We start from the raw sequence: 57671 nt of genomic DNA on the forward strand, positions 1-57671 counted from the left end.
TCTAATAGTTTAATAATGTAAGTAGCTTCATCAGTATTTAGCTCATTAACTATTTCTGCAATATCTGCATAGTGTATTTCCTCTAAAAGAAGCTGAATATCTGCATCTTTTTGATTGGAAATTAATGTTTCTATATGCTGTAAAAACTCGTCTGTTAATTTAAACGGTGTCATTGGCTATCTTTTTTGTAAGTGCTACAAAATCCGCAACTGCTAATTGTTCTGGACGTTTGCCAAAGATAGGGTCTTCTTTTAAATTATCAGAAAGTTCAAAGGTTTTTAAGCTATTTCTGATGGTTTTTCTACGCTGATTAAATACTGCTTTTACAACACGGTATAATAATTTTTCATCTACACCTATGTCTAAATTTTCTTTACGAGTTAGCCTTAGTACACCAGAGTCTACCTTTGGCGGTGGATTAAAAACTGTTGGAGGTACAGTAAACAAATACTCTGCGTGGTAGTAAGCTTGTGTTAATACAGATAAAATACCATAAGCTTTACTACCTTCTTTAGAGCAAATGCGCTCTGCAACTTCTTTTTGAAACATACCTGTAAACTCTGGTATCTGCTCTTTGTGTTCTAGTGTTTTAAACACAATTTGTGTAGATATGTTGTACGGGAAATTACCGCTTATAGCAAATTGTTCGTCGCCAAAAATGGTAGTTAAATCTTGTTTTAAAAAATCTGCCTCCACAACTTTAAATGTACCTTTTCGGTTAAGTAAATCTGGGTGTTCTAATAAAAAATTCTGATTTAAATATGCTATAGATTCAGTATCTAAATCCATAGCTATTAAATTTAAATTATGTTTTAAAATGTACTTGGTAAGTACACCAGTACCCGGACCAATTTCTATAACGTTTGTGTACCCAGTATGAGTTAATGTTTCTGCAATTTGTTGTGCAATAGCTTCATCTGTCAAAAAATGCTGGCCAAGGTGTTTTTTAGCCTTAACAGGACTATCATTTTTACGTTCGGCCTTATTTTTCTTGAAAAATTCTTTCTTTTTTTTAGACATATTTATGTAGCTAATTGTTTAAAACTTTGTTTTTTGCAAAAGGTAGTTTTATTTTTTTGCAGGAGTTAATACTGCTTCTCCAATAACTTCTAACTCTGTTCTAAAAGCAACAAACTTGCCAGCAAAAAGCTTGTTTGCTTCCTGGCGTAGTTTATCTGCGTCATCTTTGTAATAAACGTCTAAAGTTTCTTTGTTTGGTGTGCTGTATTGTACAGAGTATGTTACACCTCCCATTTCTTCTTTTATAATAACCTTACACATTTTTGCACCTGTAAATTTACCAGTAGCTAACATATCTGGTATGTGTGTTTCTTTCATCCAAGACAACCACTTATCGTGCACTTCTTCCTCTACATTAATGGTTACGTTGTATATATACATAATCTTTTTTTTAGTGTAATGTTTATTTTTGTACAGTTTGCAAAGCTATAACTAATTTATAGCGTCTCCTCTAAGTTTTCTAAACTCTTTTCTTGCTAACGGGAAAAAATAGCTGTCTTGGTAACTGTATATTATTTTTTCATAGTGATATTTAGCTTCTTCTGGCTTATAAAGTATGTTTTGGTACAAATTACCTAAAGCATAATGAGCATCATCGGCTAAAATACCTGTTCCATAAAACTCTATAATTTTCAGGTAATTAAACTCCGCTTTTTCATATTTTTTTTGCTCTATAAGTAGCTCTGCCTGTTTTAATAAGGCTTCATCTTCAATTTTTTCTCCTTTGTGATTTTCTAAAATATCATCTAAAGCCGCTATTGCTGCTGCGGTTTTATTTTGGTATGCTAATAAATCTGCCGTAGCATACTTTTTAAGTGCTGTTTTGGTAGAGTCTTGCAAACTATTATCTGAAATTAAAAGGCTAAGTTGCATTGCATCATTTGCAATTAATTGAGAAGTAGAGCTACGTAAGACCTTTAATTGTGCCAAAGCCCAATCAAAATCTCCTTTATAAAAACTAGCCTTAGCTACTTTAAAGCGTGCATTTTGCGCTAAAATATCATTTTTTAGATTTTTTTGTATTTGTGTGTAATAAATTAAGGCTTCGTTAAATCTTTTATTATAAACCAAAATATCTGCTAAAGCCATTTTTACTTTGGCTTCTTCATATCTGTTAAGTTGTAACTCTAAAGTTTTTTTTAAGACAGATGTAGCTTCTGCGGTACTGTTTTTTTTAAAGGCCAAAAAATTGGCATATTTTAATTGTAATTGTATGCTATGTGGTTTATAGCCATAGGTTTCTAAAAGATAGTTAAAAGATTTTTGAGCTGCTTCTGTGTTTTTATTTTCAGACAAATCTAAGTCTAGTTCTACTCTCTGCAACTCTGCATATAATTTTATATTATCTACTCTAGTGCTATTTGTTACAATGTAATTAAAAATTTCTTGTGCAGTTTCTTTTTCATTTTCATCAACACATATATTAGCCAATGTTTGTAATCTTCTTAAGCTGGCGTCTTGTGAGCGCTTATAAATAGCTTTTTCTTGACTAAAGGCACTGTAATATTGCTTTTGCTGTATAAATAACCAACTTAGCATCTCATTCCAAATAATATCCGGACTCCTTTGTGCGTTTTTAAGTATAAGTTTTTTTAATATTGTGTTGTTTCGGTAATCAGAATCTGCTGTAATAAAATCGTCTAAATTACGTATTACAGTAGGCATTTTATTTGGGTCTTTGCCCACTATGTTTAATAAACTAGAAAACATTTTTTCTACATTACCCTGTTCTCCGTATATGCGCGCTAATTGAAAATTAAAGTCTAAAGCAGGGTTTAGTTGCATTGCTTTACTGTACGTTTTTGCCGCATAGTCTAAAAGGGAATAATTCTGAAATTTATAAGCTAAACCGTAGCCATCTCTAGGGTTTTCTTCAACTTTAGAGTATGCTAAATCGTAATACTTTGTGGCTTCTGCATCTTTACCTTGTAAGGTGTAGTTGTGCCCTAAGTCTATGTAATAAACTGGGTGTGGGTTGGGAGATTGTAGGTTTGCTTTTATAAGTTTTTCTGCATCTGCATAACGCTCTAACTGTTGGTAACAACTAATTAAAAACGTTTGATAGTCTGATCTTCTTGGGTTTTCTTTAACCAATCTTTCGTAAAAAACTACAGCCTTGTCAAAATCGCCATCATCAAAATATTGTTTAGCTAAAAAGCTGTTTTGCCCAACGGAAAGTTGCGCAAAACAGCAGGCTAGTATAAGTATAAATATTCTCAAGAAATCTATTTTTTAGTAAAGATACCAAGAATATAAGAAGTTCTTGTTAAAGTAACTTAATCTATCATATCAAAACCACAGTAAGGCACAAGAACATCTGGTATTTTAATGCCATTTTCTGTTTGGTAATTCTCTAAAATTCCGGCTAAAACACGTGGCAAAGCTAAAGAGCTACCATTTAAAGTATGCGCAAATTGGCTTTTACCATTGTCATCTTTAAAACGTAACTTAAGTCTGTTTGCTTGGTATGCTTCAAAGTTAGACGCAGAACTAATTTCTAACCAACGGTCTTGTGCTGTAGAAAAAACTTCAAAATCAAACGTAAGCGCAGCAGTAAAACCAAGGTCGCCACCACATAGGCGTAAAATTCTGTAAGGTAGTTTTAATTCTCTTAAAATATCTTTAATATGTTCTACCATACCATCTAATGCGGCATAAGAGTTGTCTGGGTGTTCTACGCGTACAATTTCAACCTTATCAAACTGGTGTAATCTATTTAATCCTCGTACGTGTGCACCGTAACTACCAGCTTCTCTTCTAAAACAAGGAGTGTAACCTGTGTAGGTTATAGGAAAATCTTTTTGATTTACTATACTGTCTCTAAAAATGTTAGTTACTGGTACTTCTGCAGTTGGTATTAAGTATAAATCATCGGCAGTAACGTGGTACATTTGTCCTTCTTTGTCTGGTAACTGCCCTGTTCCGTAACCAGAAGCTTCATTAACTAAATGCGGAACCTGAATTTCTTGGTAGCCAGCAGCTGTATTTTTATCTAAAAAATATGAAATTAAGGCACGTTGCAATCTTGCTCCTTTTCCTTTATAAACAGGAAAACCGGCACCAGCAATTTTAACTCCAAGTTCAAAATCTATTATGTCATATTTTTTAGCTAGTTCCCAGTGCGGTAAAGCACCTTCTGCTAATTCAGGAATATCTCCTTCTCTAAAAATTTCCTCATTATCTTCATCAGTACTTCCTGCAGGCACACTTGAGTGTGGTACGTTAGGAATTTGGTACAGTAAGCTTTGTAATTCTTCTGCAACGCTATTTAGTTCTTCTTGGTAGATTTTAGATTCGTCTTTTAAAGCAACAGTACGTTCCTTTAAAACGTTAGCTTCTTGCGCTTTTCCGGACTTAAAAAGCATACCAATTTCTTTAGATAACTTATTGCTCTCTGCAAGTGTGTTGTCTAATTTGGTTTGTGCATCTCTACGTTTTTCATCTAATGAAAGTACGTTTTCTAACAAAGGAGCTGCATCTATATTACGCTTTTTTAGGGCGATAATAATCTCGTCTTTTTGTTCTCGGATAGCTTGAAGCTGTAGCATTTATTTAAATTTTAAAAGCAAATTTAATGGTAAAAAGGGATTGCGCAAAAGAGAAAGCGTAAAACTTGAAGAGTTTAGTGCTTGTAATTTACTTTGGACTAGGTAAAATAAAATTATTGTGCTTAAAATGATGCCATTTTTCTTGTGCTAAATCTACTTTAGGATCTATAAAAGGTTGGTATGGTTTGCCGTTAATGCTAACTCTAGAGTTTACGTACACAGCAATATTTTTATTTTCCTTTTTAGCTTCTTTTTTTAAATGTTGTGCAAATTGCCAAATAAAATCTGGATATGCTCCTATTTTTCTGCGTTGTTTTTTAGTAAGATAGTTGCTTAAATTAATTCGCTTTTTTTCATTTGTGTCTTTGTCTACTGTAGTAAAAGTAACGCTGCCAGAACGTGAGCGCAACATCATACGCCAACTAAGTCTGTGTCCTTCTTCGGTCCATAAAACATCGTCTTTAAAAAAATGATGTCTTACAGGTAATACTAATTGAAATAAAAAATAAATTATCCAAATACTAACAACAAGGTTTTTATGTTTAGGAGTAGTTGTGGTAATTGGTAGAGCCTTTTTCTCTACCATATAAAATATTTTTCTAAGTTTTTGTGGCTCAAAAAAGAAAACGGTAAAGGCTAAAGCCAAGTATGGGAAAATACCTATTTGAAAAACAATTGAGTTAAACAAGTGAAAAAAGATAGCTAAAACAAAAGCTATTTTTCGGCTAGGTTTCCATAATAATGCCGGAATAATAAGTAAATCAAACAAAATACCAAAAACAGCAACTACTTTATGTACCCATGCTAGTTGTAAAAATTCTCCAATTAAAAAATAATTGGCCTTGTTTTGCATAAGTACTTTTATAAAACCAAAGTCTAACCAGTCTGCATATAATTTAGCTACAGATGCATACGTATAAACTATGGTTAATTGTAATACAATTATGTACTTGTTGTACGCATACATTTTATTGGTGCGTATTTCTGGATTTTTCCTAGCATCTATAGAGTTGTCTGCATTTGCAGGGAAAAATACCATTATCCAAGAAATTAACATTAATAGGTAATAATGGTTGTTGTATGATGTTTTTTGCATTAAGTAAACACTAGTCCATAGCAACGCAAAAGTTAACATACTGTAGCGGTATTTATACCCAACGGAAATAAAAATACCTGTAATACCCATAATTACAAAATAAGCATACATACCTGGGCCAGTAATTGTGTTTAGCCACTCAAAACCTATAAAACTAAAATTAAAAGTAGGTTCTACCAGGTTGGCTTTTACCCAGCCAGTAAGTATAGCGCCAAAAGACTCTAAACTTATAAGTATGCCAAAAAATATTCTAAAAAGAATTAAGCCGGCATTGTCTATTTTTTTAAATAGGAAAGTGGTCATAGTTTAGCAATTAAACTAGTAGCAGTTTCTTGGTCTTTTGTAAGCTGATTTTTTAAATCGTCTAAAGAGTTAAACTTTATCTCATCTCTTATGCGGTCTAAAATGTCTACCTGTATTTTTTTGCCGTACAGGTCTTCGTTAAAGTTAAAAAAGTGTACCTCTATAGTTTGTTCTGTGCCGTTAACGGTAGGGTTGTAGCCAATATTCATCATACCAAAAACAGTAACATTATGTAATTTAGCTTTAACTACATACACTCCGTTTTTAGGAATTAGCTTATATTCTTCTTTAATATAAATATTTGCAGTAGGAAAATTTAATTGCCTGCCTAAACCTTTACCTTTTGTAACAATACCCGTTAGCATATAGTTGTAACCAAGGTAACTGTTTGCTTTTTTAACATCACCTTCTGCTAAAGCTTTTCTAATTTTAGTAGAGCTAACAGATACATCATCAATTTCCTGTGCAGTAATTTCTTCCACATCAAAATCAAATGTAATGCCGTAATTTTTAAGGTCGTTAATATCTGCATTACGGTTACGTCCAAATCTGTGATCGTAACCAATAATAATTTTTTTAGTATTGAGTTTATTAACTAAGAGGTCGCGGACAAAATCTATTGCACTTAGTCTAGAAAATTCTTTAGAGAAAGGATGAACAATTAAAAAGTCTAAGCCTAAGTTGCTTAGTATCATTTCTTTTTCTTCAATAGTGTTAAGTAATTTAATATTACTATCTTGTTGCAAAACCATTCTAGGATGTGGGAAAAAAGTAAGTACTGTACTTTCTATTTCTAACAGTTTGGCACTATTTATGAGTCTTTCTAGTATCTTTTTATGGCCAATATGTACACCGTCAAAAGTACCAATTGTAATAACTGTAGCGTGTGCTTTGTCGAATTTTGAAATGCTTTTAATTGTTATCACGAGACTAAAATAATAAAAAGACTATTTTTGAATATTAAATTGCTTTGAATGATTACAAAACTACGCCTTGTTTTTTCAATAACCATATTATTTGGTAGCTTTTACGGTATTGCACAACAGAATTATTGGAAAACTAGTGATTTGCAACGTAATTCGGCAGCTAAATCTATACAAAATTTAGATGTAAATGAAGCAAAAACGTTTTATTTAGATGAATCAGCATTTTCTACAACATTACAAGCAAATAAAAGTGCTAAAGGAAAAAAAGTGGTTTATTTTCCAGATGTAAATGGAGAATTAAAAGCCTTTTATGTAAATGAACATACAATTTTTGCACCAGGTCTTGCAAAAAAATATCCAAATATTAAGTCTTATGTAGGGTACGGTGTTGTAAATCCAAAAGAAAGAATACGTTTTAGTATGTCTCATAAAGGTATACAAAGTATGATGGTGTCTGCAGACAGAGAAGAGGCGATTTATATGCAGCCTACAAAACAAAGTAAAGAAGAATATGTAGTGTACAAAGCAAGTGCGCACCAGCATAAAGATGAGTTTGTTTGTGAAACTAAATCTGTTATTGCTACAAGTAAAAAAGCATCTGCAGCTAGGCAAATAAACGACCAAACTTTAAGAACATACAGAATAGCTATTTCTGCATCTGGTGAATATACAGCTTATCATGGTGGTAGTGTGGCAGATGCATTGGCAGCAATAAATGCAACACTAACAAGAGTAAACGCGGTTTTTGAGACCGATTTAGGAATACATTTAGAACTGGTAGCAAATACAGACCAAGTTATATACACAGATGCAGCAACAGATCCGTATTCTGGTAGTTTAAATACACAAGCCCAAAATACATTTACTACGGTAATTGGTTCTGCTAATTATGATGTAGGGCATCTTTTTCATCAAGGACCAAACGGAGGTAATGCTGGTACAGTAGGCTCTGTTTGTGACGATAATTGGAAAGGTAGAGCTTATTCTTCTCGTAGTACGCCAGAAGGAGATTTGTTTGATGTAGATTTTGTTGCTCATGAAATTGGACACCAATTTGGAGCAAACCATACCTGGTCTTTTGACTCTGAAGGAACTTTAGTGCAAGCAGAACCAGCTAGTGGATCTACAATTATGGGATATGCAGGCATTGCAGATGGTAATAATGTGCAAACTAACGGAGATGATTATTTTCATTATTATAGTATTTTTCAAATTGCTGAGTATGTTAGTAACATAAGTTGTGGTGTAACTACGGCAATTTCCAATAATCCGCCTGTAATAAGTCCTTTGTCTAACTATATAATTCCTAAGTCAACCCCGTTTGTTTTGTCTGGAGAGGCAACAGATTTAGATGCTGGAGATGTGTTAACATATGCCTGGGAGCAGATAGATAATGGCGTTGTTACCCGAACTAATTTTGGACCAGAGAACCCTAGTGGAGCTAATTTTAGATCTTTAAAGCCTACAATTGAAAAAGAACGTTATTTTCCTAAAATAGAGCGTGTTATACAGGGTAATTTAACTCAGGTAAATCCTTCTGAAGGTTCTTCTTGGGAAACAGTTTCTGATGTAGAGAGAGATTTAAATTTTGCTTTAACAGTAAGAGACAATGTTGTTGGAGGCGGACAAGTAGTATCTGAAACTATGAATGTGCGAGTGGTAAATGCTGCAGGGCCATTTAAGGTAACATCACAATCTAATAATGAGGTATACCAATCTGGTTCTGTACAGTTGGTAACATGGGATGTGGCAGGTACTAATGCGGCACCCATAAACACAGAGGCAGTAAATATATATATGTCAATAGATTCTGGATTGTCTTTTCCTATTGTATTGGCAGAGAATGTAATTAATGACGGATCGCAAATTGTACAAATACCAAATGTTGTTACAACAACTGCTAGAATACGTGTAATGCCTACAGACAATGTGTATTATGCCATTAATTCATCAAACTTTACTGTAAATACATCAGATGTTAACTTGGAATTTGTAGAGTTAACTTATAATGTATGTCAGCCTAACAATGTAGTAATACCTTTTAAATATACTGTTAATAATGGATTTGATGAGACCTCTACGTTTAGTGTTTTTGGTGCGCCAACAAATTTAGGCGTAGCTTTTTCTACTCCAACGGCAGATACAAATAATACCAATGTAGATTTAACCTTGTCTAATACCCAAAATGTAGCGCCAGGAACTTATGAAATTACTGTACTTTCTACATCTGCAACAAATACTACGGGAGTGGTTATTACATTAGTAATTGGCAATACTAGTTTTGCAGATGTGGGGTTAATTTCTCCAGGTAATGGTGCGGCCGGTGTTAATATGAACGAAACGCTACTGTGGGAAGAAAACGTAGCATATTCTTCTTATGATTTAGAGATAGCCACAGATGCTGCTTTTACCAATATAGTTGAAGCAAAAACAACTCCTTTTACCACATATAAACCAACTGGTTTGTTGGCAGAAACAACGTATTATTGGCGTGTTAAACCAAAAAGTTTGTGTGCAGAAGGTACTTTTGGTCCAGCGTATACATTTACCACAGCCTTGGTTAGTTGTAATACCAAGCAGGCTCAAGACTTACCTAAAACCATACCAACCGTGGGTACATCTGTGCTACAGTCAAAAATTACCTTTTTAGATGATTTGCCTATTACAGATGTAAATGTTAGTGTAGATATTACCCATAGTTTTTTAAGTGATTTAACTATAAGCCTTATTTCTCCTCAAGGAACAAGAGTGGTGTTAACCTCAAATTCTTGTGGAGATTTTCAGGATATTAATGCGGTTTTTGATGATGATAGTGCAAGTTTTGTTTGTGGTAGTGGCTCTGGTGCAGCAATTGGTGGTAGTGTTAGGCCGTTGGGTTCATTGGCTTCATTAAATGGTGAATCGGTTTTAGGCGAATGGATTTTAGAGGTAAAAGATGGCGCTTCTTCTGATGGTGGACAAATAAATAATTTTAGTTTAGAAATATGTGTAGAAGGTTTGTCTAGACCAGATGCAGATAATGATGGTGTTTTTGATGATGGAGATGATGCTTGTTTAGGAACACCAAATGGAGCAGAGGTAGATGTTAACGGTTGTGCTATTTACAGGTTTAGACCAGATAATTTTACAATTTCTATAGAAAGTGAAGCTTGTTCTACTAGCAATGATGGAGAAATTTTTATTGATGCTGTAGAAGAAATTAATTACAGTGTATCCATAACTGGTAACGGAGTTAATATTACAGAAGCATTTACAGATACAGTAAGTTTAGACGATTTAAGTGCTGGTACGTACCAAATTTGTATATCTGGTACAGACGGTACAATTACTTATGAAGATTATTGTGTAACAGTTGTTGTTACCCAACCAGATGTGTTACAAGTATTATCTGCTGTGCAGAATAAAACACTTAAATTGCAGTTAAGTGGTGCTAATTTGTACAATTTAGAGTTAAATGGAGTAACGCTACAAACTACAGATAAAACAGCTAGCTTGGCGCTTAAAAATGGTTTAAATACAGTAAAAGTGTCAACAGGTCTAGAATGCCAAGGGGTGTACCAGCAGCAAATTTATATTGCAGCAAATCCGGTAATATCACCAAACCCAACACAAGGCAAGGCTGTGGCTTATTTAGGTACTTTATCTGGCTCTGTAACGGTTACTATTTATACTTTAAGCGGACAAATATTAGAGCAGAAAGAATATACTGTTAAAGACGGAAAAGTGAATTTAGATGTATCTGCCTTAGCAAAGGGTATGTATGTTGTATTGTTTGATGGTGGTGTGGTTAAAGGTGAAACAAAATTAATTAAGAAATGAAAAAATTACTAATGCTTTTGTGTCTATTATTGGCACTGTCTTGTTCTAAAAGTTCTCCAAAGCCACCATCATCACCAGAACTTGTTTACCCTTTAAAAAGCTCTGAGTGTACTACTGGTATTGCTATAGGTACAACAAATACAAGTGAGGTAGAGTTGCAGTGGAATGCATCTGCCAGAACAGATTTATACGATGTTAAGATTACCAATTTAAATACTAATTTAACGCAAACATTAACTACAACAGCCACTACGCAAAAGGTTGTTTTAGATAAGGGAGTTGCTTACTCTTGGTTTGTAATTGCTAAAAATGATGAGGTTTCAGAGACAACAGCCAGTGAAATTTGGAAATTTTACAATGCAGGTTCGCAAACTACATATCCGCCTTTTGCGGCAGAGATAATAGCTCCTAAATCTGGGCAAACGGTATTTAAAGATACCAATAACGATGTAGAGTTAGAGTGGATAGCAGAAGATGTAGATAATGATATAGCTAGTTACCAAGTGTATTTTGGAACGGTAACACCACCAACAGGATTATTAACAACAAATGCACCAGATAATACTACGGTAAAAGTAGGTGTGGTAGTTAATACTGTATGCTACTGGAAAGTTGTAACTATAGATGAAGAGGGAAACTCATCAGACTCTGGAATTTATGAGTTTAAAGCTAAGTAATTAAGTGTTGTTAAAATGGTTCATAGTAGTTTTTACGCCAGCCAATACAAAAGACTTAATAAGTTCTATGGAGCGCTCTAAACGTTCTTGCATCTTTTCTTGTTCTTCTTGGTTCCATTCCCCCAAAACATAATCTACCTGTCTGCCTTTTCCAAAATCGGCACCAACACCAAATCTGTATCTGTTGTAAGAACTAGTTTGTAATACGTTTTGTGTGTCTTTTAAGCCGTTATGGCCACCATCGCTACCTTTGGTTTTAACGCGTATAGTGCCAAAAGGCAAATTAATATCATCTGTTATTACTAATAAATTTTCTAACGGAATTTTTTCTTTTTCTAACCAATATCTAATAGCCTTACCGCTTAGGTTCATATAAGTAGAAGGTTGTAAAAAAAGAATGGTTCGTCCTTTAATTTTGTACGTAGTAACAGCCCCTAGTTTTTGCGGTTCAAAAGTTAAAGATTCTTTTTTTGCGAAGGCATCAAGTATTTTAAAGCCAATATTATGTCTTGTTTCTGTATATTCTGCGCCTATATTTCCTAGGCCTACTACTAAAAACTTTTTCATAGGATCTTTCTCTTCTAAAACGAACAATGATTTTGTTCTAAAAATTGATTTGATTATTTGTGCAATCATAAGTTATAAAAGCATCAAAAATACAAAAGCATCCTGAAACTTGGTAAATTCCAAGGCAGGATGCTTTAATTTATATTTGTTGAGATTTACTCAGCAGCAGGAGCCTCAGCAGCTTCCTCTTCTTCGTCATCATCATCAGTAGCAACAACGTTACGAGATGATTTAACCTGTACAACAACTGTATTGTTTGGGTGTAAAATAGTAAAATCATCATTTATTAATGAAGATACTGATATGTTACCACCAATTTTTAATTTATTGATATCTACATCAAAGAAATCTGGTAATTTAGCTGGTAAAGCTTTAATAGTAAGCTTTCTTTTTCTAAATAATAATCTACCACCATTTCTAACCCCTGGAGAGTTACCAACTAAACGAACAGGAATATCCATAGTTACCGCTTTATCATCAAATAATTGGTAAAAATCTATGTGAATAATTCTGTCTGATACTGGGTGAAACTGAATGTCTTGTATAACTGCATTCACTTTTTCTCCGTTTTCCAAATCTATCACAACTGTGTGCGCGTTTGGAGTGTACACTAAATCTTTGAACGCTAGTTCTGGTGCTGAAAAATGTAGTGGTTGCTTTCCTCCGTATACTACGCAAGGAACCATTCCAGCATTACGTAAGGCTTTAGTTGCTTTTTTGCCCACGCTTTCTCTTTGTGATCCTGTAATTGTAATTGACTTCATTATATATATTTAATTAATGTGCAAAATTAGTGTATTAGATCTATATTACATTAAAAATTTAGAACTAATAGATGTATTGTTGTGTACTCTAGTCATAACATCTGCAAATAACTCTGCAGATTCTACAACTTTAACTTTAGAGCTTTGTTTTTTTAACGGAATTGAATCTGTTACAATAAGCTCTAATAATTTAGATTTTTCAATTTTTTCATAAGCATCACCAGAAAGTAAAGCGTGTGTTGTAATAGCTCTTACGCTAAGTGCACCTCTTTCCATCATAAGATCTGCTGCTTTTGTTAATGTACCTGCTGTATCTACCATATCATCTACAAGTACAACATTTTTACCTTCTACGTTACCAATAAGCTCCATATGAGAAATTACATTTGCTTTTTCTCTTTGTTTGTAACATATAACAACATCACTCTCTAGTGCTTTAGAGTATGCGTAAGCTCTTTTAGAACCACCCATATCTGGAGAAGCAATAGTTAAGTTGTCTAGTTTTAAACTTTTTAAGTATGGTAAAAATAATGTAGATGCAAAAAGGTGATCTACTGGTTTTTCAAAGAATCCTTGTATTTGGTCTGCGTGTAAGTCCATAGTAATAATCCTAGTTGCACCAGCTGTTTCTAGCATTTTAGCTATTAACTTTGCAGCAATTGGCACTCTTGGTTTGTCTTTACGGTCTTGTCTTGCCCAACCAAAATAAGGCATAACAGCTGTAATATGCCTTGCAGATGCTCTTTTGGCTGCATCTAACATTAAAAGCATTTCCATTAAGTTTTCTGAGCTTGGATTTGTAGATCCAATAATAAAAACTCTTGCTCCACGAACAGACTCTTCAAAAGAAGGCTGAAACTCGCCATCACTATATCTTGAGAATTTTACTTTTCCTAAGTCAGATCCAAATGATTTGGCAATTTTTTCTGCTAAAGCAGTACTTTGCGTACATGCAAAAATTTTAGGTTCTGGTACTGTGTATGACATTGTTGTGTTGTTGATTTCTATGTTGGTCGTTATCAGTATTTTAAATACCTTTTTTTAAACGAGGTGCAAATTTATAAATTTATTTGTGAAGCTAAAGGATAATTGTTTTTATTTTTTGCAAAATAATTAGAAATTATTTTTACTTTTGCAGCCCGTTACAATTGCTCGAGTGGCGGAACTGGTAGACGCGCTGGATTCAAAATCCAGTTCTTCGGAGTGTGGGTTCGATTCCCACCTCGAGTACAATGAAAAAAGCCTTGATAGTGATATCAAGGCTTTTTAAGTTTTAAGATTTATTCTGTTATAAAAATTAAAGATTTTTTATAGTTGTCTTTGTCTCCACTAGCAAATACCATTCTATTTTCAGTAAGCTCTATAAGTTGTAAGCTAAAAGAAGTGCTTTTAACAAGATTGTTGGTAATTTCACCTCTTAACATTGTTGCAAACAAATGCCCTTCATCTTCATAAAACCTATATTCTGCTTCAGCAATTTCGTTATCTCCGTAATTACAATTTTCTAACCCAGCTACTATTTCAATAATTCCGTTTGGCTTAAAAGTGTAAATGTCATCTACAAGACAATCATTTTGTTCACTTTTTTGCTTGGAATTGTAATCAATAAAATATGCTTCTAATTTCCAGGTTTTAGAGCTGTTATTGTGCATAATACTTAAATCTTCTGTTGAGTATAGTTCTTGACTGGCATTATCATCATCACTACTGCAAGAAGTGGTAATTATTAAAATTAATAGTGATAAGATTGATAATTTAAAGTTATTCATAAAATAAGATTTTTTGTTCTGTGTCTTTCAACCAATTATTATACCACTTATGTTTTTGTAAGTTTAATTTTTAATTATGTTTAATTTGGCAACATATATTTTACTTAAACCGTTTTTACTCTCTTTTATATAGTTTTTAAAGTCTAAAACTGTTTTAAAGTCTTGTGGTTGAATGTTTTTTCTTTTGCTAGTGAAGTATAATTTTTGATTTTCTTCATCGTAAAAAGGACAATACTCCATATATTTTGTGTTTATAGGAAGGCCTAAGTTTGTGGCTTTAGCCCAATTGTTATTTTTGTCTTTTTTAGAAATGTATAAATCGCCACTTCCTTGTCCGTCTACTGTGTTGTATTTTGTAAATAGTAAAAAGTCTTCATTTTTAGAGATAAAGGCATTAAACTCATAGCCATCACTATTAATGTTTTTGTTTAAAAGAACGGGTTCTTTGTATTTGCCTAGCTTCCATTCACAAAAATAAATATCATCTTTACCCAAGCCGTTTGGTGATGCCATTGTAAAGTATAAATTGTTATTGCTGCTTACGGTAGGGTAAAATTCATCTAGACTAGAGTTTACAGGTTTGCCCAAGTTTTTTGGTTTAGACCAACTATTGTTTATGGTGTCTTTATCTACATACCAAATATCAAAATCTTTTTTTTGAATACTAGAGTTATTTATTGGTCTGTCTGACACAAAAAATAGTCTGTTTTGGTCTGGAGTTAAAAATGGCTCTAAATACATAAACTCGTCACAAAAGGGTAGTAGTTCTGGTTCTAACCATTTGTTGCCTTCTTTTTTTAGTGTGGCAATTTGTGAAATTTCTCCAGAAGGACTTTGTATGGTAAAATAGGCTTCATTACCGTTATTAGAAATGCAAAAATCACGTATGTTGTAAAACTGATCTAGTTTTTTGCTAAACGTAGTAATGTCATTTTCAGATTGGCCACTTAATAAGTTTGAAAATAAAATTAAAGCTAGTAACAGTAGTATTTGTTTCATAGTTTTTAAAATAAGGCAAAAAAAAATCCGAAGCTCAGGAACGCGTGCAACAAAGCTTCGGAAATTTTAATACATAATGTACTGTTAACTTTTAAAAAACAGCGTTTTTTTAGTGTTATTTCTTATCTCCAAAATAAGATACACCGTCACCGCTCAAGAAATCTTCTCTAACAGGACTAAACGTGTCTATAAGCATACCTTCTTCTAGGCAAACAGCACTGTGCAGTAAGTTTGGTTCTATATAAACGCCATCTCCTGCTTCAACAATTTTCTTTTCACCGTCAATTGTAAACTCAAATTTACCAGATACGCAGTAGGTAGCTTGTGTATGAAAGTGTTGGTGTGGAGCTCCTAGCGCACCTTTGTCAAACTTTACTTTTACCATCATAATTTGGTTGTCATAACCTAAAAATTTTCTGGAAACTCCTCCGCCAAGTTCTTCCCAATCCAATTCTTTTGTGGTAATAAATTTTTTACTAAATCGTTCCATTTTTTTATACTTTTTAATGATTTTAGCAATATAATTTATTTTTAAATATAATTATTGGTAATACCTGGTTTTATTACATATTTGTATTAACTGCTATCTGTATTATTTTACAATATATGGCAGGGTAAGCAATGCCTATTTTATGTTAAATGTTTGTATTAATTATTAAGGAGTAAGCGCCTATGGTTACTTAAGGGTTTTGTTGGTATTAGTAGTATTACGAGAGTTATAAACATTAGGGTTGTGCTTCTCCATATAAAACTCAGGATTAGCTATTTCTGTAAATCCATATTTTTTGTAAAGCCATTCGGCCGTATTGGTTAGCAAAATCCAGCGCCTTAATCCTTGAAGATTTGGGTGTTGCATAATTTCATTTATTAACCATTTGCTTAATCCTTTTCCTCTGTATTCTTGTAAAACAAAAACGTCTCCTAAATATGCAATGGTTGAAAAGTCTGAAATTATTCTGGCAAAACCAATTTGTTGGTTTTTGTAGTAAAGTCCAAAATTTAAAGAGTTTTTAATTGATGTTTTTAAAGTGTTTATTGGAATATCTTTTGCCCAATCTGTTTCGTTTGCAAGGAATTTGTGAATGCCTAAAATATCTAGTTTGTCCTTGTTGGTAGAAATGGTGTAATCATCTCTATATGATTCTATAATTTTCATTTTGTTGCATACATTTTTTTACCAAGTTCCCATTGATTATGTGTAGCACTCCAGCCGATTTTATTAGGAACTGATTTTGGTGGTTCTTGATTTTATTTCATTGTTTATACACAATTTTATGCTTGGTTATTTTATGCTATTATTTTAATTAACTTTTATGTGGTAGTGCATAAACCTTATTTTTCATTTAGTCCTTTATTAGCATTGGTTACAGGATTAAAGTTAATGTATTTTTAGGTTAGTAAAGACCTTAGCAATTCCGAGCAAATTCTGACGTAGTCTCCCTAATTGTTAGGATGCCGTAATTGTGGTTATACTTTGTTAATATTTTGTTGTTTTTGTTCCGTTATTACTTTTTGTCTAAAGTTTAATTGAATTCTGTTAGTGTTTATTCTGCAAACGTTTTGTGATTAGGGTTGAGCAAGCAAATATGCAATTTTTTAAGTTTCGTTTAATTCGGTTTTTTCTAAGTTCAGTCTCTAAATTTTTAAATGAGCAAAAATTGAATTTATTAATTTATTCAGGGTTTACATCTTTAAAAGGCATTTTAACCCTTTTTTTAAGTAATATTCCAAAAGCTCCAAAAATTAGTAAACCAACATATATAAATTTATCGTCAATTTGACTATTAACTAAGAATCCTGCTAAAAAAACTAATGCTAAAATGAAAATCATTTCTAGCCAGTCTAATCTGAAACCAATTTTATTTTTCATAGATTATTTTTCAATTTGAGTTCGTCTTGTAAATGCATGCAACGGTTTCGTATAAGAATAGTTACGGGTTTACTATCTTTGATTAGACACATAATCGTAATTATTTTTATACTTTGTTGTACGCAGGCTTTCTTTTATAATTGCTCCACTAGTTTTCTAGCAGTAACAGTATCATATATAATTTTTAGTTTACTAATCTTGTTTTGATTATCAAATTCAATAATGTCTACTACATCAAATTCCACTTTTTGATTATTCTTTAAAGTCCATTTATAGGTGAAATAAAGAGCTAAATCATTTGAGTCATTATCTTCAAAAATTCCTTTTAAATAAAGTTCAGAATTTGAAGTATCGTTATTCAATTCACGATAAAATTCATCTGCTTTTTTTATTCCGTATAGTGGCGAGTCAACCATTCCATTTTGATTGAATAAAGCGATTACTTGTTCAATATTTCCATTTTCAAGGTGAGTAATATATTGCCTTGCGATTTCTTTTTTATTCATTATTTCATCAATTTTTAAATTTCTGAGTATGTTTCTCAGCTTGCGTATAACGTTTCGTATAATGTTAGTTGCGGTTATACAATGTTGTGGTGTCGTTTTTATTCACTCTCGATCTCATTTACTGGCGGTGGTGGCAAATACCGAATTGATTCCCAAAATGCAAAATTTAGTTCCAAATCGGTTTCGAGTCTATCGTATTCTTGAGTTATATTCGTTATAAATTTTTCAATTCCATCTACATTTCCCTTTCGTTCGGATTCTAAAATAATCAGATAACTTTCAGGTTTGTCCGAATTTCGATAATATGAAAAATCCTCAGTCAATTTTTTGCTTAATGAGTCAGGTAATATTTCTATAATAGTTTGCCATTCGTATGGTTTTCCTTTTCGAAAAGTAACATAGTGTTTTCCATCTGGGTCAAAAATTATGGGCTCACAAAGTTCAGTCGGATATATATTGCGAATCAGATTTTTTTCTTTAACAACTAATTTTGGAATGCTATCATTGCAGGTTATTTCACGAATTCTGTCAATTAGGTTTCCATAATTTTTGAATTCCGATAGTTCAAGAGATAGATTTAAACTTCCACTTTCGTTTTTTGAAAATCCATAATTCTTTATTTCAGTTTCTTGCATTTCACAACTTGCCAAAAGCAGTGTAATAATCAAATATTTGGCAAATTTTAAATTCATTTCAAGGGTTTGTTTAAATGCACCACAACGGCTTCGGCTATGGCAAGTAGGGCAGGCAAGGAAACTTTTCGTTTCCGTTTATGCACGAAGCTAAAGCTTATTGTTTTGCTTTTTCTTTTTTTCTTCCAAAGCTAAATCCATAAGATTTAGCGACTTTATAGATATATACAGACCTTTCGGTTTTGCCCTAAAGTCCGCATTACGTTTAGGCTTTGTTACCAAACGTTTTTTGCGTTCTTTTTGTACGTTTCCATTTGGCAAAACCTCCATCTTTATTTTCTTTACACAATTAAGGAAAGTCCATTAGCGTAACGATTGCATTTGAGTAAAGTCCATTTACGCATTTTTATAAAGCCTCGGTCGTAATTGTTTTATATAGAATAGATGGTTTTTATTGAGATTCCTATTCAGATTTTTTTAATTTAAAATAATAAAAAAAAGAAAAAACAGCAAAGGAGAAAAACATTAAATTTTGTCCCCATTTGATTTCAAGTGAGTCATCAAATAGATAGCCAGAGATAGAGTTAAGAAAGGCTATTCCAGTTATTATTCCGCAAATTAAAAATATTGTTTTCTTGTTCATAAATACTTTTTTAGTTGATTATATAAATGTTTGGTACTAGTTAGTAAACGCAATTAATTGCGTTTATTCCGCCAATATGGCTGTGTAAACACATGTTTTGTGTATTTTTCTTACAATTTATAAATGTTTATTTATAGCAAAAAATATATTGTGTGGTTTTTTATTTGTAAACTTTTTAAGTAGGGTTAATTTTGGGAGTAACTGGCTTGTAATTTTTATAAACTAGTTCAATAAATATGTCTACATCGCTATCAGCGTAGTATATTGGTTTCATTGGTTTTTGTATGCCATTTTTGTAGGTGATAATTTTACTGGGCATAGTTTTATAAATTTTAGTTATTATTTTATGGTAAATGTTGCTGTTAAACCTACACTAAAGTTACGGGGTAATTTATGTACACCAAAAATGGCTCTTGTGTGTTTCCCTTTTTCTTCTAATACATTTACAAATAGGTCTGATGCTCCGTTAGCTACAGTTGGAGAATCATCCCAATCTTGTCCTGACTGAAAATAGATATCAATATGATTTAGACCAATAATAGTATTAAACCCAATTTTATTATTTACCTGTGCCAATACATTTAATGCGCATATTTCCATTGCTTTATAGCCTTGTTGAGTAGAAATTTGGTCTCCTAAACGCCCTTGGTATAGGTATTTGTTGTTTGCTATAGGAAATTGTATTGCTATGTAGGCTATATTTCCTCTAATGTTTACTGATACATAGTTGCCACCTGGGGTAGATACTTCTGGTAGCTCAAGATTTAGCTTTTTTAGATTATCTAAGGGGTTCATTGTTTAAAATTTTTGTGTTTTGGTTTTTAGATAGTTATCTATGTAAAATTAGTTAATTTTAATTAGTGTAAAATTATGTTCTTACTTTATAATAGGCGTAACCATTGTGCTGCTATTTGGTTTACTACATTTTTATAAGTGTTTTTTTATTATTAAAATATAGTGTAGGTCTGTACCATTTTATGGCTTATTTGGCATTATAGTTTATTGCATAAAAAAAGCCCTAAGCTTTACTTAGGGCAGTTGTTAATTGTATGGCTACAATTACTTATAATTAATATAATTATTTTTTAATACTAAAACTAAAGGTAGAGCCTTTGCCTAGTGTGGAGTTTACTTTTATAGTACCACCAGATTTTTCTACTATTTTTTTTACGGTAGCTAAACCAATACCATTACCACGCACGCCGTATTTGTCTTGGTTAGCGTTTACTTCAAAAATTTTAAAAATTTGTTCTTGTTTTTCTTCTGGTATACCTGGCCCATTATCTTTTACATAAAACTGATAATGGGTTTTTGTATCGGTTACACCTAACTCTATTTGTATGTGCTCTTTATTATTGTATTTAATAGCATTGGTAACTAAGTTTATTAATATTTGATCTAAGGCAGTTTCGTTTATATACAAATCTGTAATAGTGTTGTGCATGCTAAAGGTTACATTTTTTTCAAAAGAAAATAATCCAAAAATGGTGTTTTTAACAGATTCTACCTTAACATCTACCTTATTTTTGCCTAAAATACTCTCACTTCTACTGTAATCTAATAAGCCTTCAATTAAGCCTTTCAATTTGTCTGATGAGTCTATAATCATCTTTAAAATTTGTTTTCCTTCATCATCTATTTTAGACTCATACATATCTAAAAACATACTTGTTAAACTAGATACATTGTTTAAAGGAGACTTTAAATCGTGAGCAGCAATAAAAGCAAAGCGTTCTAGGTCTAGGTTTTTTTCTTCTTGCTTTTGTAGTTCTTCTTCTAATCTTTTTTTGCTTTTTCTAAGGCTAAGTAAGTTCATTACTTGTTTAGATAATGCTTGTAAAGATTTTTGTTGATGCTCTGTAAGTGTATTTGGTTTTTGGTCTACAACACATAATGTGCCTAAAGGTAAACCGTCTTCTGTGGTAAAAGGTACGCCTGCATAAAACAGCACGTTGGTTTCACCAGTAACCAAAGGGTTGTCATAAAAGCGCTCATCTTCACTGGTGTTTGGCACCATAAAAACTTGTCCGTTTTCATGTATTGCGTGCCCACAGAACGATATGTCTCTGTCCATTTCATCTACATCTATACCATAACTAGATTTAAACCACTGCCTATCTTTATCTATAAGTGTTATCATAGCCATTGGCATATTGCATATTTCTGCTGCAATTGCTGTAATGTTGTCGTAATCAGACTCTGGTAAGGAATCTAATATGGAGTAAGATTGTAGTTTATCTAATCGTTCTCTTTCTTTAATATGCTCTTTTGGTGCTATCATGGGGCCGTAGCTTTTTTTACTTATTGTAGGTTGTAAAAAACACAAGAATGCATTTCACGGGACTTTCCACACACTTAAACGGTGTTTTAATGTGTTTATTGTGTGGTGGTTGTATGTATTAACCTTCTTTTTATTTTAGGTTTTTGTATTTGTTATATTGTGCAGTATTGCCTTGTTTTAAATAGAGTTTTAGTAATTTTCTAAGTGAACTTGCATTACCTTTTTTGTGGTTGTCTACAGCAGATTTCCAAATTTTTTCTGCATTTACTAAATCTCCTTTTTTATAATAAGCCTCACCAAGTAAGTTTTTGGTAAAGACAGAAGTAGAGTCTAGTTCTAGGTATTTTATAGCCTCATCATACCTTCTTAGTTTTAAATATGCATTACCAAGGTTGTAAATCACATCTAAATTACCTTTGTCTGCTAATGTTTTTGCGTATTTAATTGTGCCTTCATAGTCTTCATTACTAGCACATAAAGAAGCTAATATTTGAGCGGCAGACTCATTGCCTTGCTCAAAACTCATTTGATAGTATTTTTTTGCTTCACTAAGATTATGGTTGTTAACATACAGTAATGCTAACTTGTTCATAGATCTTGTGCTGCCATCCTCAATAGCCAATTTGTAGTGTTTTATGGCTTTTTCTGTGTCTCCGTTCTTTTTGTATTTGTCTGCTAAAGACTCGTTAGATGGCGAACAACTGTTTAGCAGAATCACAAATACAGAAATCTGTAGTAAGTTCTTCATTCTCATAGGTTAAAGTTCTTAGGTTTGTATATTTCTTATTTAATGCCCGTAATAGCGTTCAAAAATTACTTGCCAAATCTGGGGAAGATATGGTGGCTTAAAAAAGATTTTTTAGTTTTATATCATTTGTAAATTTTTACTGGTTTTTAAAATTAATAATAGATTAAAGGTAAGTTATTTAGGGTACAAAAATAAGGTTATTCTTGCAAATCGTGAAAAAAGTTGTAATTAATTAACATATAAGGTTTTAGTAGTTGTTGCTAATTTTTAGGTACGTTAGTTTTATAATTACATTTTGTAACTTAATATATGTATCTAAACTTTTAATTAGCACATAACTTTATGTATGTTTTTTTTTCTAAAAATGGATGGTTTAAACGGTAGGGAAGAAGTTTATATTTTGTTCTTGTATAATTTTTTAAAATTAATAACTGCTTGCTTTTGTGTGTTGCTTAGCTTTTTGTTTGATAAAAACCAGTATACACGCCTTGCAGTTAAAAAATCTCCATTGAGTAAAGGAGTTAGGTTGTTTGCTGTTTGGTTTGAGAAGTATTGCTTTTTTTCTAGCATATTTATTAAAGCATCTACTTCTTGGTAAGTTTGTAACGTATTTGCATAACTGCTAATGCTTTCTAAATAAATGGGAGTTGCTTGTTTATTTGTTAATGTAATAGATTTTAAAGCAGCTATTTTTTGCTCAGAGTTTCCTATAATAAATAACTTTTTTATGTTTTTAAAATAGCCATTTTTTGTAGAGCTTTCAAAATAAGTAATTGTTGGTTTTACAATTGCTGGTGAGTTATTAATATGTTTAAAAATAGCATCTAAATACGCTTTTTTATATAGTTTTCTGTGGGTTAGTTCTTTTAAGGCCAAGGCGTAATACGTAGGCTTTTTGGTTTTTATGTAAGCTACTAATTGTTTGGTAGATGCAGTTTTGGAGGTTAACTGTTGTATGGTGTTAACTACATCTCCGTTTGCCCAATGCCATAGGGTAAAACAGGTAAGAGCAGCTCCTGGCACTGTATCTTTGGTGTCTAGTTCTAAAGCTGTGGCGCCAGATATTACGTCTACATTAGTATTAAGTTCATTTTTTACGGTTAATATATCGCCTATAAAAACTTCTTTAAATGGCGAGTTTTTATTTAAAAGAATACGGTGTAGTTTTTTGTAGTCGTTAGCAGTAAACACATCTGCTTCGTATTTTTCTAGGGTAGCTAATTCTTCAAGCTCGTAACGTTGGTAATTACCTATGTCATCCCAATGTAAACGTACAGGAATTATTTTACACACATTTTCTAAACATATTACAGATTCTACATCCATAAAATACCCTGTAGTAAATCCGGCTTTATCTTTTACTTGGGTTAATACCGCTTTAATAGGCATTTTTTCTCCAGGATGATGAATAGTAACCTTATACTCTATGTTGTTAAGATTATTGTGATTCTCTTTTTGAAAAATAATTAAGAAGAAAATCACAATAAGTATATGTAGTTTATTTAGCATAATTATTTATAACAACGAATCTCAAATAGTTTTACATCATTAGCTCCGTAGGTTTCTGTTACTATTATTTTAATAGCTGTTACTTTGCTGCTGTTAAACTTAAATTTAATAAGCCTAGTTTGGTTATTGTCAATAGCTCCTAGGTCTTCCCATTTGCCATTTACCCTACCTTCTATTTTAATAGCTTTTACCATTTCTTTTGGTACACCATTAGTAAATAACTCATCATTTCTACTGTCTTTACGCATCATAATATTACGATTTACATTTGTGTCGCATTTTATCTCTACGGCAGATAATGCTGTAGGTGCATCCCACTCTAATTGTAATTCTGCAGGTAAGCCTTTGGACATCCAATGGTTAATTTTACCATTTATATCTCTAGAAATTCCGTTGGTAAGTAGTTTTGCATCGCCAGAAGAAGTTGTAGAAGCAAAAATTAAACTTGCTTTTTTAGCTAAGTCATTTGGATCGTTTGCAGGTCTTTTAGGAATATAAACATCGTCTCTTAACAATTGCTCTTGCAACTCATTTATGTATTTTTTACCAACTTCTCTTGGTGTAGTGTTTTTTTGATTGCAAATAGCTGCTGCTGTACCCACTGCTTGCCCCATTAATGCACAAGTTGCCATAATACGGCTAGATGATAGTGCAATGTGAGTTTGACTAACATTACGCCCAGCAAACATTAAGTTAGTGATGTTTTTAGAGTACAAGCTTCTAAACGGAAATTCATAAAGATTATGAAAATGATAATGAAAATGAGTTGGTGGCTCAGTAATATTGTCTATTCCTCCTGGAATATGCTCATCTATTGGCCAACCTCCAAAAGCAACAGCATCTGGGTAATGTTTGTACTCTGTTAAATCCTTTTCAGACACAATGTAGTCTCCTATAAAACGACGAGATTCTCTACGGCATGGCAATGAGCCAACCCAATCTAAGGCAAAGTTTTCTGCTTCCGGAAATTCACCAGAGTTTTTTATGTAATCCCATACGCCATGTAAATACCCCATTAAACGGTGTCTGTTTTCTTCATAATCGGCAATAATATCATCATCACTACCTAGTTCTATCCACCAAATTCCGTTTTGAAAACCAGCAATTTTACGTTTAGGATGTGCTATTTTATAATCGTATTTTATTGCGTAAAAAGGAGGAGTATATTTCATAGGTCTTCCCATATCTTTAGAAGACATAAGTAAGGTAGCTCCCATTTGCCAACCATCTGCTTTTTCTGGAGCAAATGTTTCGTTAAATTCGGATGCAGCTTCTCTACCTGTTCTGTATTCTGCTCCTGCCGTTGCAGCTAACAAACCATCTCCAGAACAGTCTATAAAAATAGGAGCGTTTAGTGTGTACAGCATTTCTGTTGTAGATTGCCAACACAAGGCAGATTTAATTTTGGAGCCAGACATTACAGCTTCTATTGCTTGTGTGTTTAGCATTAGAGTTAGGTTTGGCTCACGCATAACATACTCGTACAAAACATGGTCAAAAACAGTATAGGCTTCTTGTTCGTTGCAAAACCTATTTAAAAGTAGCATTTCTTCAATAATACCTGTTTCTCTTTCTGCTTTTCCGTTTTTTAATCTGTTTACGCCATTTAAATGCACACGCATTTCACTAGATGCATTGCCTCCTAAAACAGGTCTGTCTTGCACAAGTACAGTTTTAGAACCATTGCGTGCGGCAGCAACTGCGGCACTAATACCAGCTGCGCCTCCACCAATAACAACAACATCATAATCTGCTGTTTTTTTGCGGTTTGGTATACCTGTTTTGCCACTTCCTAAATGATACCACTTGTCAGTATCTCTATTGTAAACAACATCTTCTGGACCAGAGTGCGCCGTTGTAATCATAGGAATAACACTAGCTGCCACTGCGGCCTTGGTTCCTTTTTTAAAAAAATCTCTTCTTTCCATAATTCAGTATTTTGTATAATAAGTAGCTTGGTTTATTTTTTTGGTCTGTTTCCGTGCCATCCTTTAGTAAACTGTAGCATTAGTTTTTTTACCAATTTTGGATTAACATTAGCAATATTTGTGGTTTCTAACGGATCATTATCATGATCATATAATTCTATAAAAAGAGGTTTTTTTTGTGGATTGTCTCTATCTTTCCATACAATAAATCGATGCTTTTTTGTTCGCATAGCATATCCCATAAGTGTATTCTCAAATACATTTCTATTCCATTTGTCTTTTTGCTGATGAATTATTCTTGTTTCTACATTTTTAATAAGCAGGCCAAAAAAGGTTTCTTTCATTGCAGGCCTTAGTGGGTAAGCTCCCCATTCTCTTAGTGCAGGAGTGGGAAACTGGCTAAAAGCAGCAGATTTCCATTTTTGTCCAGGGTTATTTATTAGTGGTTTAAAACTATACCCTTCTACATAAGTTGGCACTGGTATATTTGCGAAGTCGCATAGAGTAGGGTAAATATCTACAAGCTCTACCAATGCATTTGTTTTTTTACCTCTGCTTTTTTTGGGCATATTTGGAGCCCAAAATAGCATTGGAACTCTTGTGGCTATTTCATAATTAGTAGCTTTGCCCCAAATTCCCATATCTCCCAAATGGTATCCGTGATCACTCCAAATAATAATAATTGTATTGTCTCTTAATCCTTCTTTTTCTAACTCAGTTATTATTTTACCTATTTGGGCGTCTACATAACTTACGCAAGCTAAATATGCGTGCTTTAATTTAATAGCTTGCTCGCTACTAATTTCTTCTTTTTTTGGTATGCCACTTCTAGTTCGTAACTCAAAGGAAGCGTGCAAGCCCATTTCTGCACCTCCTTTTGGACCTTGTTTTTCTAATGCCAGTTTTATAGTATTAGGGTTGTATAGATCCCAATATTTTTTTGGAGATGTCCAGTTTAAATGTGGTTTGTTAAAGCCTAAACCAAGAAAAAATGGTTTGTTGTTGGTTGCCATTTCTTTAATTGTTGCAATGGCTAGTTCTGTGTTGTAACCATCTAAATATTCATTATCTGCTACATCTGCGTTTTCATAAGCCGTACCCATTGCCAAGCCGTATTTAGCTGCTTCACCATATTTGGCAATCATTTTAGCCCTTTGCTCTTTTCTATCTTTATTATTTTCTTCTAGTACAAAACCTCCAGGTCTTTTAATGTTTTTTACAAGCATACTATCTATTGCAGGTTTTCTGCTCCATGACAATTCATCATCTAAATCTCCATGATGAAAAATTTTACCACAATACACAGTTTCATAACCGTTATTTTTAAATTGCTGTGGTAGGGTTACTACATTTGGGTTTGCATCTCTAAACTTTATATAGTTGTGGTAAACACCACTAGTCTCTGGGCGTATGCCTGTAAGCACACTAGCTCTAGATGGTCCGCAAATTGCTTGTTGGCAATATGCATTATTAAATAACAGGCCTTCAGTTGCAAACTTGTCTAAATTTGGAGTAATAGCAATGTTAGATCCGTAACAACCCAATTCTGGTCTTAGGTCGTCTATGGCAATAAAAAGGATATTAGGTTTTTTTTGAGAATAACAGCTAATTGTTATCAAAATAAAACAGATTATCTTAATTAACTTTTTCATTCAAAATTGAGTTGGTGAGTCATCTCAAATCTAGACTAAACTCTTATAAAAGCAGTAATATATCACCTTACAAAAACTTAACATTGCTATTTTTTCGTGTTTTTTTACTTAACTTTAAAGTAATTTAAATTTTAAATAAAATGATATTAAGTGTATGATTTTCAATGTATTAAATCGTATAAAGTTATTTGTTTTTCTTACGTATTTACTTAATGCTTTGTTCTTTAGCACCTTACAAGCCCAACAGTTTAAGGCCTTTAAAAATAGACCTGTTATTACAGAACAATATTTAGTCACTAGTTTAAAAGAAGCTAAAAATGAATATGCTATTGCTTTAAAAAAGAACGACTCGTCTGCAGTAATTGAGAGTTTACTTAATTTGTGTTATTTAGAGCGAATTAATTTGAATTATAGCGATGCTTTTATGCACGGAGGAGACGCTTTGTTTAGAGCAGAGGAATTAAAAGACACACTTTTAATGGCTAGAGCAAATGAAGAAATTGGGTATTTAAATTATTTGTTTAAGCAAGATGATTTGGCTGGTGTAAATTTTAAAAAGGCCTATACCTATTTTAAGATTTCTTTTGATGAAAAAAAAATACCTGCAAAGGATATGTATAGCGCAAATTACAATTTAGCCTTGTACTACCAACGGACATCTAATACTGTAATGCTAAAAAAATACATTGCCAATTGTGCTGCTATTGCCAAAAGAGAAAAAATGGACCCCATTTACAAAGCTTATTTAGACGAAAAAAAAGCATCTATATTAGAAAAGAGTAGCAATTTAAATGAAGCATCTAAACTATTAACTAGTTCTATTAAAGCTATTAACAAAAAGTCGTCACTAATACATAATAGTTTTTTAATTGTACTTTACTCAAGGTTAGGAGGAATATACATTAAGCAGAAAAAAACAGAACTTGCAAAGCATAATTATGAAAAAGCCTTGACTATAAGAGATGTTGAGGGCGAATTAACTTTTTATAGAAGTTATGTGTACTCTAGGTATGCAGGTATTTTGTACAAACTAAAAGACTATAAAAGCTCTTACCAGAATTTGCGTATTGCTAATGAAATTAATGACACATACCTTAACCCAAGAAATGATAGTAACCAAGGTTTTTTAACCATACATAGCCATTATAGTGAGCAACTAAATGCTAAAAATGAATTGTTAAACAATCAGAAATTAGAGTTGGCTAGCCAAACACAAGAAATATTACGATTTAGAATACTATTTTTTGCAATAGTGTTTTTACTAATAATAGCAGCATTAGTAATTAGGTCTAGGTTACGCTTTTTAAAACACCAAAAAAAGCAGCAAGACTCTAATGAGCAGATTGCAATTAAAAATAGTGAGTTAATGATTAATACGTTACAATTAATAGAACGCGAAAAAGTAATAAAAGAACTAAGTGATTATATAGAAAAAGAAAATACATCTAACAAAACACCAGCAATTTTAAAGTTAATAAGAAAACGTTCTGTTACATTATGGGAAGCTTTTAATAATAGGTTTTTAGCTCTTAATGAAGGTTTTTATGAGCGTTTAAAACAAAAAGTTCCGGATTTAAGTTCTGCAGATTTAAAAGTGTGTGCCTTAATTAAGTTAAATTTTAGCGGAAAAGAAATGGCTTATTTACTTGGTATTTCTTTAGGTAGTGTACACGTAGCAAGGCATAGGCTACGTAAAAAAATGAAGATAGACAGGGATGTAAATTTGGTTAATTATATAAACTCTATTTAATGGAGTCATAAAATAAAAGAGCCTTACATAAGTAAGGCTCTTTAGTGTTTACAAATAAACTAACTCAAACAATTGAGAACTAAACTAATTTTATTGTTAATAACCAAAGTTTTGTACCATTGTTGGTGCTTTTTCTACTTCGGATGCAGGTATAGGTAGGTAGTAGTGCTGTGCCATCCATGGTCTTTGTACTACAGTTACTTCTTCACTAGTTTCTGTACCATCTGCTGCCTTAGTCCATGAAAGTCCTTTAACATCAAAGCCTAAATGATCTTCATTCATCCATCTTCTTTCATCAAAAAAGTTGTGACCTTCAAAACAAAGTTCTATACGTCTTTCTCTTTTAATAGCTTCTAATAAATCTGTTCCAGATGCAGTAATATTTGGCTGTAATGCTCTACTAGACACTTTGTTTAAAAATGTAGTAGCCGTTGCTTCATCACCTAAATGGTATTGGGCTTCTGCATAGTTTAAGTAGATTTCTGCTAGCCTGTATAAAATATAAGGACGTTCTGGAGATATACCAGTTAAACCATCTACCATACCTTCTTCATTTAATGAGCCAACTGTTTCATCTTGAAATTTTCTGATATTATACCCGGTTTTAGAAGAATGTTGTTGGTTTCCTAGTCCTTCAGGAGAATCTAAACCGTGTGGGTTTGCATTGGTGTCATCAGATAAAAAATACTGTACTTTACGACCTCTAAATTCTGCGCCATTAAAATTTAAATCTGCATAATATCTCATTTCTCTACCATCATTAGGGTTTGCAGGATCAAAGCTAGCATCGCTGGTAGTTGTGCCATCTGCCATATTAAATTGTAAGGCAAAATTGTGTGTTGGTGCAGCTAATGCCCAACCGCTGTAACCACTAGGAGTCATTGCTTGGTCTGGTAAAGAGTTTGCGTCCGTACCAAAATCATAGTATAAAGCACTGTAAGGTCTTGCAAAGAGAATATCATTGTTAGGAGATAAAAATAAATTTTGATATTCTTCTGCGTCTGCAACTGCAATTAAATCTCTTGCACCAACTAAGTCTATTATTGCCTTAGCTGCATCTGCCGCATCTTGCCATTTATTAGGTTTAGTATAGGTATAAAGTGGATCATTGCTTGGAGCAAAGGCAGGATCATGTAATTTACTTGCTGCATACAATAAGGTTCTAGATTTTACAGCTAAAGCAGCTAATTTAGTTGCTCTACCAAATTCGCTACCAGGTCTTGTTTCTGGTAAAACAGCGGCAGCGGCATCTAACTCTTTAACAATAAAATCTACACACTCTTCATAGCTATTGCGTACCAATGCAAAATCGTCATCTATACCAAGAGCATTTTCTAAAATAGGAACACCGCCATAAAAACGAATTAATTTACTGTAGATATTAGCGCGTAAAAAACGCATTTCTGCTTTTAAAACAGCTACTTTTTCTGGGTTGGTTTTCATTGCGGGACTATCATCTACCTTGTCTAAAAACTCATTAGCTAAACGCACATAATCCCAGTAGTTGTCCCATTTTCCGTTTAACATACCAACAGTACCTGGTGTCATACCTGCTCTAAGTCTAAATTGGTCTAATAATTTAAAGTTAAAAATAGCCTCGTAAGAACCTACTTCTAAATTAAACCTACGTCCCCACCATTGTCTTTTGTTAACGCCCCAACTCTCTGTACTGTTGTACACTGTATACACAAGCCTCTCTAATTGTTCTGGGTCGTTATATATTAAGTCTTCTGCAAAGGCGTCTGTAGCCTCTACATCTAATACATCATTACAACTAGACAAACTAAACAAGCCAATTGCTATAAATGCATATATTAATTTTAAATTTTTCATATCTGTATTTTTTTAAATTAGAAACTAAAGTTTACACCTAGTGTATATGTTTTTAAAGATGGGTAAGTACTACCTCTAAAGTTGTTGTATCCTGCTGCTTCTGGATCTAGGCCTAGCTTGTATACATCAGAAAACATTGTAAATAAGTTAAGTCCTCTTGCAAATATTTTTATATCACAAAACTCAATTTTATCCTTTGGAATAGTATAACCAACTTCTATTTCTTTTAGTCTTAAAAAGGATGCATCTCTAAGCCAAAAATCTGCTCCTTGAAAGTTTTCTGGATTACCACTTTGGTTTCCGCTAAATTTATCGTCTTGTCCAAAAGCTCTTGGGTATCTGGCATCTCTGTTTGTAGGTGTCCATCTTTGGTTAAACACATATTCTGGTTTTGCACCAGCCTGATCAAAAAACACTAACATTTTAGCCTCTGCTTGTCCTTGAAAAAGGAAACTCATATCTACATTTTTGTATTTAAACCCTCCGTAAACACCATATTGAATTTGTGGTATGTTAGAGCTGTAATCTCTAACTCTGTCATTAGCATCTATTTTACCGTTACCATCTGTATCTAAATAAATTGGTTCTCCTTCTATAGTACCATTAAGTTTAACATCTGTAGCATCTACTTGTGCTTGATCTCTAAAAATACCTGCAGTTGGGTAAGTTATGTAAGAGTCTATAGAGTATCCTTCTCTTTTGCGCCATTCTGGTACATCATTAGCTTCTGCCAAAAACACAACTTCATTTTTAGCTTTTGTAACGTTACCACCAATGTTATAGCTAAAATTATCGTTTACTTGCTGGTTCCAGCCTAATTCTAATTCCCATCCAAAGTTATCTACTTTACCAATGTTTTCTGCTGGTAATGTTAAACCAGCTGCATCTGGTATAGCAGCTGCTCTTGTAACCAATATGTCTTCTCTGTTTTGGTAGAAGTAGTTAAAGTCTCCTGTAAGTTTACTATCAAACATAGAGAAAGCAATACCTATGTTTTTCATATAAGCAGTTTCCCATGTAATATTTGGGTTAGGCACATTATCTGGCGTATAACCGTTGTAACTAACACCTGGTGTGCCAAAAATATAGTAGTTAGGGTTTGCAACATTTGTTGCTCCGCCATAGTTAAAACGAGTTAGGTATTGAAAAGCTCCAATACGGTCGTTACCCATTTTAGCCCAAGAACCTCTTAGTCTTAAATCAGATAACCAGTCTGCATTGTCTAAAAAAGATTCTTTATTAATTGCCCATGATGCGGCAACACCTGGGAAGGTACCGTATCTTTTTCCAGGGCCAAAGTTACTAGAGCCATCATGACGAATTGTAAAGTCTACAAAATATTTCTTTTTATAATCGTAAGAGAAAGATCCAAAGTAGTTAACTCTTCCCCATTCTTGAGATGTACCAAAAGATTGCTGACCATCATCACTACCGGCAAATAACTCTGTGTGTTCTTTAGTTGGAAATCCTTGGCGCTGTGCCCAAAATTGCCTTTGCTCTGACTGTGCTTGCTCATAACCAACAAATGTGTTAATTGAGTGATTTTCACCTATTTTTTTATTGTAGTATAAAGTTGCATTTGCTTGTACTTCATCAAACTTCCAGAAACTTTCTCTAAGTATTCTTTCACCACCTCTTTGAGATTTACCTGTGGTTGGTACATACTCTCCTGTAGATTCCTGAAAAGAATAAACCGTCCATGGTGTATACCATGATTTTTGATCGTTATTTTGTCTACGTACACCAACAAAAGTTTTAAACGTTAAACCAGGAGTAATAGATTTTAAATCCCAATCTAAAGAAAAACGTCCTCTTAATGTATTGTCTATTCTTTTAACAAAGCCAGATTCGTTGCTAGACATAACGTATGGGTTAGCACCATTTTCTCCTCCCCAGCCTGGTAATCCGTTAGGGTAAATGCCAACTTCTGTAGGTTCATTAGTGTAAATGTGCTTATATATAAAATTATCATCTACACCTGGCTCTTGGGTGTTTCCAAATCTTCCAGAAAGGTCTACACCTAATTTTATATTGTTTGTTAATTTAATATCTAAGTTAGAACGAACTTGGTTTTGTCTAAATCTTAAGTCACCAGACTTAAATAAACCAACTTGCTTTATAAAGTCTCCACTAACAAAATATTTGACATCTTCACTACCACCAGAAATAGAGATTGAGTTTCTAGATTCTGGAGATGTTTTAGCAAAAGTTAAATCGCTCCAATCTGTGCTAGGAAAATTTATAGGATCTGTACCAGATGCGTAATTATTTATTTGCTCTTGGGTAAAACGAGGAGCTTGCCCTAATCTATCATTAATTTCATTCTCGTAAATTGCATATTGCTCAGACGACATAAGGTCTGGTTGTACAGAAAAAGATGATAAGTTATAGGATGATGAAATATTAATTTTTGGCTTGCCAGATTTACCTCTTTTTGTTGTAACTAAAATTACACCATTTGCCGCTCTGGCTCCATAAATTGCCGCAGCACCATCTTTTAGGATAGTAATAGACGCTATATCTTGTGGAGATAATTGAGAAAAAGTTCCTGTTACAACACCATCTATTAATATTAAAGGCGAGTTGTTATTTAAAGTAGATTTACCTCTTATTAATAAAGATACGTCTCCTGTAGAACCAGGATACCCACCTCTATCATTTACAATTAAACCAGAAACTTTACCAGCTAAAGACTTAGCCAAATCTTTGTTTGAAGTTTTTTCTAGTTCCTCGCTTTTTATAGCACTCACAGAACCAGTAACTTCTCCTTTTTTACGAGTAGTATATCCTAAAACAACAACTTCTTCTAGATTTTCTGCATCTGTTGCCATTGTTACATTAATGGTAGTTTGGCTACCTACTGTTATTTCTTGTGCTTTGTAACCTATATAAGTAAATATTAAAACAGGATTATCTCCTTCTACAGTAATGCTATAATTACCATCAAAATCTGTAGTGGTACCATTTGTTGTTCCTTTAACAACAATACTAACACCTAGCATTGGGCCTAATTCATCTGTAACTGTACCTGTTATGGTTTTTTGTTGTTGTGGTATAGTTGTATTAGTTGCAGCAGTAGCATTTAAAGGTATAGTTAATAAACTAAATAGTATTAGTTGCGTTAAAAGCAATTTGTTAGATAGGAGAAAATATTTTCCTATTTTTTTGATTTTTGGTTTTTTCATAATTCTGAGTTGTTACGTTAGGAGTTTTTTAGTTACATAGTGTTTTTGCTATTTGCTTATTTATATAAGTATAGCTTTAGTAGTTTTAGTTTTTTTAGATATGAAGCAGTACATTGTTTTTAACGTAATTTCAAACAATAATAATGAGCATATCATAAAAATTAGTTTCATAATTCAAAAGAAGTGTAAAAAACAGGGTGTCTATTTATCAATTTTACCTTTCGATAACATTATTTTAACCTTTTTAATTAAAAAGGGGCTATTTTAGGGTAAAGAGGAGTATTTTGGGGTAGGTAACCGCTATAATTAATTTTTAGAGCGTTAATTGTTTCGTTTACAGCACCTAACAGTAAGCATAAAAAACTCCTTAGTTGTATAAGGAGTTGGTGTTAAAATATATGTTTGTATTTATTTGGGTACTGCAAAAGTATTATTAAAAGTTGCCATTGTACTGTCTTTCCACATTTCTTGCAAATAGGTGGGGTCAAACCACAGTGGTTTTGTGTGGCTTTTACTCCATTGTTCAGCATCGTTTACAAGCTCTTTTATTATATCTGGATGTGTTGCGCTTAAATCGTTTTTTTCACCTATATCTTCCGTAATTTTAAAAAGTTTCCAAGGTTGTCTATTAACTTTTAGGGCTTTCCATTCGTCTCTTCTCGCAGATACATCTGTATAACCTTCTCTGTGGCGCATAGCAAATAAAGTTTCTTTATTGTGTGGGCCTTCATTAGCTAATATAGATTCCCAAGCATTTTTTCCGTCTAAAATTTTATCATTAGGAACCTTTGCTTTTCCTAAATGGGCTAACGTAGGGTAAAGGTCTAAGCTTGTAATAGGAAAACTGTATTTTTCTCCTTTTGCAATATTTTTTGGCCAATACATAAACATAGGAACGCGATAACCACCTTCCCAAGTATCTCCTTTTCTTCCATGTAATGGAAAATTGGTTGCTCCGTGGTCTGTATTTCCGCCGTTATCACTTAAAAATATAATTAATGTATTCTCTAATTGATGCGTTTCTTTTAAGGTGTTTACAATAGTGCCAACTCCTCTATCTACAGCATAAACCATAGCGGCATAAGTTCTTCTATCTTTATCTTTAATTTTTGAAAATTTTGCGATGTCTTCTTCTTTAGCTTCAAGCGGTACGTGTGGTGCATTGTAAGCTAAATACAAAAAAAACGGTTTCTTTTTATTTGAAGCTTCTTTTACAAACCTAGATGCTTCTCTAGAGAAAGCATCAGTTAAATATTCTGTTTCTTTAACTTCTTTACCATTATGTTCTAGCGGAAGTATGTAATCTCTAATTATTTTTTTCTTAGCTTTTTTTTGTTTTTGGTACTGTGCTTGGTATTGCTCAGGAAAATAATTGTGACCACCACCTAAAAAACCATAAAAGTCTGTAAAACCTCTTTGGTTGGGATGAAACTCTTCTGTGGCGCCTAAATGCCATTTTCCAATAGCTCCTGTGTAATAGCCAGACTCTTGTAATGTTTTAGCTATAAATTGCTCTTTGGTATCAATTCCTTTGCCTAAAGATTCTCCGTTAGCAGGTAAGTTAAACTGAGAGCCTATTGTATGTGGATACCTGCCCGTTAATAACGCTGCTCTACTTGGTCCGCAAAACGGATGTGCTACATAAGCCGATGTAAATATGGTTCCTGCACTTGCTAGTCTGTCTAATTCATGTGTTTTAATATCTGTGCTGCCATTAAAACCAACATCAGAATACCCTAAATCATCACAAAGAACCAATAAAATATTAGGTTGTTCTGTTTCAGTTTTAACGTCTGTTGTTTGTGCTATATTTTTTGGTTTGTTGGTGCAGCTTAATGCAGTTAGTAAAACTGCTAATACAAGTGTCTTTGAGTGTTTATTAAAAATCATACTCTTAATACTTAGTTAAGTTGTGCTAAATTGCCTTTCCAGCCTTTGTTAAATTGTACAAGTAGCTTTTCTACAATTTCAGGATTTTCTTTAGCTATATTAATTGTTTCGTTAGGGTCGTTTAAATGGTTGTATAGTTCTATAAAAATAGGTTTTGCGTTTTTGGCTTTATAATCTTTCCAAACAATAAATCTATATTCTTTTGTACGCATAGAGTAGCCCATTAATTTATTTTCAAACAAATCTCTATTCCATTTATCTCCTTGTTGTTTTTTTATCTTTTCTTCAACTTCTTTAATTAAAGGGCCAAATGAAGTTTCTTTCATCCCTTTAGATAATGGGTTAGCTGCCCATTCTCTTAATGCAGGTGTGGGAAACTGACTAAAAACAGCTTTTTTCCAATCTAAATTTGGGTTACTTAATAGTGGTTTAAAACTTTGTCCTTCTACTGTTTTAGGAGTAGGTACATTAACCAAGTCACATAATGTTGGGTACATATCTACCAACTCTACTAGTGCATTTGTTTTTTTGCCTTTTATTTCTTTTGGCATATTTGGAGTGTTAATTAGTAAAGGCACTCTTGTAGCAATTTCATAGTTTGTTGCTTTGCCCCAAATGCCCATATCACCAAGGTGCCAGCCGTGGTCACTCCATAATATAACTATGGTGTTGTCTCTTTGTCCAGATTCCTCTAGGGCTTTTAACATACGTCCTATTTGTGCATCTATATAACTTACACAGGCTAAATATGCGTGTTTTAATTTTATAGCTTGTTCATCTGTAATATCTCCTTTTTTAGGAATGTCTGCCCTAGCTCTTAACTCAAAAGAAGCGTGTAGCCCCATTGCAGCCCCGTCTTTTGGACCTTGCTTTTGTTGAGCCAATTTTATATCATCTTCGTTATACATATCCCAGTACTTTTTAGGAGCTAACCAGTCTAAGTGTGGTTTTTTCATTCCTAATCCTAAAAAAAATGGTTTGTTAGGGTTTTTGTTAAGCATATCTTTTAAAGTTGCTATAGCAAGATCTGTGTTATAACCATCTTCATATTCATTATCAGGATAATCTGCAAACTCATAAGCCGGACCTTTACCTAGTCCATTACGTAATGCATTTTCTCCGTACTTGGCTACCATAGCAGCGCTATTTTCTTTATGCAATTTTATGTTTTCTGGTAATTTAAAGCCAAATTTCGGCTTTTTACTAGCGCTCATTTGGCTATGTGTTACTGGCTTTCTGCTCCATGATAACTTAGGGTCGTTATATTTGCCGTGGTAAATTTTGCCTGTGTGTACGGTTTCATATCCGTTTGCCCATAATTGCTGAGGTAGTGTTATAATATCTGGGTTAGCATCTCTAAAATAGGTAAAGTTTTCTACTACGCTTATGCTTTCTGGTCTGGCTCCTGTCATTAAACTAGCTCTAGACGGACTGCATATAGCTTCTTGGCAGTATGCATTGTTAAACTGTAGACCATTTTTAGCCAATGCATCTATATTTGGTGTAATGGCAATGTCAGAACCATAGGTGCCAAGTTCTGGGCGTAAATCATCTACAGCAATAAATAAAATATTTGGCTTTTTTTTGATTTCTTTTTTTGTCTCTTTTTGTGATTGGCAACTACTTATAAATAAAAGTAGTAGTAATAATTGCACGTATCTCATTTATGTATTTCAAAAAAGTTAATATTAAGAACTATCAAAATAACCTAAAAGAAGCAATAAAATATTGGTTTCGTTTATCCGTGCCTTGCACTATTTTACCTTATTTGTAATTAGTATTACTATTTTTACTCTAACTGTTGGCTTATTAATAACCTGATGGTTAATTTAAACTTTATCTTAATTACTGCTTTATTGGTAAAATAAAGTGTTAATAGGTTAATTATAGCGGTTTGTTGTACTTATTTTTGTGTAAATTTAAAACTTAGACATCTTTACAAAACTAAATATTAAGATTTATGACCAAGCTAAAAATTAATGGAGAAACACATACGATAGATGTAGATCCGGATATGCCTTTGTTATGGGCAATAAGAGACATTATAGGTTTTACTGGAACTAAATTTGGTTGTGGCAAAGGTTTTTGTGGTGCTTGTATGGTTTTAATGAATGGTAATGCAGTAAATTCTTGTCAGTTGCCTGTTTCTGCAGTAGGAGATAACGAGTTGATTACCGTTGAGGGACAGACAGAAAATCTTCAGTTGTTACAAAAATCTTGGGCAGAGCATAATGTTCCGCAATGTGGTTTTTGTCAGTCTGGACAATTAATAACAGCAACTGCATTGCTAAACGGTAATAGCAACCCTTCTGATGAGGATATAAATAATGCTATGGTGCGTAATATTTGCCGCTGTGGTACATATCCGCGTATAAAAAAGGCTATAAACCATTCTGTAGAATTAAAAAACAAAGGCTAGTATGAAAAATGTAAAAAATGTAAGTCGTAGAAGTTTTTTAAAAGGATTAGGTTTGGCTTCAGGCGGATTAATAATTGCTTCTGGAACAACGCTTTTTATTGGCTGTGAACCTAAAGAAGTTGTAGAGTTTAATCCTAATTTATTTGTTCAGCTTAATTCTGATGGTAATCTTATTTTGGTTGCCTCTAGATCAGAAATGGGACAAGGTGTGCGTACGTCTTTAACGTCTGTTATTGCAGATGAAATGGAGGCAGATTGGGATAGAGTAAGTATTAAACAAGCTGTAGGAGATGTTAAGTACGGTGATCAAAATACAGATGGCTCTAAAAGTGTACGTCTTTTGTATGAAGAAATGCGAAAAATTGGAGCCGCTACAAAGGCAGTTTTAATTGCTGCAGCAGCTAAAAAATGGGAGGTTCCTGCATCAGAATTAAAAGCAGAAAACCATTTTGTTATAAGTAATAGTGGTAAAAAAATAGGATTTGGAGAACTTGTAGAAATCGCTAAAACTATAGAAGTTCCCAAAGATGTTGTTTTAAAAGATCCTAAAGATTTTAAATTTATTGGTAAATATTTACCAAGCAAAGATGTAGAAAACTTATCTAACGGAAGTGCTGTTTTTGGTTTAGATAAGCGTTTAGATAATATGAAATTTGCAGCAATAAAACGTTGCCCAGTTACTTTTGGTACAGTAAAATCTTTTGATAAAACTGAAGCCTTAAAAATTGCAGGTGTTATAGATGTTGTAGAAATCCCTAGGGTAGAAAAACCTTTTGGACCATTAGGAGGTGTAGCTGTTGTTGCTACAAATACTTGGGCTGCTTTTAAAGGTAAAGAGGCTTTAAAAGTAGAGTGGGATTTTGGTGCAAATGCTAATTATGATACTGAAGAGTATATGAAACAGATAACAGCTAATGTACAGAAAAAGGGAAAGGTTGCTAAAACGGTAGGTAATGTAGATTCTGCATTTAAATCTGCAACAAAAACTATAGAAAGTACATACCAATTGCCACATTTAGTGCATACACCTATGGAGGTGCCTAATGCTGTTGTTTGGGTACAAGAGAATACGTGCGAAGTTTGGGCTCCAACACAAGAACCACAACGTACAAGAACAGAAGTTAGTGCTTTTTTAGAAACAGATGAAAAAAATGTAACTGTTAATGTTACGTTTTTAGGAGGTGGTTTTGGTAGAAAATCCAAGCCAGATTATGTGGTTGAAGCTGCTGCGGTATCTAAGGCAATTAATGCTCCTGTACAAGTTGTATGGTCACGTGAAGATGATATACAACATGGTTATTACCACACCATTGCAGCACAATATATGAAAGGTAGTTTGGATAAAGACGGAAAAGTAACTGGTTGGTTGCATCGTTTTGCGTTGCCTTCTATAGCGTCTACTTTTGCTCCGGGAACTGTAGATCCTGCTCCTTTTGAAGCTGCTAGTGCTACAAACGTACCTTTTGAGATTCCTAATATGCAGGTAGAAACAGGAGAAGCACCAGCGCATGTTAGAATTGGTTGGATGCGTTCTGTTATAAACATACCACACGGTTTTGCTATTAATGTTTTTGCTGATGAGTTAGCTAATGAAGCAGGAGTAGATCCGCTTGAGTTTAGATTAAATCTTATTGGTAGTGACCGCATTGAAGATACTAAAAATGAATATAAGTATGATACTGCTCGTTTAAAACACGTGCTAAAGCAGGCTGCTAAAAATGCAGATTGGGGTAAAAAATTACCCGAAGGACATGCAATGGGACTTGCAGTGCATTATAGCTTTTTATCTTATGTTGCGTCTGTGGTTGAGGTATCTGTTGTAAATAATAAAGTAAAAGTACACAACATACATTCTGTTATAGATTGTGGTTTGGCTGTAAATAAAAATACAATTACGGCACAAATGGAAGGTGCTGCTATTTTTGGTATGTCTTTAGCCTTTTACGGTAAAATTACAGCTAAAGATGGCGCTATAGAACAAACTAATTTTGGTGATTACCAAATGTTACGTATGCCACAAGCACCAAACATACATATAGAAATTGTAGAAAATAACGAAAAACCAACAGGTGTTGGTGAGCCAGGGGTACCAGTTATTGCACCAGCTATTGTAAATGCAATTTTTAAAGCAACTGGTAATAGATATAGAACATTACCGCTTAAAGATTATAAATTAGTTTAATACACTATAATTAACACAAATTAAAAAAGGGGATAAGTTGTAAAACTTATCTCCCTTTTTTTTACTAATAAAAACTAAATCTTATTCCCAAACAACTGGTAAAAACACCGTCATTTCGCTCTCTTTTTCATTATTTCTGTTAGACCATGCATAGTATGGTACAAATGTAGTGTTGTACTTTTTCCATTGTGGCTTGTTTACTTTGTGATACATTTTATCTGTTTTAGCAGCGTCTTTACGTAATAAAACATTACCTGTTATAGCAGATACACCACCTAAAAAGTCTGGTCTATATTCTGATTTTAATTGAGAAGCATCACCTTTAATAAATACATCTAAAATACTAGTGTTTTTTGGTAAATCTGCAGATTCTACACAATATACAAGCGGACCTCTTTTTATAGCTACTTGATTACGTACTTCTTCAATACGTTCGTGGCCTTCAACAAAATTTATATCTAATGGCATAGCAATGCGTATAACGTCACCTTTTTTCCATTCACGATTAATTATGGCAAATTCACCGGCTTTTACGGTAACACCAGCATCTTTATCATTTACAAAAACTTTTGTGCCTTCTGCCCAATCAGGAATTCTAACAAGCATATCAAAAGGAGTATTTTTACATTCTTGCATTGTTATTTTAACATCTCCATTCCAAGGGTAAGCGGTCTCTTGCTTTAATTTTATTTTAGACCCATCTGTAAGTGTTGTATTTAAAGTGTTGCCTCCATAAAGGTTTACAGCAATACCATTTTTAGATTTACTATATGCCCAACCAGATACTTTTGCAATAGTACGTACCAGGTTTGGAGGACAACAAAAACAGTCTAAATAAGCTTGTCTTGTTGGAAATTCTGTATTCATTTTACTGTAATCTCTAGAGCCGTGTATAACTCTAAGTGGGTTGGCATAGTAATACCTGTCTCCTTCTAAATTAATGCCAGATAAAGCACTGTTGTATAGTACGGTTTCCATAATATCTGCATATTTAGATTCGCCATGTACACCTAACATACGATAGCTAAACATAGAGTTACAAACATTAGCACATGTTTCATTATACGCGGTCATATTAGGCATCATATACTCGTCAATAAAGCCTTCTTCTATCTTATCTCTGTTGGTAGATGCTCCGTAGTGAGTTTGACCCACGGCACCAGTTACATACATTTTTTTTAGTGCAACATTCATCCATAATTTATCTAAAGCATCAATTAAAGCTTGTTCTCCTGTTTCTGCATATACATCTGCTGCGCCTGCATAGTAGTACAATGCTAAAACGGCGTGGCCAACTGCTTCATCAGACTTACGTAAAGGAGTGCGTTCTTGTACCATATCTCCAATAGGATATCCTTTAGTTTCTGGCGTTTCTGCAACTTTATAAGCACCTCTATTGTTTATAAATTTTTCAGCTAACTCTAAATAGCGTTTGTCTTTTGTGGTTCTATACAATTCTACCAAGCCCATTATTTGGGTTTGATTAAAACCAAAACGGCCATAACGCTCATCATCTGTCATAAATAACGAGTATAGTAAATCTGCGTGTTTAACGGCAATTTCTAAAAAATTGGTCTGTCCTGTAATTCTGTAGTGAATACAAGCGCTGGTTAATAAGTGACCAGAATTGTACATTTCATGAAACTTTCTGTTTTCATACCTAGACCTATCTTTGTTTAGTTGTATTTGTGTTTGTAGGTAGCCATCTTTTTCTTGTGCTTTCCCTATAATGTCTATATAGCTATCTATTTCTTTTAGTAAAGCTTCATCTTTGTTTTGTGCATAAACATACATTGTGGCTTCCATAAATTTATAAAAGTCGCCATCATGCCAATGCATTCCTTTGTGCTCACCATCTTTTAAGCCAGCTGCAATTTTAAAGTTGTTAAGTGCGTGGCCTGTATCACCAGTTAATAAACTGCGCATGTACGGAACCATTTTTGTTTCGGCAATTTTAAACTTATCTGCCCAGAAGCCTTCTGTCCATTGGCAATCGCCCATATCTATACTTTTAAAAGCAACATGCGGACTATTAGCATTGTTAATAATACCTGCATTAGAATCTAGATTTAAAGCCAAATCTTTACTTTCTGTATTTGCAGTAACTACCGTGTCTTTTGTTTTTTCTTTTTGGCCGCAGGATGCTAGTACCAGTGCGCTAAACGCCAAAATTGTGATGTGTTTCATATATTAAGTTGAGTTATAGTTAGTTTTCTATTTTTTTATATCCGTTACTTTCTTTTAAAGGGATAGTGTATTGTTCCATTTCTTTTTTAACCATTTCTGGAGTTCTGTAACGGTCCATACGGTCTATGTCATAATTTTCAAAAGACCTTTTAAGCATCCACAAAGGTCGCTGAAGGGTAGATTCCCATTCAAACATTTTTTTAAACATAGATGTTACCTTTTCAGGATGTTTAGATGCTATATTATTTTGTTCTGCAGTGTCTGTAGATAAATCATATAACTCAGCCGGTCTGTCTGCAAATCTTATTAATTTATAGTCGCCTTCTCTATAAGCTAAGCGTACTTCTTTTTTCCAGAATAAAGTATTGTGTGGTCTGCTGTTGTTTTGTCCGTTAATGTATGGCAGTAAGTTAACACCATCTATATCCTTTAAATCTGTAACATTGCCGCCACCTGCTGCGTAAAAAGTAGGAAGTAAGTCTAGTGTGCTTACTGGAAAGTTGTATACAGTTTTAGATTTTATTTGTTTTGGCCAACTTATTAAAAAAGGAACTCTAATGCCGCCTTCTAAATGGTTAGATTTTGTACCGCTTAATGGTAAATTTAATGATGCGTTTTTGTCTGTTGGTCCTCCGTTATCGTTTGAAAAAACAACAATTGTATTTTTGTCTAAACCAAGTTGTTTTAACTTGTTTAAAACAGTGCCACAAGCTCTATCTAAAGCCAAAGTCATAGCGGCTAATTCCTTTCGTTTTCCTGTTAAATTAGGAAATTTATCTAGGTCTTCTTTAGTTGCTTGCATTGGCGTGTGTACCGCATTAAAGGCTAAATAAATAAAAAACGGATTGTCTTTATTTTTTTCAATAAATGATACGGCTTCTTTAGCTAGGGCATCTGTAACATATTCTGTTGGTTCTTGAAAATTACCAAAACCTCTTTCCATTCTGGTATCTGGGTGAGCTTTAGTGACATCTTCATAACCAAAGTAATTACGAGCACCACCTCTAAAACCATAAAACTCATCAAAACCTCTCTTGGTTGGGTGGTAGCGGTCTGCATCACCTAAGTGCCATTTGCCGTACATAGCAGTTTTATAACCTAGTTTTTTTAAATAATCTGCTATGGTTAATTGGTCTAAAGGTAATCCCATATCATCTGCTAAAAATTTAGAGTTGGCGCTCATATAACCAGGAACGTTTATTTCTTCATATCCAAAGCGTTGTTGGTATTTACCCGTAATTAACCCAGCTCTAGATGGTCCGCAAGTTGCATCTGTAACGTAACCTTGTGTAAATTTTGCTCCAGATTTTGCTAGTTTATCTAAGTTAGGAGTCTTCATTACTTTACTGCCTTGAAAACCAAAATCTGCGTAACCAGCATCATCAGAAAATAAGAAAATAATATTAGGTTTCTCTTGGGCTTTTACTGTAATTGCTACTGTTAGTAGTAGAATATAAATTATATTTTTTTTCATTTTATTAAAAATCACTGTTAAAAATGAGTGAATTGGAACAAATTAAATGAAAAATACGTTAATGAGATTAATGCATATTACCTTAGTGTAGCATTATTTTAACTCTAAAATATAGTTTTATGTTTAAAATAGAGTTATTTAAACTAAGTGTGTTAGTTGTTAACTTCCATAAATTCTACAGGAGCACCGTTATGTTTTATAAAAGCTACCCGTACACCTTCTCCAGGAGAAAAAGTATCAACTAAAATATCTTTGCCTTGTAAAGCATCTTCCATATTATCTACAAAATAAGCTACGTGTGGTACAGTGCGCATTAGTTCTGGCATTGGGCTATTAGCATCAAACTTTACCCATTCAATATTATAAGGATCCTTGTCAAATTCTGTATAATGAATTTTTCCAGGCTCGTAAAATCCATCCCAATTTTTTTCTTCTGTAGTAGGTATGCCTATGTGACTAAATTTGTAATCCATAATTTTAAGTTTAACTATTATTGTAATGGCTGAATAAGAAATTGAAAATTATACTCGCCAGATTTTAATGTGTATTTTGGTAATAAGTGAGATAGTGTGCCTCCTAAACCAGTTTGCGCATAGTCTATATTTAGCGTGTAATAACCTTGTGGAGTAAGCTCATACGGATGTTTTGCTTGTTCTATATTTTCTGATGAATACGGCCAAACAGAAAAACTAAATTTAGGTACACCTACTATTTTAATTCCTCCTTTTTTCCCGTTTGTTAAATTTAGCCAACGCGTTTCTGTTCTGTTACCGTTTTCTTGCGGCATTACATAATTGGTGAACATAGCATCTGTTTTGGTATGGTATTCTCCAATTTCAGAATTTCGTTTACGATCACTATAATTCTCATACGGGCCATTTCCGTAATAACTTGTGTTTTTTAGTTGTTTGTTAATCCCCATTGTTAACCCAATTCTAGTAGGAGCTGGTAAAGATTTACTAGCTTGGGTGTTAAAAGAAATTAGCACAGTAGCATCATTGTAAATAGTATAAGTAGTTGTAAAACTTAGTTTGTTATTTACCTGTTGTTCGCTTATAACTTTAATAGATTTTTCATCTTTTTTACTAATAGTAACTTTAGTTGTTTTAACACTGTCTAAAATATTTTTCCAAAACTGTCTGCCTTCTTTAAGTTTTTTGCTGCTAGCACCTCTAATATCATTATCTATAGGTGGTCTGTAAAAATTTGGTTTTAAAGGAGATATAATTTGTTCTTGTCCTTGGGTTATATAGGAAGATAATTGACCATTTTTTTTAGATATTCCTACCGAAAAATTAGCCCCATTTACTGTAATAGTATTTTTATTTTCTAAAATAGAAATACTTTTTTTAGAGGTAGAAATATGTTTGGTTATAGTGCTCTTTGCTTTAAGTGATAATTGCTCTTTAGCAATTAAATATCCCTTTTTTGCCCACAAACGATCTTTTGTTTCATGTAGTGATAGGCGCAGCCAGTAATCTGAATTATTTTTTAAATTACTTTTATAGGGAATTGTAACTATGGCTGATGAAGCAGCCGCTATGTCTTGACGGGGAAGTTCTCCAGATTCTAACTTTTTTCCGTTTTCATAAACACTCCATTTAATAGTGTATTTATCTAAGTTTGTAAACGTAAATCTGTTTATAATTCTTACTTGCTTGTTTTCTTTATCTGCAGTTTCAAAAACCACAGGCTGAAAAACATATTTTGCTTCCCAAGCGTGTGGGTTAGGTGTGCGGTCTGATGCTAATACGCCGTTTATGCAAAAATTATGGTCATTAGGAGTGTCTCCATAATCACCGCCATAAGCGTAAAAGGTATTGCCATTTGGGTCTTTTTTCTCTAATCCTTGGTCTACCATATCCCAAATAAAACCTCCAATTAAGTTTGGTTTAGCTCTAATAACATCCCAAAACTCACCTAAGCCACCCATAGAATTTCCCATAGCGTGCATATACTCGCACATAATTATGGGTCTGTTTATATGTGCACTGTTTGCAAGATTTTCTAATTGAGATTGATCTGGATACATTCTGCTAATAACGTCTACATAGGCAAGATCTGTTGGGTTTGCCATACTAGGCCAATTGTTAGATGTAAAACCGGCATTTTCTACGTAATTAGGGTTGTTTGGGTCTCCTTGGGCTCCTTCATAATGTATAAATCTTGAGCTGTCATAATCTTTTATCCAGGCAGAAGCTGCCGCAAAAGCGGGGCCAGTACCAGACTCGTTTCCTAGAGACCAAGATATTATACTTGGGTTGTTTTTATCACGCTCCACCATACGGTAAACTCTACTTAAAATAGGTGCCGTCCATGATGGTGTTTGTGGTATGTAACTACCTAGGTGATGCGTTTCTATATTAGCCTCACTCATAACATAAATGCCATACTCATTGCAAAGCTCTATAAAATACGGGTCGTTTGGGTAGTGAGATGTACGTACAGCATTAAAGTTATATTGCTTAATTAACTCTGCATCTTTACGTAAATCTTCTCGTGTTAATGCTTTTCCTCTTGTTGGGTGGTGGTCGTGTCTATTAACACCCATAAGTTTTACAGCTTTTCCGTTGATTAATAGTTCGTTTTTTTTACTGAACTCAACTTTTCTAAAGCCTATTTTCTGACTTCTAGATTCTACTATTTTTCCGTTAGGATCTTTTACATTTAATACTATGGTATATAAATACGGGTTTTCTGCAGACCATTTGTTTGGCATTCTAATATCTGCTTCTAACAAACCAAATTTTGTAATGTCTCGTGCAGGCCATCTTTCATTATAAATAGTGCTAACGGGAACTTTAATTTCTTTGTCTAACACCTGTTTTTTATCAGCATTAAATAACATTGCAGTTATAGTCCAGTCTTTTAAATTCTCTTTATTTTCTTTAACCCAAACTTTAGGTCTAATTTGTAGTTTTGCATTCTCTATATTGGCATCAAACTTAGTTTTAATATAAAAATCGTTAATTGCTATTTTTGGTTGCGCCATTAATAGTACCTCTCGGTGAATACCGCTTAAGCGCCACATATCTTGGTCTTCTAGGTAACTGCCGTCACTCCACCTAAATACTTGTACTGCAACTCTGTTTTTAGCTCCAGGTTTAATGTAGTTTGTTATATTAAATTCTGCTGCTAAGCGACTTCCTTGACTGTAACCTACTTTTTCCCCATTTACCCAAACGTAAAATGCAGAGGATACACCGCCAAAATGAAGAATTATGGATTGATTGTTCCACTCTTTTGGAACTTCAAAATCTCTATAATAACTGCCAACTGGGTTATCTCTGTAAATTTTAGGAGGGATGGGAGGTTGTGGTCCTCTCCAGCCGTACTTTAAATTTGGATCTTGTATGTTAGGTGTAAAAGGATATGTAATATTTGTGTAAATGGGTTGACCGTGGCCTTGTAATTCCCAATTGGATGGTACGGGAATAGTTGTAAAGTCTTTGCCGTTAAAATTTTTTGCGGTAAAATCTAATGGTCTATCCTCAGATTTAGCAGTATATTTAAATCTCCAAATACCGTTTAAAGACTTTACTCTTGCTTTGTCTCTATTACCTTCTAATGCGTCTGTAACATTTTGGTATGAATAACTGGCAGTACGAGCTACCATTTTGTTGGTCTCGTAAATATGCTCATTCTCCCAATCGTTTTGAGCAACTATAGCTTTGCATAGTAAAAGAGCGACTAAAAATGGGGTTAATTTAATTTTCATAAGTTGTTAATCTTGCACTAAGCTAACTTTAAAACTTCCTTTGCTAATTTCTCCGTTTTCTCTTATTATGTAATATCCGTAACCAGGAATTATTTGTCCGTTTTCTATTTTTTGGTCTACATTACCCACATTAACAATTACACTGGTTCCATTAGAAAATTTAGTGCGTTGTACTTTAAAATCTGAACTTAAATATTCATGGCTTTTCAATTCTGCATAAAATGTTTCTTTATGTATTGGAGCTACTAATTTATTAGCCATTTTAATCATATTAAACATACCTTCAAATTCATACGGAGCAAAGAAAATAGTTGTTCCTCTTCCAAAAAGTATGCTACGTAATGCTTTTATTCTAAAATCACCATTACTAGTAACTTCATTATCTGGATCTTGTATTTTGCCAAAAGTAGCTATTGCATCATGGTAAACTAGGCTAAATAATGGTGCTTTTTTAGATATGGTAGATAGTGGAGCACTTTCTAAATAGGTCATACCTTCAAACATATCAAAATAAGGAATCCAGGCTTCTTGACCGTGCTCTGTACCGTTTACAAGGTTTAGAGAGTCTATATATTTGGCTAGAGCAATACGGCCCTCTTTCCCTTTTTCTCTGTACGCAGCAAACGTAATATCAGTAATATCTGCTTTTAAGTTTAGTGTTTTTATTTCTTCAGTAATGTGTTTTTTAGCTAAACCTAACTGATATTTACTATCTACACGTGCCCATCTACTATTGGTTTCTTGTAATTTACCATTTGCATCTTTCCACATTAATTCGGTTGAGAAATCTGGATCGTTCTCTAATAATGCAGAGTAGGAGTGGTATGAAGAGTATAAGTAACCATATTTGTTAGTTAAATCAACAGCTTCTCTAAGCTTTTTAACACCACCAAGCTCATCGCTAATTGGCCAATTATTAGGTACGTAGTTAGAGAACGTGCCCCAGGCATGTATAAATGCATTGTCTACGTTTAAAGTGTCGTGTATTGTAGTAATCATATCTTTTAAATCATCAAAAGTAAAAGCCATACCGGGCATATTTACATAATGAGGATAACCGCCATAAATACCAAAATAGATAGAACCTGGTAGCTTATCTACATCTGGGTTTCTGGCTAGTTTATCTTTTAAAGAAACAAAATGGCCACGTTTTTTAGCTTCTTTTCTGTATTCTTTAGCCATATCTACATAATCTCCTTTAGGAATAAAAGAATACGTTATACCTCCAATTGTTTGGTCTGGCTTAGATATGTCCCATACAGGATCTAAAAACTGTATTCTTTGGTAGGTAGACATTTCGCCTTTTGCATTAAATAAGTACTGACCGTTGTTATTTATATTAAAAAATAGTTTTGGCCTTACGTCATTATCAATAATACCAACTACTGCAGATTTTTTATTGTAGGTTCCCCACCATGGCATAGATAATCCTGTGCCGTTATTAAAAAGCTCTAATGTGCCAATAGATTTATTGTTGTACGTAGTGTCATCCCATTTGCAAAAACGGCCACCATTCATAGGGAAAATATAAGACGGGCAAATAATACCTTGTTTTTGTGGTATTACCGCTGCGCCTATATCTTGGTCTGTTTTTAAACTAAAGTGCCGAGATGGGTACCTAAGATCTATTAACTTATGGTTGCTAGATGTGTAACTTATAATTTCTGCTCTTAGCTTAGATGTTTTGGTGTTTAAGCTTAATTGAGTTTGTATAGTTACGCCTTTAGCTACAGAGCCGTCTTTAAAAGTGGGATTACTAAATGTTATTACAACCGTATTTTTATCTTTTTTGGTAAGTTCTATTTTTTTACTGTTAGATATGTTTACTGTTTGCTTAGCTTTTTTACTGTCTAAAAGTGTTAATAAACCAGCTGCATTTTCCCAGGGATCTGGATTCCATATTTGGCCAGAATTTTTCTCGACTACGGTAAAATTACCACTTTTGTTTTCTACAGTTACCTTTATGTTATTGTCCTCTAGAGTTACTGTTTTTTGTGCAAATGAAGCATTAAAAAACAATAAGGTTAATATGGAAAGTGCTGTAATTTTTATTCTTATTTTCATAGTTTAGTCTTGTTGTGGTTTATAAATATGCTTCAATTTCTTCTTTAATGCTTTTAAAATGATTTGCTAAACCGTTAAAATCTTTGTTATTAATAAGCTCTTTGTCTAGTAATGAGCTGCCCATGCCAACTCCTGTAGCGCCAGCAGCAAAAAAAGATTTTATATTTTCTTTTGTTACTCCGCCTGTTGGTAGCAGTTTTATTTTGTTTAGTGGAGCTAAAACATCTTTTATGTAAGTAGGGCCTAATTGCGTTGCAGGAAATATTTTAACGGCAGAAGCACCTAAAGACCAAGCTTTGTAAACTTCAGTTGGAGTAAAAGCACCAGGGAAAATAGGAATTTTGTCTGCTACGGCTTTTTTTATTACTTCTTCATTTATTATTGGTGTTACTATAAACTGAGAACCAGCTGTAACAGCCGTATTGTAATCTTCTATTGTGCAAACAGTACCAGCGCCAACATTTAAATTAGGAAAATTAGATTGCATTGTTGCTATAATTTCTGCTGCGCTAACAGTGTTCATTGTAATTTCTATAGTAGACAAACCAGCTGTAACATACGCTTTTGCGATACCTACAACTGTCTCTAAAGGTAAGCCTCTTACAATACCTACAATAGGAGCTTTATTATATAGTTTCCAATTAAAAGGTTTATTTGTTGTCATACTGTAATAAAATTTTCTTTTGACCTAACAATAGAGCCTTCTCTAGAACTTTGTCATCTAAGAGAATTAATTGTTTTGGATTAATTATTTGTTTTAACGCTAACTTATATAGGCTAAAAACTGGGTCTGGAGCCACTAAAAATATGTTTTCTGTAGTTTGCTGTAAGTAGCTAATTTCATCGCCAATTAAAAGTCCACTTAAAAAATAATAGTTTTCTTCTTTTGTTTTTGTTTGAAGTAAATCTTTAGCTCTAATTGAAAATAAACTAGCACTAAATTGCCCTTGCAGTCCAAGTGAAACGCCTTCTAAGAAAGGTTTCTCTAATACAGTTGACGAGGTAGTACTAACCGAATTAACTAAAATGCTTTTTTTAGAAAGCACCTCAAATAACTCACCAGTCATATAATTTTTTAGTTCTGTGTAAACTTCATTATTGTATGTAATGTGTTTGCTGTGTGTTCCGGGTAGTAAAAGAATCCCTTTTTTGTATTCTTTTAATTCTTGTTCTAATCCTATGGCTTGTATTTCTTCGCCACGCATCATTCCAGAACTAGTTTTTGCGCCAGAAATTAAAAGTATTTCTAAATTATTTTTTAAAACTAAATGCTTCCAAATTAAATTATTTCCGCAAGCATTAAGAGGAAAATCTGCATAGTTAAGCTCAAATAAACCAATATTAGCAGATGCCATACCTGCAGCAACAATTATATGTTTTTGGTGTTCTTTAGGCAAATTAGATATCTGTTCTTTTAAGTAGTCTGCAAAAAATAGAGTTTGTTCCTTATCACTTTGCTTTAAAAATTTTTCATAAAGCAATTTTATACCACAATATGTTTTGTGTTCTGCTAAAATTGTTAATGTAGTTGTTTCTACAACTCGTAATCTAAAATTAGAAGTTCCCCAATCACAGCTAATAAAGTAGTTTGGTAATGCCATTTAGTTTAGTGCTTTTGTGACTCTTTTTTTAATTAAGTAATCATCTAACGCATAGGTAGAACAGTCTACACCAATACCACTATTTTTAACACCGCCATGTGGCAAGTAAATATCGTACTTTACTCCGTTTAATTGCACTTCTCCAAACTCTAACTTATCAGAAAAGTATTGAAGAGTTTCTTTGTTTTTAGAAAACACATAAGAGGCCAAACCTGCGTCTGTATTGTTTGCGTACTCTATAACTTCTTCTTTAGTAGAAAAAGGAACAATAGTAGCTACTGGCCCAAAAATTTCTTCTTGTAAAATTGGAGCTTCAGGGTTATTTAGACTTACTACAGTAGGTTCAAAATAATAACCAGGTTGCTCTAACGCTTTTCCTCCACATTCTATTTTGCCGCCTTCTGCTACTGCTTGTTTTAGTATGCGTTCTACTTTTGTTACAGATTGTTTGTTGGTTAATGGACCCATTTCTGGTTTGTTTTCTTTACCAAAACCAATGGTTGTGTTTTTAAATTTTTCAACCATACCTTCTGTAAACTCTTTAAGAACAGAAGTGTGTATGTAAAACCTGTTTGGAGCAACACATATTTGCCCTGTGTTTCCAACCTTTAATGCAGCGCCTATATTTATGGCTAACTCTAAATCTGCATCGTCAAAAACAATAAAAGGAGCATTGCCGCCACACTCCATACTGTATCTTTTTATAGATGTTTTACTACTTTGTTCTATTAACTTTTGTGCTGTTTCTGTAGAGCCAATCATAGTAATTAGTCTCGGTATTTTACTTTCGCATAAAGGTATGCCTACGTTAGAAACATCACCACAAATTACAGTAACTACACCTTTTGGAAAATTAATCTCGTGACAAATTTCTCCTATAATGTATGCGGATAAAGGTGAGAATTCTGATGGTTTTAGTATAATGCTGCAACCAGCTGCCAGTGCTGGACCAAGTTTAAAGCCTAGATTTAATAGTGGAAAATTGTAAGCTAAAAAAGCAACAGCAACACCTAGTGGTTGTGAAACAATATGGTGTTCATGAGTACCATCTTTATCTTCTATTTCTATATTGGTACGTTTTACAATTTCTTCTGAGTAATATTTTAGTGAATTTGTAATACTTGTAAGGTCTTCTTCGCTTCCTTCCCAAGTTTTTCCCATTTCATGCATAATACTACTGCGTAGTAAATCGCTATTTTCTATTATTTTAGTTCTTAATTTGTCTATCCAGTTTAAACGTTCGGTTATAGGTAGGTTAGACCAGTATTTAAAACCTTCCTCAGCGGTTTCTAATGCATACTCAGTATCTTCTTTGCTTGCCCAAGCAAGGTGAGCAACAGCTTTTTCATCAGCAGGGCATATTACATCAAAAGATGCTCCATTAGAAGCATCTCTTAACTCGCCATTTATGTACAGTTTTTTATTACCGAATTTCAAATCTTTTTTCATTGTAGTGTGTTTCTTTATCAAGGTATTTTTCTAACTCATCCATATTTACATCTACACCTAAACCAGGAGTGTTAGGAACGCATAATAGTCCGTTATTAATGGTAAGGTCGCACTTTGTAACAATATCTCTTAGGGCATTTTCAGATCTGTCTAATTCCATAGTTGGCAGATCGTTATACATTCGGCCTGGGTTTTTGTCTAGGTTGCCAACAAAATGGGCGGCAGCACTAATTGCAATCCAAGTGCCCCAAGAATGTGGTACAATATCTTTATTAAATACTTGAGCTAAGGTTGCAATTCGTTTGGCTTCTGTTAAGCCCCCAGACGCACAAATATCTGGCTGAGCAATATCTACGCATTCGTTTTCTAAAAGTCGTTTAAAACCAAACTTTAGATACTCACATTCGCCACCGGCAATAGGAATAGACGTGCTTTTTCTTAGTTTTTTATAACCTTCATAATCTTCTGGAGAAACGGGCTCTTCAAACCAAGAAATATTATACTTCTCTACTTTTCGGCAAAGTTCTATTGCTTCTTGATAACTGTAAGCGTGGTTTGCATCAATCATCAATCTAATGTCATCTCCAATAGCTTTTCTAATTGCGGCTACATACTTTACATCTTCATTAATACTTAAGCCAACTTTCATTTTTATTGCTTTAAAACCTTGAGATTTATAGAGTTTGGCTTCGTTTATTAAAACTTTTTCTAGGTCATCTACTCGTGTAAAATATAAGCCAGTAGCATATGGTTGTATGGTAGGGTTTTTTAAACCGCCTAAAAGCACTGCAACGGATTTATTTAGTAGTTTTCCCTTAATGTCCCACAAGGCAACATCAATAGCGCTTAAAGCAGCTTGTAAACTTCCACTTCTGGCGTAATCCATAGATCTTCGGTACATTTCTTGCCATAATACCTCGTTTTCTATAGCCTTTTTGCCTACAATAAAAGGTTTAAAAAATTCTATACCGGCTTTAATTACACCCGCAGGGCCATAGCCTTCTCCCCAGCCATATGTTCCGTCTTCTAATGTAATTTTAACTAGGCATATTTTTCTGGTGTTGTATTGCCATTGCGAAAAATAAAAGGGTGTATCCAACTCGTGGCTAATTACGTAAGGCTCTATGTTTTTTATTTTCATACCAAAGTGGATTTTTAGACACCTAAGAGATTTGATAAACAATTAGGGGTGTATTTTTATAATTATGGTTAATGTGTGTTACAATCTAATAATTGGCATATCCTAAAATGCATATAGCAGTTATAAGTATTGCTAGGCCTCCCATTAATAGTTTAAAAGGACCATTAGCATTTTTCCATTCGCCTGCTCTATATGCCCAAAAATTACTTATTATAAGAGCTAAACCTAGTAGAATTGGCCAGCCAATAACAGGACCTAAATCTCCCATTAAGGCTGCGCCTTGCCCGTATACACCAAGAGCAGCAAACCAGAATATCCCAGTAGCAATTGCCCATATGTATGCTTTTTTGCTGTTTTTTACTTTAAAAGAGCTCCAAGTGTTATTTTTAACTAATCTAAAAATTGCATAGCCACCATTCATTGCAAAAGCGCCAATTAAAACAACAACCCATGAAGCTAAACTTGCATTTTGTGTGCTAACATCATAATTATCTACGGCTATTTTTGCTACAGGAGCTGCATTAGAAAAACCTACATTTAAAAATGCAGATAAAACACCAGATGCAACTGCAATTAAGACACCCAGTTTTATAGATTTGTTAGTTGTGTTAGAATCGTTACTGCTTTTAAGTTTATCTCTTTTAACACCAGCAACAGCTGTAACGGCCACACCAATTAAAAGTAAAAGTACGCCTGTTAAAATAATAGGAAAAGAAGGTTCCGAAAATGCACCTTCAATTTGAAATAGCGGAATAATGCACCCCATAGAAGCAGCTAGTCCCATAACTATACCGTATGTAATAGATATTCCTGTTTTTTCTACACTAACACCAAAAAGAATACCTCCAATTCCCCATAAAAAGCCGTATAATGCAGCGGTCCAGAACGTGCTAGAATCTGTAGCTGTAATAACGCTATACAAATCTGGAATTACAATAAATGCCCAGATTACAGGAACTGCAATCATAGCAACAAAAGATTGTATTAGCCACCAAGCTTCCCATTTTAATGGTGCTATGTATTTCATTCCTAGTCCAAAAGTTCCTTGAAAAAAGCTCGCAAATATGACTAAGATAATTGCTAATGAATAAGTGTTCATTTAATGAGTGGTTTTTGTGATAGTTGATTTGAATAATGAAGCGCAAATAATTTACTTTTCATTTGTATATCACAAAGAAACCTTAATATAGAATGTGATTATTGAAGAATTTTACCTTACAGCAGCACTATTTTACCCTTTAAGCACAAAATTGACAATTGAGTTAGTTGTTAAAAAATGTATATGCTATAAAAACCATTAATCCGCCAGATAAAGAAACAATTGCGGTTAACAGGCTAAAGGATTTTAGCAGTTTTGGGACTGTTATATGATGTATTTCTTTAAATAGCCAAAAGAAACTGCTATTTACGTGTATAACTCCTAATGAACCTGTACAAATTGCAGCAGTTGTAAAGGTAGGATCCAGTGTGCCATTACTAATTAGTGGTGCAACTATAGATGCAGTAGTTATTAGTGAAACGGTAATGGAGCCAGTTACAGTTGTAAAAAGCATGCTAAGTAAAAATGGCACAATTATACCCATTGAAGAGATAGAGTCTGTGTTTGAGAAAAGGGAGCTAACAATACCAGTATCTTTTATAACCTGACCAAAAGCGCCGCCTGTGCCTGTAATTAAAATAACTATAGCGGTTTTAGCGCCAGCTGTATTTAAGTATGAATTTAACTTAGTAGAAAATGATTTTTTTTCTAGTAGCGGTAATGCAAAAATAATCCCTATTAACAGTGCCCAAATGGGGTTTTTAATGAACGCGACAAAGGCGTTTTCTTGTTTTATTATTGTACCAACAGACATTAATACAAGAGGTATAAGTAGGGCTGCAAAAGGTAGAATTTTTTTGTATCCTGTTAGTTTCTTTTTTGTAGTGCTCTGCAGCTTATTGGTATCTATATTATTGCTAGTTTGTAAATTTTTTTTATTGATTTTTAGCCACATTAAACACCCAGCTATAGCGGCAATAGCTACAATAACGTTTAAGGGTATAATTTTACCTACACTTATATTAAATGCGGATGCCACTGCTAATGGCCCTGGTGTTGGTGGTATTAGAGCGTGCGCCACAGTTAAGCTAATTGCTAAGGAGAGGCCTAGTACTAATATGGAGTGTCCTGACTTTTTTGACAATACGTGCAATGTGGGTAGTAGTGTTAAGTAAGCAACATCCATAAAAACTGGTATTCCTATTAAAAAGCCTATTATGGCCATACTTAGGGGTAAATACTTTGTGCCAAAGAGGGCTATAATACTATCGGCTATTAAGTCAGATCCTCCGGTGTTAGACAAAATCTCTCCAAGTAAGGCTCCAAATAAAATTATTAGACCAATCCATTTTAAGGTGTTTCCAAAACCATTTAAAAGGCTTTCTGTTACGCTTGTTACGTTACCGCCTGTTGCTAAGCCAAGTAATAGTCCAAAAACAAGTAAAGCGGGTATGGGATGAACCTTAAATACAGTAACGGCTATAATTAATAAAGCAATACAAACAGTTAGCGTAATTAAAGCGAGCATAGTGAGGTGTGGTTATAAATAATAAAACAAAAATAGGCGTAATATTTCTTTAATTGTGCAACGTATTTACCTGTTAGTAGCATTATACTACCATTTTAAATTAGAGTGGTTATTTTTTTGTTATACTTTTCCATATACTCAGATGGTGTAACTTTCATTAATGCTTTAAATTGCCTGTTAAAGTTAGTGAGTGTATTAAACCCAGATTGGTAGCAGACTGTAGAAATTTGCATTTCCCCCTCTATTAAAAGTTTGCAAGCGTGCCTTAATCTAATTTCATTAAGGTATTGCGTAAAAGATTTATGGGTTCTTTTTTTAAAGTATCTGCAAAAGGCATTTGGAGTCATAAAAGCAATAGAGGCAACTTCTTCTAGCTCTATTTTTTTGTCAAAATTTTCAGTTAAAAATAAAATTACTCTTGCCATACGGTCTTTTTCGTTTTTGTTGTATGTGTTTGTTATAACCTCTGAGCATAAAGGTTTATAGTTTTCACTTACAGATAAAATATCTAAAATTTTTAACAAGCCAATTATTCTAGATAAGCCTTTGTTCCCCACTAAACCTAGTATGTGGTTATGAGCTAAGTATGTTGCAGCCTTAGAAAATTGAAGCCCCATATTGGCCTTTTTAAAAAGAACTTGTAATTTTTTTGCTTCTGCCAAATCTAAAAAATCAGATCCTAAAAAATCATTTTCAAATTTAATAACTATAAGGTTTACGGCTTCGTCTTCTAGCTTGTCTGCATAATATTCTTTATGGTTTTTAAATAAGTGTGGTACGTTGCTTCCTATTAAATACAATTCCCCTGGCGCAAAATTTCCTATAGAGTTGCCAACATAACGAGTGCCTGTGCTTTTTATAAAATAGATAAGTTCTAGCTCTTTATGAAAATGCCAATTTTGCTCAATGCAAGGCATTCTATCTTGGCGAGCTAGGAAAGAGTTTTCAGGCCTT

46 protein-coding genes and 1 tRNA gene (2 of these 47 only partly in view) are annotated in these 57671 nt (G+C 33.5%); 6 read left to right on the forward strand and 41 right to left on the reverse strand.

What is annotated here, in order from left to right:
* The 7 genes from mgtE to BFJ87_RS06360 form a co-directional block, all read right to left on the reverse strand.
* Nucleotides 1-173, reverse strand: partial view of a magnesium transporter gene (gene mgtE / locus BFJ87_RS06330; RefSeq protein WP_077401544.1) — the 5' end (the start) only. Its footprint begins 1174 nt before the window's first position; 173 of the gene's 1347 nt are visible here — the first part of the coding sequence; it begins with the start codon at nt 171-173; its stop codon lies off the left edge, out of view.
* Nucleotides 160-1020 carry a 16S rRNA (adenine(1518)-N(6)/adenine(1519)-N(6))-dimethyltransferase RsmA gene (gene rsmA, locus BFJ87_RS06335; RefSeq protein WP_077401547.1) on the reverse strand — a complete coding sequence of 287 codons (861 nt, stop codon included), beginning with the start codon at nt 1018-1020 and terminating at the stop codon, nt 160-162. The genes mgtE and rsmA overlap by 14 nt, the downstream gene beginning before the upstream one ends.
* 48 nt (nt 1021-1068) lie before the next feature.
* Nucleotides 1069-1401 (reverse strand): DUF4286 family protein, encoded by a 333-nt coding sequence (locus BFJ87_RS06340; RefSeq protein ID WP_077401550.1) that lies wholly within the window; start codon nt 1399-1401, stop codon nt 1069-1071.
* A 51-nt stretch (nt 1402-1452) separates the two neighbouring features.
* Nucleotides 1453-3240, reverse strand: coding sequence for a tetratricopeptide repeat protein (locus tag BFJ87_RS06345; protein WP_077401553.1), 1788 nt, complete (start codon nt 3238-3240; stop codon nt 1453-1455).
* A 56-nt stretch (nt 3241-3296) separates the two neighbouring features.
* Nucleotides 3297-4568 carry a serine--tRNA ligase gene (gene serS, locus BFJ87_RS06350; protein ID WP_077401556.1) on the reverse strand — a complete coding sequence of 424 codons (1272 nt, stop codon included), beginning with the start codon at nt 4566-4568 and terminating at the stop codon, nt 3297-3299.
* 88 nt (nt 4569-4656) lie between these two features.
* The gene (locus BFJ87_RS06355) at nt 4657-5967 is read right to left on the reverse strand and encodes an HTTM domain-containing protein (protein ID WP_077401559.1); all 1311 of its coding nucleotides are present in this window, start codon (nt 5965-5967) and stop codon (nt 4657-4659) included.
* Nucleotides 5964-6893: a bifunctional riboflavin kinase/FAD synthetase gene (locus BFJ87_RS06360; protein ID WP_077401562.1), complete on the reverse strand. Its 930-nt coding sequence runs from the start codon at nt 6891-6893 to the stop codon at nt 5964-5966. Before BFJ87_RS06360 ends, BFJ87_RS06355 begins: the two co-directional genes overlap by 4 nt.
* A 48-nt stretch (nt 6894-6941) precedes the next feature.
* On the opposite strand from BFJ87_RS06360, the gene BFJ87_RS06365 reads away from it, so the two are divergent.
* Nucleotides 6942-10712, forward strand: coding sequence for a reprolysin-like metallopeptidase (locus BFJ87_RS06365; RefSeq protein WP_077401565.1), 3771 nt, complete (start codon nt 6942-6944; stop codon nt 10710-10712).
* On the forward strand, nt 10709-11389 hold the full coding sequence (locus tag BFJ87_RS06370; protein WP_245799596.1) for a hypothetical protein: 681 nt from the start codon (nt 10709-10711) through the stop codon (nt 11387-11389). The genes BFJ87_RS06365 and BFJ87_RS06370 overlap by 4 nt, the downstream gene beginning before the upstream one ends.
* Here BFJ87_RS06370 and pth read toward each other — a convergent pair whose 3' ends face one another.
* The 3 genes from pth to BFJ87_RS06385 form a co-directional block, all read right to left on the reverse strand.
* On the reverse strand, nt 11390-11956 hold the full coding sequence (gene pth / locus BFJ87_RS06375) for an aminoacyl-tRNA hydrolase (RefSeq protein ID WP_077401568.1): 567 nt from the start codon (nt 11954-11956) through the stop codon (nt 11390-11392).
* Nucleotides 11957-12111: 155 nt separating this feature from the next.
* Nucleotides 12112-12720 (reverse strand): 50S ribosomal protein L25/general stress protein Ctc, encoded by a 609-nt coding sequence (locus BFJ87_RS06380; RefSeq protein WP_077401570.1) that lies wholly within the window; start codon nt 12718-12720, stop codon nt 12112-12114.
* Between the two features lie 45 nt (nt 12721-12765).
* Entirely contained in the window at nt 12766-13707 is a 942-nt protein-coding gene (locus BFJ87_RS06385; protein WP_077401573.1) for a ribose-phosphate pyrophosphokinase, read from the reverse strand.
* Between the two features lie 163 nt (nt 13708-13870).
* On the opposite strand from BFJ87_RS06385, the gene BFJ87_RS06390 reads away from it, so the two are divergent.
* Nucleotides 13871-13950 (forward strand) — tRNA-Leu (locus BFJ87_RS06390).
* Nucleotides 13951-14000: 50 nt separating this feature from the next.
* On the opposite strand, the gene BFJ87_RS06395 is transcribed toward BFJ87_RS06390, so the two are convergent.
* The 15 genes from BFJ87_RS06395 to BFJ87_RS06465 all read right to left on the reverse strand — a co-directional run bounded on the left by BFJ87_RS06395 (nt 14001) and on the right by BFJ87_RS06465 (nt 27224).
* Entirely contained in the window at nt 14001-14489 is a 489-nt protein-coding gene (locus tag BFJ87_RS06395; protein ID WP_077401576.1) for a hypothetical protein, read from the reverse strand.
* Between the two features lie 63 nt (nt 14490-14552).
* Entirely contained in the window at nt 14553-15488 is a 936-nt protein-coding gene (locus BFJ87_RS06400) for a TolB-like translocation protein (RefSeq protein WP_077401579.1), read from the reverse strand.
* Between the two features lie 115 nt (nt 15489-15603).
* The gene (locus BFJ87_RS06405; RefSeq protein ID WP_077401582.1) at nt 15604-15978 is read right to left on the reverse strand and encodes a cupin domain-containing protein; all 375 of its coding nucleotides are present in this window, start codon (nt 15976-15978) and stop codon (nt 15604-15606) included.
* A 186-nt stretch (nt 15979-16164) separates the two neighbouring features.
* The gene (locus BFJ87_RS06410; RefSeq protein ID WP_077401586.1) at nt 16165-16644 is read right to left on the reverse strand and encodes a GNAT family N-acetyltransferase; all 480 of its coding nucleotides are present in this window, start codon (nt 16642-16644) and stop codon (nt 16165-16167) included.
* A 516-nt stretch (nt 16645-17160) separates the two neighbouring features.
* The gene (locus BFJ87_RS06415; RefSeq protein ID WP_077401589.1) at nt 17161-17358 is read right to left on the reverse strand and encodes a hypothetical protein; all 198 of its coding nucleotides are present in this window, start codon (nt 17356-17358) and stop codon (nt 17161-17163) included.
* A gap of 134 nt (nt 17359-17492) precedes the next feature.
* Nucleotides 17493-17864: a nuclear transport factor 2 family protein gene (locus BFJ87_RS06420; RefSeq protein WP_077401592.1), complete on the reverse strand. Its 372-nt coding sequence runs from the start codon at nt 17862-17864 to the stop codon at nt 17493-17495.
* 98 nt (nt 17865-17962) lie between these two features.
* A complete protein-coding gene (locus BFJ87_RS06425) occupies nt 17963-18556 on the reverse strand; it encodes a hypothetical protein (protein ID WP_077401595.1) in 594 nt (197 codons plus the stop codon).
* 403 nt (nt 18557-18959) lie between these two features.
* On the reverse strand, nt 18960-19139 hold the full coding sequence (locus BFJ87_RS06435; protein WP_077401600.1) for a hypothetical protein: 180 nt from the start codon (nt 19137-19139) through the stop codon (nt 18960-18962).
* A 175-nt stretch (nt 19140-19314) separates the two neighbouring features.
* Complete coding sequence (locus BFJ87_RS16875; RefSeq protein ID WP_171974476.1) at nt 19315-19458, reverse strand: hypothetical protein; 144 nt, start codon at nt 19456-19458, stop codon at nt 19315-19317.
* Between the two features lie 20 nt (nt 19459-19478).
* The gene (locus BFJ87_RS06440) at nt 19479-19934 is read right to left on the reverse strand and encodes a RidA family protein (RefSeq protein WP_077401603.1); all 456 of its coding nucleotides are present in this window, start codon (nt 19932-19934) and stop codon (nt 19479-19481) included.
* Nucleotides 19935-20217: 283 nt separating this feature from the next.
* A complete protein-coding gene (locus tag BFJ87_RS06445) occupies nt 20218-21420 on the reverse strand; it encodes a GAF domain-containing sensor histidine kinase (protein ID WP_077401606.1) in 1203 nt (400 codons plus the stop codon).
* A 130-nt stretch (nt 21421-21550) separates the two neighbouring features.
* Nucleotides 21551-22168, reverse strand: a complete 618-nt coding sequence (locus BFJ87_RS06450; protein ID WP_171974477.1) for a tetratricopeptide repeat protein — start codon at nt 22166-22168, stop codon at nt 21551-21553.
* A gap of 393 nt (nt 22169-22561) precedes the next feature.
* Complete coding sequence (locus BFJ87_RS06455; RefSeq protein WP_077401612.1) at nt 22562-23677, reverse strand: hypothetical protein; 1116 nt, start codon at nt 23675-23677, stop codon at nt 22562-22564.
* A 2-nt stretch (nt 23678-23679) separates the two neighbouring features.
* On the reverse strand, nt 23680-25605 hold the full coding sequence (locus tag BFJ87_RS06460) for an FAD-dependent oxidoreductase (protein WP_077401615.1): 1926 nt from the start codon (nt 25603-25605) through the stop codon (nt 23680-23682).
* Nucleotides 25606-25637: 32 nt separating this feature from the next.
* The gene (locus tag BFJ87_RS06465; protein ID WP_338064789.1) at nt 25638-27224 is read right to left on the reverse strand and encodes a sulfatase; all 1587 of its coding nucleotides are present in this window, start codon (nt 27222-27224) and stop codon (nt 25638-25640) included.
* Nucleotides 27225-27411: 187 nt separating this feature from the next.
* On the opposite strand from BFJ87_RS06465, the gene BFJ87_RS06470 reads away from it, so the two are divergent.
* Nucleotides 27412-29007 (forward strand): helix-turn-helix transcriptional regulator, encoded by a 1596-nt coding sequence (locus tag BFJ87_RS06470; protein WP_077401621.1) that lies wholly within the window; start codon nt 27412-27414, stop codon nt 29005-29007.
* A gap of 96 nt (nt 29008-29103) precedes the next feature.
* Here the strand turns inward: BFJ87_RS06470 and BFJ87_RS06475 are convergent, their stop codons facing one another.
* From BFJ87_RS06475 to BFJ87_RS06490, 4 genes are all read right to left on the reverse strand, one after another.
* Nucleotides 29104-30840, reverse strand: a complete 1737-nt coding sequence (locus BFJ87_RS06475) for a RagB/SusD family nutrient uptake outer membrane protein (protein ID WP_077401624.1) — start codon at nt 30838-30840, stop codon at nt 29104-29106.
* A 17-nt stretch (nt 30841-30857) separates the two neighbouring features.
* Nucleotides 30858-34025: a SusC/RagA family TonB-linked outer membrane protein gene (locus BFJ87_RS06480; RefSeq protein WP_077401626.1), complete on the reverse strand. Its 3168-nt coding sequence runs from the start codon at nt 34023-34025 to the stop codon at nt 30858-30860.
* 408 nt (nt 34026-34433) lie between these two features.
* Nucleotides 34434-35915 (reverse strand): sulfatase family protein, encoded by a 1482-nt coding sequence (locus BFJ87_RS06485; protein ID WP_077401629.1) that lies wholly within the window; start codon nt 35913-35915, stop codon nt 34434-34436.
* 11 nt (nt 35916-35926) lie between these two features.
* Nucleotides 35927-37579 (reverse strand): sulfatase, encoded by a 1653-nt coding sequence (locus tag BFJ87_RS06490; RefSeq protein WP_077401632.1) that lies wholly within the window; start codon nt 37577-37579, stop codon nt 35927-35929.
* 296 nt (nt 37580-37875) lie between these two features.
* On the opposite strand from BFJ87_RS06490, the gene BFJ87_RS06495 reads away from it, so the two are divergent.
* Nucleotides 37876-38334, forward strand: a complete 459-nt coding sequence (locus BFJ87_RS06495; RefSeq protein ID WP_077401635.1) for a (2Fe-2S)-binding protein — start codon at nt 37876-37878, stop codon at nt 38332-38334.
* A 1-nt stretch (nt 38335) separates the two neighbouring features.
* Complete coding sequence (locus BFJ87_RS06500; protein WP_077401638.1) at nt 38336-40516, forward strand: xanthine dehydrogenase family protein molybdopterin-binding subunit; 2181 nt, start codon at nt 38336-38338, stop codon at nt 40514-40516.
* 81 nt (nt 40517-40597) lie between these two features.
* Here the strand turns inward: BFJ87_RS06500 and BFJ87_RS06505 are convergent, their stop codons facing one another.
* The 12 genes from BFJ87_RS06505 to BFJ87_RS06560 form a co-directional block, all read right to left on the reverse strand.
* On the reverse strand, nt 40598-42703 hold the full coding sequence (locus tag BFJ87_RS06505; RefSeq protein WP_077401641.1) for a glycoside hydrolase family 127 protein: 2106 nt from the start codon (nt 42701-42703) through the stop codon (nt 40598-40600).
* A gap of 19 nt (nt 42704-42722) precedes the next feature.
* Nucleotides 42723-44177: a sulfatase gene (locus BFJ87_RS06510; protein ID WP_077401644.1), complete on the reverse strand. Its 1455-nt coding sequence runs from the start codon at nt 44175-44177 to the stop codon at nt 42723-42725.
* Between the two features lie 152 nt (nt 44178-44329).
* A complete protein-coding gene (locus tag BFJ87_RS06515; RefSeq protein ID WP_077401647.1) occupies nt 44330-44650 on the reverse strand; it encodes a VOC family protein in 321 nt (106 codons plus the stop codon).
* Between the two features lie 17 nt (nt 44651-44667).
* On the reverse strand, nt 44668-47895 hold the full coding sequence (locus BFJ87_RS06520) for a glycoside hydrolase family 2 (RefSeq protein ID WP_077401650.1): 3228 nt from the start codon (nt 47893-47895) through the stop codon (nt 44668-44670).
* A 6-nt stretch (nt 47896-47901) separates the two neighbouring features.
* Nucleotides 47902-49959 (reverse strand): DUF5696 domain-containing protein, encoded by a 2058-nt coding sequence (locus BFJ87_RS06525; protein WP_077401653.1) that lies wholly within the window; start codon nt 49957-49959, stop codon nt 47902-47904.
* A gap of 19 nt (nt 49960-49978) precedes the next feature.
* On the reverse strand, nt 49979-50623 hold the full coding sequence (locus BFJ87_RS06530) for a bifunctional 4-hydroxy-2-oxoglutarate aldolase/2-dehydro-3-deoxy-phosphogluconate aldolase (RefSeq protein ID WP_077401655.1): 645 nt from the start codon (nt 50621-50623) through the stop codon (nt 49979-49981).
* Nucleotides 50610-51560: a 2-dehydro-3-deoxygalactonokinase gene (locus BFJ87_RS06535; protein WP_077401658.1), complete on the reverse strand. Its 951-nt coding sequence runs from the start codon at nt 51558-51560 to the stop codon at nt 50610-50612. Before BFJ87_RS06535 ends, BFJ87_RS06530 begins: the two co-directional genes overlap by 14 nt.
* The gene (locus tag BFJ87_RS06540; RefSeq protein WP_077401660.1) at nt 51561-53009 is read right to left on the reverse strand and encodes an aldehyde dehydrogenase family protein; all 1449 of its coding nucleotides are present in this window, start codon (nt 53007-53009) and stop codon (nt 51561-51563) included.
* Nucleotides 52984-54150, reverse strand: coding sequence for a mandelate racemase/muconate lactonizing enzyme family protein (locus BFJ87_RS06545; protein WP_077401663.1), 1167 nt, complete (start codon nt 54148-54150; stop codon nt 52984-52986). The genes BFJ87_RS06540 and BFJ87_RS06545 overlap by 26 nt, the downstream gene beginning before the upstream one ends.
* An 85-nt stretch (nt 54151-54235) precedes the next feature.
* Complete coding sequence (locus BFJ87_RS06550; RefSeq protein WP_077401666.1) at nt 54236-55249, reverse strand: L-rhamnose/proton symporter RhaT; 1014 nt, start codon at nt 55247-55249, stop codon at nt 54236-54238.
* A gap of 163 nt (nt 55250-55412) precedes the next feature.
* Nucleotides 55413-56717, reverse strand: coding sequence for a GntP family permease (locus BFJ87_RS06555; RefSeq protein ID WP_077401669.1), 1305 nt, complete (start codon nt 56715-56717; stop codon nt 55413-55415).
* A 95-nt stretch (nt 56718-56812) separates the two neighbouring features.
* On the reverse strand, nt 56813-57671 hold the 3' portion of the coding sequence (locus BFJ87_RS06560; protein ID WP_077401672.1) for an AraC family transcriptional regulator. The gene runs 29 nt beyond the window's last position; the window shows 859 of its 888 coding nt (coding positions 30-888); its start codon lies beyond the right edge, outside the window; it ends in the stop codon at nt 56813-56815.

Source organism: Cellulophaga omnivescoria (assembly GCF_001999725.1).
Taxonomy (GTDB): domain Bacteria; phylum Bacteroidota; class Bacteroidia; order Flavobacteriales; family Flavobacteriaceae; genus Cellulophaga; species Cellulophaga omnivescoria.

Bases quoted from the DNA above. Each gene is read 5' to 3' on its own strand.
- BFJ87_RS06365 (WP_077401565.1), top strand. From the start codon at position 6,942: ATGATTACAAAACTACGCCTTGTTTTTTCAATAACCATATTATTTGGT.
- BFJ87_RS06420 (WP_077401592.1), bottom strand. From the start codon at position 17,864: ATGAATAAAAAAGAAATCGCAAGGCAATATATTACTCACCTTGAAAAT.
- BFJ87_RS06530 (WP_077401655.1), bottom strand. From the start codon at position 50,623: ATGACAACAAATAAACCTTTTAATTGGAAACTATATAATAAAGCTCCT.
- BFJ87_RS06425 (WP_077401595.1), bottom strand. From the start codon at position 18,556: ATGAATTTAAAATTTGCCAAATATTTGATTATTACACTGCTTTTGGCA.
- BFJ87_RS06470 (WP_077401621.1), top strand. From the start codon at position 27,412: ATGATTTTCAATGTATTAAATCGTATAAAGTTATTTGTTTTTCTTACG.
- BFJ87_RS06490 (WP_077401632.1), bottom strand. From the start codon at position 37,579: ATGAGATACGTGCAATTATTACTACTACTTTTATTTATAAGTAGTTGC.
- BFJ87_RS06385 (WP_077401573.1), bottom strand. From the start codon at position 13,707: ATGTCATACACAGTACCAGAACCTAAAATTTTTGCATGTACGCAAAGT.
- BFJ87_RS16875 (WP_171974476.1), bottom strand. From the start codon at position 19,458: ATGCCCAGTAAAATTATCACCTACAAAAATGGCATACAAAAACCAATG.
- BFJ87_RS06445 (WP_077401606.1), bottom strand. From the start codon at position 21,420: ATGATAGCACCAAAAGAGCATATTAAAGAAAGAGAACGATTAGATAAA.
- BFJ87_RS06555 (WP_077401669.1), bottom strand. From the start codon at position 56,717: ATGCTCGCTTTAATTACGCTAACTGTTTGTATTGCTTTATTAATTATA.
- BFJ87_RS06495 (WP_077401635.1), top strand. From the start codon at position 37,876: ATGACCAAGCTAAAAATTAATGGAGAAACACATACGATAGATGTAGAT.
- BFJ87_RS06355 (WP_077401559.1), bottom strand. From the start codon at position 5,967: ATGACCACTTTCCTATTTAAAAAAATAGACAATGCCGGCTTAATTCTT.
- BFJ87_RS06340 (WP_077401550.1), bottom strand. From the start codon at position 1,401: ATGTATATATACAACGTAACCATTAATGTAGAGGAAGAAGTGCACGAT.
- BFJ87_RS06525 (WP_077401653.1), bottom strand. From the start codon at position 49,959: ATGAAAATAAGAATAAAAATTACAGCACTTTCCATATTAACCTTATTG.
- BFJ87_RS06450 (WP_171974477.1), bottom strand. From the start codon at position 22,168: ATGAAGAACTTACTACAGATTTCTGTATTTGTGATTCTGCTAAACAGT.
- BFJ87_RS06475 (WP_077401624.1), bottom strand. From the start codon at position 30,840: ATGAAAAATTTAAAATTAATATATGCATTTATAGCAATTGGCTTGTTT.
- pth (WP_077401568.1), bottom strand. From the start codon at position 11,956: ATGAAAAAGTTTTTAGTAGTAGGCCTAGGAAATATAGGCGCAGAATAT.
- BFJ87_RS06485 (WP_077401629.1), bottom strand. From the start codon at position 35,915: ATGATTTTTAATAAACACTCAAAGACACTTGTATTAGCAGTTTTACTA.
- BFJ87_RS06440 (WP_077401603.1), bottom strand. From the start codon at position 19,934: ATGAACCCCTTAGATAATCTAAAAAAGCTAAATCTTGAGCTACCAGAA.
- BFJ87_RS06410 (WP_077401586.1), bottom strand. From the start codon at position 16,644: ATGAAAATTATAGAATCATATAGAGATGATTACACCATTTCTACCAAC.
- BFJ87_RS06510 (WP_077401644.1), bottom strand. From the start codon at position 44,177: ATGAAAAAAAATATAATTTATATTCTACTACTAACAGTAGCAATTACA.
- BFJ87_RS06435 (WP_077401600.1), bottom strand. From the start codon at position 19,139: ATGAACAAGAAAACAATATTTTTAATTTGCGGAATAATAACTGGAATA.
- BFJ87_RS06415 (WP_077401589.1), bottom strand. From the start codon at position 17,358: ATGAAAAATAAAATTGGTTTCAGATTAGACTGGCTAGAAATGATTTTC.
- BFJ87_RS06380 (WP_077401570.1), bottom strand. From the start codon at position 12,720: ATGAAGTCAATTACAATTACAGGATCACAAAGAGAAAGCGTGGGCAAA.
- BFJ87_RS06500 (WP_077401638.1), top strand. From the start codon at position 38,336: ATGAAAAATGTAAAAAATGTAAGTCGTAGAAGTTTTTTAAAAGGATTA.
- BFJ87_RS06480 (WP_077401626.1), bottom strand. From the start codon at position 34,025: ATGAAAAAACCAAAAATCAAAAAAATAGGAAAATATTTTCTCCTATCT.
- BFJ87_RS06505 (WP_077401641.1), bottom strand. From the start codon at position 42,703: ATGAAACACATCACAATTTTGGCGTTTAGCGCACTGGTACTAGCATCC.
- BFJ87_RS06520 (WP_077401650.1), bottom strand. From the start codon at position 47,895: ATGAAAATTAAATTAACCCCATTTTTAGTCGCTCTTTTACTATGCAAA.
- BFJ87_RS06550 (WP_077401666.1), bottom strand. From the start codon at position 55,249: ATGAACACTTATTCATTAGCAATTATCTTAGTCATATTTGCGAGCTTT.
- BFJ87_RS06545 (WP_077401663.1), bottom strand. From the start codon at position 54,150: ATGAAAATAAAAAACATAGAGCCTTACGTAATTAGCCACGAGTTGGAT.
- serS (WP_077401556.1), bottom strand. From the start codon at position 4,568: ATGCTACAGCTTCAAGCTATCCGAGAACAAAAAGACGAGATTATTATC.
- BFJ87_RS06515 (WP_077401647.1), bottom strand. From the start codon at position 44,650: ATGGATTACAAATTTAGTCACATAGGCATACCTACTACAGAAGAAAAA.
- rsmA (WP_077401547.1), bottom strand. From the start codon at position 1,020: ATGTCTAAAAAAAAGAAAGAATTTTTCAAGAAAAATAAGGCCGAACGT.
- BFJ87_RS06400 (WP_077401579.1), bottom strand. From the start codon at position 15,488: ATGAAACAAATACTACTGTTACTAGCTTTAATTTTATTTTCAAACTTA.
- BFJ87_RS06370 (WP_245799596.1), top strand. From the start codon at position 10,709: ATGAAAAAATTACTAATGCTTTTGTGTCTATTATTGGCACTGTCTTGT.
- BFJ87_RS06540 (WP_077401660.1), bottom strand. From the start codon at position 53,009: ATGAAAAAAGATTTGAAATTCGGTAATAAAAAACTGTACATAAATGGC.
- BFJ87_RS06535 (WP_077401658.1), bottom strand. From the start codon at position 51,560: ATGGCATTACCAAACTACTTTATTAGCTGTGATTGGGGAACTTCTAAT.
- BFJ87_RS06460 (WP_077401615.1), bottom strand. From the start codon at position 25,605: ATGGAAAGAAGAGATTTTTTTAAAAAAGGAACCAAGGCCGCAGTGGCA.
- BFJ87_RS06455 (WP_077401612.1), bottom strand. From the start codon at position 23,677: ATGCTAAATAAACTACATATACTTATTGTGATTTTCTTCTTAATTATT.
- BFJ87_RS06405 (WP_077401582.1), bottom strand. From the start codon at position 15,978: ATGGAACGATTTAGTAAAAAATTTATTACCACAAAAGAATTGGATTGG.
- BFJ87_RS06395 (WP_077401576.1), bottom strand. From the start codon at position 14,489: ATGAATAACTTTAAATTATCAATCTTATCACTATTAATTTTAATAATT.